This is a genomic window from Vibrio sp. YT-16 (genome assembly GCF_033337405.1).
In the GTDB taxonomy this organism is placed as follows: domain Bacteria; phylum Pseudomonadota; class Gammaproteobacteria; order Enterobacterales; family Vibrionaceae; genus Vibrio; species Vibrio alginolyticus.
The window spans coordinates 1-54,184 of sequence record NZ_JAWOQQ010000022.1 but is presented as its reverse complement, the minus strand read 5'-3'; the positions used below and the strand labels follow the sequence as shown (position 1 = coordinate 54,184).

The 54,184-nt window shown below is 45.3% G+C and carries 53 protein-coding genes and 1 riboswitch; of the genes, 17 read left to right on the top strand and 36 right to left on the bottom strand.

From position 1 onward, the window contains the following. Positions 1 to 583 precede the first annotated feature (583 nt). Entirely contained in the window at positions 584 to 1,039 is a 456-nt protein-coding gene (locus R7F07_RS22760; RefSeq protein WP_017636066.1) for an RNA-binding protein, read from the top strand. Here the strand turns inward: R7F07_RS22760 and murI are convergent. From murI to btuB, 3 genes are read right to left on the bottom strand one after another with little or no spacing between them, the layout of a single operon-like run. Further along, positions 1,002 to 1,805, bottom strand: a complete 804-nt coding sequence (murI, locus tag R7F07_RS22755; protein WP_005389694.1) for a glutamate racemase — start codon at positions 1,803 to 1,805, stop codon at positions 1,002 to 1,004. The two genes, R7F07_RS22760 and murI, sit on opposite strands and share 38 nt — an antisense overlap. A 31-nt stretch (positions 1,806 to 1,836) precedes the next feature. Continuing rightward, positions 1,837 to 2,529, bottom strand: coding sequence for an ATPase (locus R7F07_RS22750; RefSeq protein ID WP_005378675.1), 693 nt, complete (start codon positions 2,527 to 2,529; stop codon positions 1,837 to 1,839). A gap of 59 nt (positions 2,530 to 2,588) precedes the next feature. Next, positions 2,589 to 4,424 (bottom strand): TonB-dependent vitamin B12 receptor, encoded by a 1,836-nt coding sequence (btuB, locus tag R7F07_RS22745; RefSeq protein ID WP_171343346.1) that lies wholly within the window; start codon positions 4,422 to 4,424, stop codon positions 2,589 to 2,591. Positions 4,425 to 4,479: 55 nt separating this feature from the next. Then, positions 4,480 to 4,680, bottom strand: a riboswitch (cobalamin riboswitch). A gap of 184 nt (positions 4,681 to 4,864) precedes the next feature. On the opposite strand from btuB, the gene trmA reads away from it, so the two are divergent. After that, complete coding sequence (trmA, locus tag R7F07_RS22740) at positions 4,865 to 5,974, top strand: tRNA (uridine(54)-C5)-methyltransferase TrmA (protein WP_033907263.1); 1,110 nt, start codon at positions 4,865 to 4,867, stop codon at positions 5,972 to 5,974. A 64-nt stretch (positions 5,975 to 6,038) separates the two neighbouring features. Here the strand turns inward: trmA and R7F07_RS22735 are convergent, their stop codons facing one another. Both R7F07_RS22735 and fabR read right to left on the bottom strand, forming a co-directional pair. Next, positions 6,039 to 6,404, bottom strand: coding sequence for a YijD family membrane protein (locus R7F07_RS22735; protein WP_005378634.1), 366 nt, complete (start codon positions 6,402 to 6,404; stop codon positions 6,039 to 6,041). After that, positions 6,404 to 7,045 carry an HTH-type transcriptional repressor FabR gene (gene fabR / locus R7F07_RS22730; protein ID WP_005378632.1) on the bottom strand — a complete coding sequence of 214 codons (642 nt, stop codon included), beginning with the start codon at positions 7,043 to 7,045 and terminating at the stop codon, positions 6,404 to 6,406. Before fabR ends, R7F07_RS22735 begins: the two co-directional genes overlap by 1 nt. A gap of 263 nt (positions 7,046 to 7,308) precedes the next feature. Between fabR and sthA the strand changes: the two genes are divergently transcribed. Continuing rightward, complete coding sequence (sthA, locus tag R7F07_RS22725) at positions 7,309 to 8,739, top strand: Si-specific NAD(P)(+) transhydrogenase (RefSeq protein ID WP_005389689.1); 1,431 nt, start codon at positions 7,309 to 7,311, stop codon at positions 8,737 to 8,739. A 57-nt stretch (positions 8,740 to 8,796) separates the two neighbouring features. On the opposite strand, the gene dinF is transcribed toward sthA, so the two are convergent. From dinF to lexA, 3 genes are all read right to left on the bottom strand, one after another. After that, on the bottom strand, positions 8,797 to 10,146 hold the full coding sequence (gene dinF / locus R7F07_RS22720) for an MATE family efflux transporter DinF (protein ID WP_064368849.1): 1,350 nt from the start codon (positions 10,144 to 10,146) through the stop codon (positions 8,797 to 8,799). A 55-nt stretch (positions 10,147 to 10,201) separates the two neighbouring features. Further along, complete coding sequence (locus tag R7F07_RS22715; RefSeq protein WP_005378679.1) at positions 10,202 to 10,996, bottom strand: class I SAM-dependent methyltransferase; 795 nt, start codon at positions 10,994 to 10,996, stop codon at positions 10,202 to 10,204. Positions 10,997 to 11,180: 184 nt separating this feature from the next. After that, positions 11,181 to 11,801, bottom strand: a complete 621-nt coding sequence (gene lexA, locus R7F07_RS22710; protein ID WP_005378682.1) for a transcriptional repressor LexA — start codon at positions 11,799 to 11,801, stop codon at positions 11,181 to 11,183. 368 nt (positions 11,802 to 12,169) lie between these two features. Here lexA and plsB point away from each other — a divergent pair, with 368 nt between their 5' ends. Continuing rightward, entirely contained in the window at positions 12,170 to 14,596 is a 2,427-nt protein-coding gene (gene plsB / locus R7F07_RS22705) for a glycerol-3-phosphate 1-O-acyltransferase PlsB (RefSeq protein WP_033907264.1), read from the top strand. 64 nt (positions 14,597 to 14,660) lie between these two features. On the opposite strand, the gene ubiA is transcribed toward plsB, so the two are convergent. Both ubiA and R7F07_RS22695 read right to left on the bottom strand, forming a co-directional pair. Beyond that, a complete protein-coding gene (ubiA, locus tag R7F07_RS22700; RefSeq protein ID WP_005378684.1) occupies positions 14,661 to 15,515 on the bottom strand; it encodes a 4-hydroxybenzoate octaprenyltransferase in 855 nt (284 codons plus the stop codon). Then, positions 15,516 to 16,055 carry a chorismate lyase gene (locus R7F07_RS22695; RefSeq protein WP_005378686.1) on the bottom strand — a complete coding sequence of 180 codons (540 nt, stop codon included), beginning with the start codon at positions 16,053 to 16,055 and terminating at the stop codon, positions 15,516 to 15,518. A gap of 161 nt (positions 16,056 to 16,216) precedes the next feature. On the opposite strand from R7F07_RS22695, the gene R7F07_RS22690 reads away from it, so the two are divergent. Then, complete coding sequence (locus R7F07_RS22690; RefSeq protein ID WP_005378687.1) at positions 16,217 to 16,627, top strand: flagellar basal body-associated protein FliL; 411 nt, start codon at positions 16,217 to 16,219, stop codon at positions 16,625 to 16,627. A gap of 63 nt (positions 16,628 to 16,690) precedes the next feature. Here the strand turns inward: R7F07_RS22690 and glpG are convergent, their stop codons facing one another. The 6 genes from glpG to ftsY form a co-directional block, all read right to left on the bottom strand. Continuing rightward, entirely contained in the window at positions 16,691 to 17,533 is an 843-nt protein-coding gene (glpG, locus tag R7F07_RS22685; protein ID WP_017821294.1) for a rhomboid family intramembrane serine protease GlpG, read from the bottom strand. Then, positions 17,533 to 17,853, bottom strand: coding sequence for a thiosulfate sulfurtransferase GlpE (glpE, locus tag R7F07_RS22680; protein ID WP_005378691.1), 321 nt, complete (start codon positions 17,851 to 17,853; stop codon positions 17,533 to 17,535). Before glpE ends, glpG begins: the two co-directional genes overlap by 1 nt. 493 nt (positions 17,854 to 18,346) lie before the next feature. Beyond that, a complete protein-coding gene (gene rpoH / locus R7F07_RS22675; protein WP_005378693.1) occupies positions 18,347 to 19,204 on the bottom strand; it encodes an RNA polymerase sigma factor RpoH in 858 nt (285 codons plus the stop codon). Positions 19,205 to 19,380: 176 nt separating this feature from the next. After that, entirely contained in the window at positions 19,381 to 20,349 is a 969-nt protein-coding gene (gene ftsX / locus R7F07_RS22670) for a permease-like cell division protein FtsX (protein WP_005378695.1), read from the bottom strand. Next, positions 20,339 to 21,013: a cell division ATP-binding protein FtsE gene (ftsE, locus tag R7F07_RS22665; protein WP_005393800.1), complete on the bottom strand. Its 675-nt coding sequence runs from the start codon at positions 21,011 to 21,013 to the stop codon at positions 20,339 to 20,341. Before ftsE ends, ftsX begins: the two co-directional genes overlap by 11 nt. Positions 21,014 to 21,035: 22 nt before the next feature. Next, positions 21,036 to 22,262, bottom strand: coding sequence for a signal recognition particle-docking protein FtsY (ftsY, locus tag R7F07_RS22660; protein WP_017821295.1), 1,227 nt, complete (start codon positions 22,260 to 22,262; stop codon positions 21,036 to 21,038). A 230-nt stretch (positions 22,263 to 22,492) separates the two neighbouring features. Between ftsY and rsmD the strand changes: the two genes are divergently transcribed. Continuing rightward, positions 22,493 to 23,092, top strand: coding sequence for a 16S rRNA (guanine(966)-N(2))-methyltransferase RsmD (gene rsmD, locus R7F07_RS22655; RefSeq protein WP_005378702.1), 600 nt, complete (start codon positions 22,493 to 22,495; stop codon positions 23,090 to 23,092). Between the two features lie 25 nt (positions 23,093 to 23,117). Then, positions 23,118 to 23,384 (top strand): DUF1145 domain-containing protein, encoded by a 267-nt coding sequence (locus R7F07_RS22650; protein ID WP_005378704.1) that lies wholly within the window; start codon positions 23,118 to 23,120, stop codon positions 23,382 to 23,384. Positions 23,385 to 23,441: 57 nt separating this feature from the next. Here R7F07_RS22650 and R7F07_RS22645 read toward each other — a convergent pair whose 3' ends face one another. From R7F07_RS22645 to R7F07_RS22630, 4 genes are all read right to left on the bottom strand, one after another. Next, complete coding sequence (locus R7F07_RS22645) at positions 23,442 to 24,026, bottom strand: YhgN family NAAT transporter (protein WP_005389671.1); 585 nt, start codon at positions 24,024 to 24,026, stop codon at positions 23,442 to 23,444. Between the two features lie 106 nt (positions 24,027 to 24,132). Then, the gene (locus tag R7F07_RS22640; RefSeq protein ID WP_005378711.1) at positions 24,133 to 24,354 is read right to left on the bottom strand and encodes a YecH family metal-binding protein; all 222 of its coding nucleotides are present in this window, start codon (positions 24,352 to 24,354) and stop codon (positions 24,133 to 24,135) included. Positions 24,355 to 24,423: 69 nt separating this feature from the next. Further along, a complete protein-coding gene (locus R7F07_RS22635; protein WP_005389670.1) occupies positions 24,424 to 25,044 on the bottom strand; it encodes a lysoplasmalogenase in 621 nt (206 codons plus the stop codon). Between the two features lie 1,081 nt (positions 25,045 to 26,125). Continuing rightward, positions 26,126 to 26,494, bottom strand: coding sequence for a hypothetical protein (locus R7F07_RS22630; RefSeq protein WP_005378717.1), 369 nt, complete (start codon positions 26,492 to 26,494; stop codon positions 26,126 to 26,128). 328 nt (positions 26,495 to 26,822) lie between these two features. Between R7F07_RS22630 and R7F07_RS22625 the strand changes: the two genes are divergently transcribed. Beyond that, positions 26,823 to 27,152: a DUF2500 domain-containing protein gene (locus tag R7F07_RS22625; RefSeq protein ID WP_005378719.1), complete on the top strand. Its 330-nt coding sequence runs from the start codon at positions 26,823 to 26,825 to the stop codon at positions 27,150 to 27,152. Here R7F07_RS22625 and R7F07_RS22620 read toward each other — a convergent pair. The 7 genes from R7F07_RS22620 to rhtB all read right to left on the bottom strand — a co-directional run bounded on the left by R7F07_RS22620 (position 27,149) and on the right by rhtB (position 33,825). Further along, on the bottom strand, positions 27,149 to 28,162 hold the full coding sequence (locus R7F07_RS22620) for an acyltransferase (protein ID WP_017636080.1): 1,014 nt from the start codon (positions 28,160 to 28,162) through the stop codon (positions 27,149 to 27,151). The two genes, R7F07_RS22625 and R7F07_RS22620, sit on opposite strands and share 4 nt — an antisense overlap. 283 nt (positions 28,163 to 28,445) lie before the next feature. Then, a complete protein-coding gene (arsJ, locus tag R7F07_RS22615; protein WP_005383628.1) occupies positions 28,446 to 29,663 on the bottom strand; it encodes an organoarsenical effux MFS transporter ArsJ in 1,218 nt (405 codons plus the stop codon). Positions 29,664 to 29,918: 255 nt separating this feature from the next. Next, positions 29,919 to 30,413: a cyclin-dependent kinase inhibitor 3 family protein gene (locus tag R7F07_RS22610; protein WP_053307418.1), complete on the bottom strand. Its 495-nt coding sequence runs from the start codon at positions 30,411 to 30,413 to the stop codon at positions 29,919 to 29,921. 12 nt (positions 30,414 to 30,425) lie between these two features. Next, entirely contained in the window at positions 30,426 to 31,427 is a 1,002-nt protein-coding gene (locus R7F07_RS22605; protein WP_318110562.1) for an ArsJ-associated glyceraldehyde-3-phosphate dehydrogenase, read from the bottom strand. Positions 31,428 to 31,469: 42 nt separating this feature from the next. Continuing rightward, entirely contained in the window at positions 31,470 to 31,805 is a 336-nt protein-coding gene (locus R7F07_RS22600) for a metalloregulator ArsR/SmtB family transcription factor (RefSeq protein WP_005378730.1), read from the bottom strand. Positions 31,806 to 31,959: 154 nt separating this feature from the next. After that, on the bottom strand, positions 31,960 to 33,183 hold the full coding sequence (locus R7F07_RS22595; protein WP_017636082.1) for an EAL and HDOD domain-containing protein: 1,224 nt from the start codon (positions 33,181 to 33,183) through the stop codon (positions 31,960 to 31,962). Between the two features lie 24 nt (positions 33,184 to 33,207). Further along, positions 33,208 to 33,825 (bottom strand): homoserine/homoserine lactone efflux protein, encoded by a 618-nt coding sequence (rhtB, locus tag R7F07_RS22590; RefSeq protein WP_005378732.1) that lies wholly within the window; start codon positions 33,823 to 33,825, stop codon positions 33,208 to 33,210. Between the two features lie 65 nt (positions 33,826 to 33,890). Here rhtB and R7F07_RS22585 point away from each other — a divergent pair, with 65 nt between their 5' ends. Both R7F07_RS22585 and R7F07_RS22580 read left to right on the top strand, forming a co-directional pair. Continuing rightward, on the top strand, positions 33,891 to 34,901 hold the full coding sequence (locus R7F07_RS22585) for an alpha/beta fold hydrolase (RefSeq protein ID WP_005378733.1): 1,011 nt from the start codon (positions 33,891 to 33,893) through the stop codon (positions 34,899 to 34,901). Between the two features lie 244 nt (positions 34,902 to 35,145). After that, a complete protein-coding gene (locus R7F07_RS22580; RefSeq protein WP_053307416.1) occupies positions 35,146 to 35,970 on the top strand; it encodes a Cof-type HAD-IIB family hydrolase in 825 nt (274 codons plus the stop codon). Between the two features lie 50 nt (positions 35,971 to 36,020). Here R7F07_RS22580 and R7F07_RS22575 read toward each other — a convergent pair whose 3' ends face one another. After that, positions 36,021 to 36,491, bottom strand: a complete 471-nt coding sequence (locus R7F07_RS22575; protein ID WP_005378735.1) for an EVE domain-containing protein — start codon at positions 36,489 to 36,491, stop codon at positions 36,021 to 36,023. A gap of 47 nt (positions 36,492 to 36,538) precedes the next feature. Here R7F07_RS22575 and R7F07_RS22570 point away from each other — a divergent pair, with 47 nt between their 5' ends. Both R7F07_RS22570 and R7F07_RS22565 read left to right on the top strand, forming a co-directional pair. After that, the gene (locus tag R7F07_RS22570; protein WP_025768163.1) at positions 36,539 to 38,089 is read left to right on the top strand and encodes a COG3650 family protein; all 1,551 of its coding nucleotides are present in this window, start codon (positions 36,539 to 36,541) and stop codon (positions 38,087 to 38,089) included. After that, a complete protein-coding gene (locus R7F07_RS22565) occupies positions 38,089 to 38,685 on the top strand; it encodes a tRNA-uridine aminocarboxypropyltransferase (protein WP_025768162.1) in 597 nt (198 codons plus the stop codon). Before R7F07_RS22570 ends, R7F07_RS22565 begins: the two co-directional genes overlap by 1 nt. Positions 38,686 to 38,768: 83 nt before the next feature. Here R7F07_RS22565 and R7F07_RS22560 read toward each other — a convergent pair whose 3' ends face one another. From R7F07_RS22560 to lptM, 7 genes are all read right to left on the bottom strand, one after another. Next, positions 38,769 to 41,255 (bottom strand): EAL domain-containing protein, encoded by a 2,487-nt coding sequence (locus tag R7F07_RS22560; RefSeq protein WP_025768161.1) that lies wholly within the window; start codon positions 41,253 to 41,255, stop codon positions 38,769 to 38,771. Between the two features lie 138 nt (positions 41,256 to 41,393). Further along, positions 41,394 to 42,110, bottom strand: a complete 717-nt coding sequence (gene yigB, locus R7F07_RS22555; RefSeq protein ID WP_171343363.1) for a 5-amino-6-(5-phospho-D-ribitylamino)uracil phosphatase YigB — start codon at positions 42,108 to 42,110, stop codon at positions 41,394 to 41,396. An 8-nt stretch (positions 42,111 to 42,118) separates the two neighbouring features. Further along, positions 42,119 to 43,051 (bottom strand): tyrosine recombinase XerC, encoded by a 933-nt coding sequence (gene xerC, locus R7F07_RS22550; RefSeq protein ID WP_053350819.1) that lies wholly within the window; start codon positions 43,049 to 43,051, stop codon positions 42,119 to 42,121. Further along, a complete protein-coding gene (locus R7F07_RS22545) occupies positions 43,017 to 43,748 on the bottom strand; it encodes a DUF484 family protein (protein WP_005383398.1) in 732 nt (243 codons plus the stop codon). The genes xerC and R7F07_RS22545 overlap by 35 nt, the downstream gene beginning before the upstream one ends. Further along, entirely contained in the window at positions 43,742 to 44,572 is an 831-nt protein-coding gene (gene dapF, locus R7F07_RS22540; RefSeq protein ID WP_053350818.1) for a diaminopimelate epimerase, read from the bottom strand. The genes R7F07_RS22545 and dapF overlap by 7 nt, the downstream gene beginning before the upstream one ends. A 10-nt stretch (positions 44,573 to 44,582) precedes the next feature. Beyond that, the gene (lysA, locus tag R7F07_RS22535) at positions 44,583 to 45,836 is read right to left on the bottom strand and encodes a diaminopimelate decarboxylase (RefSeq protein WP_033907276.1); all 1,254 of its coding nucleotides are present in this window, start codon (positions 45,834 to 45,836) and stop codon (positions 44,583 to 44,585) included. 61 nt (positions 45,837 to 45,897) lie between these two features. Next, entirely contained in the window at positions 45,898 to 46,014 is a 117-nt protein-coding gene (lptM, locus tag R7F07_RS25630) for an LPS translocon maturation chaperone LptM (protein ID WP_005378746.1), read from the bottom strand. 74 nt (positions 46,015 to 46,088) lie between these two features. On the opposite strand from lptM, the gene cyaY reads away from it, so the two are divergent. Beyond that, entirely contained in the window at positions 46,089 to 46,403 is a 315-nt protein-coding gene (gene cyaY / locus R7F07_RS22525; RefSeq protein WP_005383391.1) for an iron donor protein CyaY, read from the top strand. A gap of 69 nt (positions 46,404 to 46,472) precedes the next feature. On the opposite strand, the gene R7F07_RS22520 is transcribed toward cyaY, so the two are convergent. Then, positions 46,473 to 49,001 carry a class I adenylate cyclase gene (locus R7F07_RS22520; RefSeq protein ID WP_171343364.1) on the bottom strand — a complete coding sequence of 843 codons (2,529 nt, stop codon included), beginning with the start codon at positions 48,999 to 49,001 and terminating at the stop codon, positions 46,473 to 46,475. A 346-nt stretch (positions 49,002 to 49,347) separates the two neighbouring features. On the opposite strand from R7F07_RS22520, the gene hemC reads away from it, so the two are divergent. The 4 genes from hemC to R7F07_RS22500 are packed head-to-tail and all read left to right on the top strand — an operon-like array spanning position 49,348 to position 53,427. After that, positions 49,348 to 50,286 carry a hydroxymethylbilane synthase gene (gene hemC, locus R7F07_RS22515; RefSeq protein ID WP_033907277.1) on the top strand — a complete coding sequence of 313 codons (939 nt, stop codon included), beginning with the start codon at positions 49,348 to 49,350 and terminating at the stop codon, positions 50,284 to 50,286. A 2-nt stretch (positions 50,287 to 50,288) separates the two neighbouring features. Next, positions 50,289 to 51,017 (top strand): uroporphyrinogen-III synthase, encoded by a 729-nt coding sequence (locus tag R7F07_RS22510; RefSeq protein WP_085570111.1) that lies wholly within the window; start codon positions 50,289 to 50,291, stop codon positions 51,015 to 51,017. 17 nt (positions 51,018 to 51,034) lie between these two features. Then, a complete protein-coding gene (locus R7F07_RS22505; protein ID WP_005378751.1) occupies positions 51,035 to 52,246 on the top strand; it encodes a uroporphyrinogen-III C-methyltransferase in 1,212 nt (403 codons plus the stop codon). Continuing rightward, positions 52,246 to 53,427 carry a heme biosynthesis protein HemY gene (locus R7F07_RS22500; RefSeq protein ID WP_005383375.1) on the top strand — a complete coding sequence of 394 codons (1,182 nt, stop codon included), beginning with the start codon at positions 52,246 to 52,248 and terminating at the stop codon, positions 53,425 to 53,427. The genes R7F07_RS22505 and R7F07_RS22500 overlap by 1 nt, the downstream gene beginning before the upstream one ends. Positions 53,428 to 54,184: the final 757 nt, after the last annotated feature.

Sequence of the window (54,184 nt, the reverse complement as noted above, 5' to 3'; positions counted from 1 at the left end):
CAATCTGAGCCATGATCAAACTCTTCAATTTAAGATTTTGTTCGGCTCAATGAATACTGAACATTACATAAGTAATGTTTGAATTGACTGTGCTGAATCTTTCGATTCAATGGTCACTTCGTTTCATTGAAACCTAATTTGATACCGAAGTATCTAATTGGATTATCATCAACGAGTGCCCACACAGATTGATAGGTTCTTATTTTTAAAGAGCTTTTCTAACATTTTCAGCAACTTAGTTGCTCGTCGTTAGGGGTGCGTATCTTACTTCACACCGTGAGAGAGTCAAGCATTTTTTCAAATTCTTTTTTCTCTCTTCCCGACTCGCTGTGTGACTTTCGTCTCACTCCGTGTCGGTGGATGCGCAGTATAGGGAGTTGAGAAATTAGTACAAGTGTTTTTTGCAAATAAAAAACCAACCGGTCACAAATTAGCCAAAAGTGCGATATTTGCATATTTCTTCGTCACATTTGAGACATATCACAGCAATTGGTTGGAAAAACACCAACCATATACGTAAGATTCATGTGTCTATTCTGTTAATGGGCAATCGATCTCTTTATCACTATGTGTAGTAATTAAAATGACGTCTAAAAAAAATCTGATTTTATGTGTTGGGCTGGCCATCGTTGGGGGAATCATCTTCTCTCAATTCATCATCCCACCAGCCTTGAGCTTCCTCATTGGTGTTATCGCTACTGCTTTTCTTTTTTCATTTTCTAGCAAAACACCTGTTCTTCAATCTTCGGATCCTGATCCTTCAACTAAAACGCTGTATGTCGGCAACCTTCCTTATAAGGCCAATGAGAGTCATGTTCGCGATTTGTTTGCTGAATATGGACAGGTCTATGCGGTACGCTTAATGAAAGATAAGCGTACTGGAAAAAGAAGAGGGTTTGGTTTTGTAGTGATGGCTGCGGCAGATGCCAAGCCAGCTATCGCTAAACTTAATGAAAAGGAATATATGGAGAGAACGCTAAAAGTGAGAATTGCGAACGATCCTAAACATCCGGATGGTGGTAAACCTGAACAGGATTAAAACCTAGCTTCTTTAAACAAATGTTCAGTGCATCTTCCTGCCAAGGAGTTGCACTGGCATAAATCGACTTACTTCCCTCTTCTGTATCCTCAATTTCATCACTTAATAGCAATGCTTTTACTCGACGTGCAATCGCTGCGCCTGAATCAATTAAAGTAACGTCCCCACCCAAAGCTTGATGAATCTCCTCTTTGATTAAAGGGAAGTGAGTACAACCGAGCACCGCAACATCGACTTTATCGCGAAGGGGAAGCAGGATATTTGTCAGTTCGTCGAGAGAAACGCTGTTGCCTCGCAACTTCTCTTCGGCCATATCTACCAAGCGAGTTGATCCCACCAGCTCAACTGGTTTGCCTTGCGCAAAGTCCCGTATTAACTCGTGAGTATATTGGCGTGTTACTGTCGCCGGAGTGGCGATCAGCCCTACCCCTTTTGATGCTAAAAGCGATGCGGGTTTAATCGCAGGGACAACACCAACAACGGGAATCGATAAATTTTCGCGTAAGGAAGGAAGCACTATGGTGCTCGCCGTGTTGCAAGCAATGACGACAATGTCGACTTGGTGTTCTTCGACTAATGAAGAGACCAGTTGGTTAACTCGTGAAATGAGTACAGCCTGATCGAGTTCACCATAAGGGTAAGCCTGATTATCGAATAAGTATAAGTAGTCTAGCTGGGGCAATAGGCGATGTATCTCTTGGAATACAGAAAGGCCACCAACACCGGAGTCAAAAACTAGGACTTTTTTCTTACTTGCTACTCGCACGAGCCTTACCTAAAGAACAGAAACGTTGCGATCATACTGCGTAGATTTGTTTTGGCAATGCTTTAGCATGGTATCTTTGATGGCTGAATCTATCTCCAGATTCTACATCTCGCTTCGTCAACTCGATATGTCCTTGAAAAGATGGCGAAGACGTGACCAATGTGTGAAATTCACCATTTTCCCCACAGGGATCAATTTGACTTGGTAATGACTCTATTAGGGCTTTGTCATACCAGCGACCACACCATTCTGGAGGGAGAACTCTTCCGTCGATGGTGATTAACATAGTTTGAATACCACGCTCTATGATTTCCATCGCTAGTTTTTCGCTGCTCTCCCCTAATAGAGGAAAGACGCATTCCCAGCCAACAGGTTCAATATAGCTGCGTCGGTAATCGGCAATGCCATTACAAAACATATCACCAAATGCGACAGCTTCTATGTTCAGACCACTACTTTGTAATGCATTAACGATGGTCGATTGATAAATGTCGTTACTTGGAAAGATTTCAGGTAGCTCGATAGTAATGAGCGGAAGCGCAAGTAAGTCTGCTTGCATTTGTACGACTTCAAGCGGAGTTGCTTGGAAAGGGACTTCTTTCCCTACGTAAGTCGTGTACAAACCGACAACTTGATAATTTGGATTCTCGTTAAGGCGCTCAAGCGTTAATGTCGAATCTTTACCACTGGACCAACTGATCACCACTCGCTTGGGTTTCTTCATTCGATTTTCCACCACAAAATATTAAAAACCGCCCGAAGGCGGTTTGTGCTCATTCACGATTAGAATTCGTAGCCAACGTTGAGATAGTACGCTCGCTCCGCAGCAGGGTAACCTTTTGCCATCTCATACTCTTCATCAAGTAGATTATCGATACGAGCGCTAATAGAGGTCGACTCATTCGGATAGTAAGTCACCGCCGTATCAACCAACGAGTAAGAAGAAAGCGTGATATCTTGTGAAGGCCAAGTGCTGTAATCCACATCTGGACGCTTACCGACGTACTGATAGCTAACCGACCAATCCACTTTATCGAAGCTCACTAAAGTATTCCACTTATACATTTCTTTAGCGCGACGCTGCAACTGATGCCCTTTATCGTCTTCAGCATCTTTGTAATCTGCACTCAACTGGTGCTGCACAATCCCTGTATCAAACTCAGCAACAAGCTCCACACCTTGGATATGTGTTTCACCATCGACATTCAAATATTTGTATGTGGTTGGATGGTAATCGATAAGATTCGTGATTTTATAGTCATAACCCGTGACGGACCAAAAAACGCCTTGGACATCACCGCTGAATGCTAGCTCCCAAGCATCTGACTCTTCCGGCTTCAGATCTTTCTCACCGTATGTTGGGTCATACTGCTGATATAGGTTTGGAGCCTTAAACGCAGTACCAAAAGAGGCTTTAACCCCAAACTCTGGTACAAACTGGTAACCAGCCGCTAAACTGTAAGTGAACTCACTACCGTATTCTTCGTTATCATCAAGGCGAGCACTGCCCTCAAGCATTGCTTTATCAATACTGGTGGTTGCCATACCAAACAGAGCGCCATTGGTACGATCAAACGTTTTATTCGCACTCTTGTCTTTATAAGACTCGTTGCGCCAATCAATACCACCAGCCAACGTCGTATTGTTGTTTAGCAAGTAACTGTTGGTCCACTGGACATTTTGCTGCTCAAGTTCATCTTCAGTACCTGAGTGTTTGCCTTTTGCTTGCTCATAGTTCCAAGACTTCTGTTTCTGTGCTGTTACTTGTAGTTCTGACATCACATTATCAGACTGATACTTACCGCCCAGAGTGACAGAAAGATCGTCTTTTTCTGCTTCGTAGTAACCGCGACTGCCGTAGCTGCTGTCATATTGATAAACATTTTCGTAAGCACGTAGGTTACCAAATGCAGACCACTGGTCATTGAAGTTGTGCACGTAACCTAGCAGACCATTCTTTGTATCAAAGCCATGGCGATCGCCGTCATTAACTCCCGGTACAGGACGAACGTTATAACCATCATCACTTTCACTACCAAGCGCGATATTTAGCTGGCCGCTCTCTGTGACTTTAATACCAGATGCCACACTCAATTCCTGGTAATCTAAGCTGCCTAAACCCGCACTTAACTTCGTTCCTTCTTCGTCAGCACGCGCAATGGTGATGATATTGATCACGCCACCAATCGCTTCTGAGCCGTAAAGTGACGCACGCGCACCACGCACGTACTCAATACGTTGAACGTAAGTAAGTGGGATTTGGTTAAAGTCCACAGCGCCCTTCGCTGCTCGTGCAAAACGTACGCCATCAACCAGTACTAAAACTTGGTCGGAACTGGTTCCACGAACAAATAAAGACGCTAACTGACCACGACCACCATTTTGTGAAACTTGAATTCCGGTAAGGCGACGCAATACATCTGGTAGGGTTTTCGCTTGAATGCGATCGATGTCTTGTCGAGTAACTACTTCGACATCTGCCAACGTACGGCTTTCGGCTTGCTCAAAACGGTTTGCAGTAACAACGATGGTTTCGTCAGTGGAGGTTTCTTGGGCCTGTAGATAAGAGACAGGTGAAAGCAGCGATGCTAAAGTGATCGCCAGTGCGGATTTTCTCATTGTATTGTCCTAAATCGCGTAATTCCTTCCGAGCCCTGTCATCATGACAGTCCAGTGCTGTGGCTCAGTTGTTGGCAGGTATTCGGACTCAAGAGCACGGGTGTACCGCCTACTTGCTCGACTTCCCACATAAACTAATGCAGTGTCTGATGAGCGTTCGTTCTCTTTTACCGCTGCGCGTCAGTTCTGGATTCACACCAGATTCCCATTTCAGCCATCTAGATTGCTAGATAGCACCAACTTGAGGCAAATATTATTCAGCTATTGATTATTTGTCCAGCCAATATTGCCCTTAGAAGTTGTAACGTTTTGATTGATTTTGCTTTCTACTCTGCCTGTACGCACTATCTTTAAATCAATTCCAGTACAAAACTGGACATCCTATTGAGATTGAATAAAATCTGCGCTCTTAAATTGAATGCACCATAAAAGGTAAGATCATGGCTACTCTTGATGTCAACCCACAACGCTACCAAGAACAACTGGCTGAAAAAGTCGAACGTCTCACGGATATGTTCGCGCCATACAACATGCCAGAACTGGAAGTGTTTGAATCACCAGAGCAGCACTACCGCATGCGTGCTGAGTTCCGTGTTTGGCATGAAGGCGAAGATCTTTACTACATCATGTTCAACCAAGAAACTCGTGAGAAGTACCGTGTTGACCAATTCCCTGCAGCAAGCCGTCTGATCAACGACCTGATGCCGCTATTGGTTGAAGCGATGAAAGACAACGACTCACTACGTCGTAAACTGTTCCAAGTGGATTTCCTATCGACGCTAAGTGGTGAGATTCTGGTTTCACTCCTTTACCATCGCCAACTTGATGAAGAGTGGATTGAAAACGCGAAAGCCCTTAAACAGCGTTTAAATGATGAAGGCTTTAACCTAAACATCATTGGTCGCGCTCGTAAGATGAAGATTGTCCTAGACCGAGACTACGTTATCGAGAAGCTCGATGTAAATGGTCAAAGCTACATCTACCAACAAGTAGAGAACAGCTTCACTCAGCCGAACGGCAAAGTCGCAGAGAAGATGCTGGAATGGGCGGTCGACTGTACCCAAGAAAGCACTGGCGACCTACTAGAGCTTTACTGTGGTAACGGTAACTTCTCGCTGGCGTTGGCACAGAATTTCGACCGCGTACTGGCAACTGAGCTAGCGAAGCCATCTGTGGTATCTGCACAGTACAACATCGCCGCCAATAAGATTGATAACGTACAAATCTTACGTCTATCGGCAGAGGAATTTACTCAAGCGATCGAAGGTAAGCGTGAATTCCGTCGTCTACAAGATGCAGGTGTGGATCTGAAGAGCTATAACTGCAACACGATTTTTGTCGACCCACCACGTGCTGGGATGGATGTCGATACTTGTAAGATGGTGCAAGGTTACGAGCGCATCATGTACATCTCTTGTAACCCTGAGACTCTAAAAGAGAACTTGGACATTCTATGCGAAACACACAACGTGACGCGTTTTGCTCTGTTTGACCAATTCCCTTATACCCACCACATGGAAGCTGGCGTGCTATTGGAACGTAAAGCTTAGTCCACCAGCTTCAGACAAAAAAAAGCGAGCTCAATGGCTCGCTTTTTAATTTGATTCGTTTTGCTTATTCCGCAGAAGTCTTCTTGCTGACAAAACCTAGCTTCTTACCAATCCATGCGAGTAAGATCATTGAAACCATGATCGCGAAGAAGTTTGAGCCTGCTTCTGGGTATTGCGCTTTAATAAACGCAGAGTGACCAAACGCACCTACGAAGAAACACGCCAAGCCAACTAATGGGATATCTTCTGATACCGGATTATTTAGGTACTCTTGGTAAAGAGCTTGTACAGCCAGTACGAGTGCAATCAATGGGAAGATTGAAAAAGACACTTCACTCATGGTCAACCATGACAACAAAGCATCACCACACATACCTGCAACCAGTGCCAAAATCAGCGTTTTCTTTTCAGATTTATTTCCATTCGACATTATTCTATCCCGCCTTTTAATCGGTTACGTTCACGTTCTTTGCGATACCAATAGGCCCCTTTGGCTATCATTCGCAATTGCATGATCAATCGCTCGGCGAGTTCATCGCGCTCACGTCGATCTAAATCTAAAGCTTCAGCCCCCGAACTGAAAACCAAAGTCACAGACGCTTCTGCTTGAGTATACGCCTCTTCTCTGGTCACGCCGGTGCTCATTAAATACTCGGTTAATTCTGCCGCAAAATGCTGGATTTCTCGAGCAACAGCGGTACGAAATTCAGCAGAAGTGCCGGAGCGCTCACGCAACAACAAACGAAAAACGTTCGGACTACTTTCAATGAATTCCATAAAGGTTTCGACCGAGGTACGAATTACGCTACCTTCTTTCACAATACGTTGACGCGCCTGACGCATCAGTTGACGTAGTAACAAACCGCCTTCATCGACCATGGTTAAGCCTAGCTCATCCATATCTTTGAAGTGGCGGTAAAAAGAAGTCGGTGCAATCCCTGCCTCTCGGGCGACTTCTCGCAAGCTAAGGCTGGAAAAGCTGCGATCCGCACTTAATTGACTAAATGCCGCATCGATCAATGATCGACGTGTCTTCTCTTTTTGCTGTGCGCGGATTCCCATCGATTTCATTCTTAACTTGCTCTTTTTCTGTAGGGTACAAGAGCCTCAATATAACGCAATTTGCTCCTACGGAGAAAGATATGTTGCTTCGCTCGCTCTGAGCGCCGAGAACGTTACTATTGGCATGCATCTAATTGCAATGTTCTCGATGCAATTTATAGACATACAACATACCAAATCACCCTTTTGGTCGATTCTGCGTGATCACTTCCACTCTCTAACAGGCATGACGTGTACCAATAGAGTAAATGAGTTAAAATCGCGCTAAAGCAATGTTAAGCAAATATAACAAGGAAGGCATCATGGCGCATGTTAATCACTATGACGTGATCGTAATCGGTAGTGGCCCTGGCGGAGAAGGGGCTGCAATGGGATTAACCAAAGCGGGACTGAATGTTGCCATTGTCGAGAAAGAAAGCAGTGTCGGTGGCGGTTGTACTCACTGGGGTACCATTCCATCAAAAGCACTGCGTCATGCCGTTAGCCGCATCATCGAATTTAATAGCAACCCGCTATTTTGTCGAAACAACACCAGCGTTCATGCAACATTTTCTGACATTTTAGGTCATGCTAAATCGGTCATTGATAAGCAAACTCGACTTCGTCAGGGCTTTTATGACCGTAACTCATGCACACTTTTGTTCGGAACCGCGCGATTTATCGATAACTACTCAATTGCAGTGATGCAAAGCGACGGTACAGAAGAAATCTATTCTGCGGATAAGTTTGTCATCGCGACGGGTTCTCGTCCGTATCAGCCTAACGACGTAGATTTCTTGCATGAGCGCATCTACGACAGTGATTCCATTTTGAGCCTGAAACACGACCCTCGCCATATCATCATTTACGGTGCGGGCGTTATCGGTTGTGAATACGCTTCTATCTTCCGCGGCCTTGGAGTGAAAACCGACCTTATCAATACCCGAGACCGCTTGTTGGAGTTTTTGGATAACGAAGTGTCAGATGCGCTGTCTTACCACTTCTGGAACAGCGGTGTGGTAATTCGTAATGATGAGACCTATGAAAAAATCGAAGGCACAGAAGATGGCGTGATTATTCACCTACAATCTGGCAAGAAGATGAAGGCAGACTGCTTGTTGTATGCGAATGGTCGAACAGGTAACACCGATAAGTTGAATTTGGGTGCAGTGGGTCTGGAAGCGGACTCTCGCGGACAACTAAAAGTAAACCGTAACTACCAAACCGATATCGAACACATTTACGCTGTAGGCGATGTCATCGGTTACCCTAGCCTTGCAAGCGCCGCTTATGACCAAGGGCGATTTGTCGCACAAGCCATTACGAAAGGTCAGGCAGAAAACTACCTGATTGATGATATTCCAACGGGTATCTACACCATCCCAGAGATTAGCTCTGTGGGTAAAACCGAGCAAGAGCTAACAGCTGCGAAAGTACCGTATGAAGTAGGACGCTCTTCGTTCAAGCATCTAGCTCGTGCACAGATCGCAGGGAAAGACATCGGTAGCTTGAAGATATTGTTCCATCGTGAAACCAAAGAAATTTTAGGGATTCACTGTTTTGGCGAACGTGCCGCGGAAATTATCCACATCGGTCAAGCCATTATGGAGCAAAAAGGCTCAGCGAATACCATCGAGTATTTCGTCAATACCACCTTCAACTATCCAACAATGGCCGAAGCGTATCGTGTCGCTGCGTTGAATGGTTTGAACCGCTTGTTCTAATCGATGCTTCTTGATAGCAGACAGAAAAACAGCAGGCTTGGACCAGCTGTTTTTATATCAACATTGTGTTAGGAAGGTATCCTTGTGCCATTGGTAGAGAAAGATAACCCCTAAACCAATACCCCGCATCAACATAAAGCTCGTCATTGCAAACCACAGCGCGTGATTTTCCCACTCGGCGAACAAGTAAAAGACAACAAAGAAACTGCTGGTCGCGACAAACATACTATTGCGCATGTCTTTGCCTTTGGTTGCACCGACAAAAATGCCATCCAATAGAAAGCACCACATCGACGCAAGTGGCATCACCACCAGCCAAGGTAGATACACCGCTGCTTGCTGTTGCACCGCCTCAATTGAAGTGATCATGGCGATCAACTGCGATCCCGCCAAACCAAAGAGCGCGGTCAGTCCTAAGCAAATAACCAAACTCCAAAAGAAAGTGCCGACAAGCGATGCACTCAATTGTTGCCTATCTTTGGCACCAATCGCCTTCCCGACCATGGCCTCCATTGCGTAAGCAAAGCCATCCATGCCATACGAGATAATCATCAGGAAGCTCATCAGAACCGCATTTGCAGCGACAACCTCATCACCAAAGCTCGCACCTTGGAACGTCATAAAGCTAAAAGCCGCTTGCAGACACAAAGAGCGCAAGAAAATATCGCGATTCAATTTCACGAAGCGCCCTAAACCGTGTTGAGTGCTGGCTAGCAACTTTTGAGGTGATGGTAATTGCCTCTCTCGCCAGGTTTTCCAGACACACATGAGACCAAAACCCATACCTGAGTAGTCAGCAATCACCGATGCCAGCGCAGCGCCTTCTACTTTCCACTCCAAACCGATAACAAACAACAAATCGAGGACAATATTAGTCACGTTAGTGATGATCACCATCCACATTGGTGCTTTGGAATTTTGCGTTCCGAGCAACCATCCCAACAACACAAAGTTCATTAGTGCAGCGGGGGCACTCCACACACGGATAGAGAAATATTGCATACCGTAGCTTTTTACCTCTGCGCTGGCGTCACTCCAGCCAAAGATCAAATCAGCAATCGGGTTATGGGCAATAAGGAAGACTAACGCAAACAGCAGCGCCATAAGTGAGCCTTGCATAAACACCAAGGCAAGTTGCTTTCGGTCTTCACCGCCATAGGACTGCGCCGCCAACCCAGTAGTCGACATACGCAAAAAACCAAGCAGCCAAAACGTCACGCTGATCATGGTGCTGCCCAACGCAACACCACCCAAATACCAAGCGTGGTCTAGATGACCAATCACCGCAGCATCGACCAAACCGAGCAATGGAACAGTAATATTCGACAGCACCATAGGTATAGCTAAAGCTAAGACTTGGCGATGAACTTTTGGGTTAGATAAAGGAGAGAAGATTGAATTTGTCACAGGCACCTCATCAGTAAGATCGACGAGTGTACCTGAGCGCTTAACGACTAGCCAATTACCACTTGATATGAACGAGTACTGGCGTGAGGCGATGCTTCAACATTGGAATCTTATTAAGCCAACGCTGCCAAGCTTTCCAACGAGAACAGAATCTATCGAATGGCGAGAAAGCTTTCACCCACTGTGCCCATGGTAACCATTGCAATATCTGTGCTGCAGGCGCTTCAAAGCCATGAGCATAACGATCAGAGCCAAGCTTTTGTCCCCACTTGGTTTCCGTTAAATCTCCTGCCAGCACCATACACAGTTCAGCAGAAACAAAATGTCGACCTAAGGTTTGAATAAATTTCGCGACTTGACGCTCTGTGCAATCGAGCAGTGCCATTTCACATAAAATGAGTACCGGTGCTTGCTCTGGAATGGCTAACGTCTCTAGCCACGACATTTCATCCACACTGCCACAGCGATGTTCATAACGTTCATTTTTGTGGAACAAACGCTGACGCCATACCAAATTTTCCGTCACATCCAGCTCTATCCAATGGCAACGTCCATTATCCAAACGATAAAAGCGGGTATCCAACCCCGCTCCGACATTGATTATCCAAGCATCGGGATACTGCTGTAAGAAGTGACTAACCTGCTGGTCACAAAGCTGAGTCAGCGTCACGTGCAGCAATTGCTTCTGCGCAATATCACCACTCAAACAATCCGGCGCCATCTTACAGCTCAAACACGCTTTAGCAGCTATCGGATCGTACACCAAGCCATTGTCGACCATGCTTTCACGGCTACGCAATAACAGTGGCTTTAATAAATGGTTAGGAACTTGATGTTTAGACTGAGACATGGGCATTTCCTGCGCCAGAGAGAAAACATAGACATTAATAAAGATGATAATGAATATCAATTACATTATCAAGCTTATAAATTGGTCAAAACAAACAAGGTCAAGATGATGAGCAAGCTTTTGGAGGAAGTAGAAAAAGAGAAAAGACAAAACAGCCCAGATGAACTGGGCTGCTTAAACACACTTACATCCAATCGGTATTGCGAATAATACCAACGGCTAAGCCTTCAATCGTAAGGTGCTGAGACGTTAAGTCCACTTGGATTGGGGCAAACTCTTCATTCTCAGCATGCAGTAATATGGTTGAACCTTTGCGCTCCAAACGCTTCACAGTCACATCATCATCAACACGCGCAACGACAACTTGACCGTCTCTCACATCTTGGGTTTTATGCACCGCGAGCAAATCGCCATCCATAATCCCGATGTCTTTCATACTCTCGCCATTTACACGAAGTAAGAAATCCGCTTGCGGTTTGAACATCGCAGGATCGACTTGGTAGTGCGCCTCTACGTGCTCTTGAGCCAGAATTGGCTCACCCGCTGCGACTTGACCAATCAAAGGCAAACCCTGCTCATCATTGGCTGCGTCTTCAAGCAGGATACGAATCCCACGAGAAGCGCCTGGAATAATTTCAATTGCTTGCTTACGAGCAAGCGCTTTTAGGTGTTCCTCTGCGGCATTCGCAGAGCGGAAGCCAAGCTCACGCGCAATCTCTGCACGAGTTGGTGGCATTCCGGTGTCGTCGATTTTACTTTTAATCAAATCGAAGACTTGTTGTTGGCGTGGCGTTAACGGCTTCATGTCTCACCTGTCTTTTTATACAGTTAACTGTGAGTATATCCAGTAAATGCTCAAATGAAAACCCAATTGGTTGTTTTTTAATTTATTTGTGGGGAGCTTTCAGCTTACCAATTAAGTTCATTCTTTATTCGTTTAAAACACCGACTTTTCAGTTAATCAAGTCAAAGCAATAACTTAGGGGTTCGACTAATTTACAGCCAATAAAATTAAAAGGTTTGACCAGTTTCTGGTATCCTTGCAGCGCTTAAATTTTATCGCCTAGGCTTATTTCTATTGCCGTACTCATCTCTTTTTATAGAGAAGACATGCAAAGCGGAAACTGAAATAAGGTTAGGCCTGTTTGAATACCTATTGAGGCTGTGAACTTTATGTCTTCTGGACAATCATTTTCACGTTCATTACTAAAACTACCTTTATCGGTACTGGTAAAGGGCACCGCAATCCCGTCGAACCCGATTGAAGATCTGAACATCGACCTAACTAAACCGATTGTATATGCCCTGCCGTTCCGCTCGAACGTGGATTTGCTGACACTGCAAAAACAAGCCATGAGCCTTGGTCTACCCGACCCGCTCAGCCCGCTGGAAATCAATGGCAAAACGCTGAACCGTTTCGTCTTTATCGCTGCGCGTCCAACTGTGATGAACAACGATAATGATGTCCCAACCGATTCTGTTTCTCTGTTCACTGACTTACTGGAACTGCACAAGCTGGATAGTGAGTTGGATGTTCAAATGATCCCTGCAACCGTGCTTTGGGGTCGTAAGCCAGGTAAAGAAGAGAACCAAAAGCCTTACCTTCAACCGATGAATGGTCCGCAAAAAGCCAAAGCGGTAATGGCGGCGGGACGCGACTGCTTAGTTCGCTTTAGTCCCGTGGTATCTCTGCGTTATATGGCAGACTCCCACGGTACCGACAGCGCAATTGCGCACAAACTGGCTCGCGTGGCGCGTATCCACTTCTCACGCCAGAAACTGGCTGCTTCAGGCCCAAACCTGCCACAACGCCAAGTGTTGTTTGCTCGTTTACTAAAGTCTCCAGCTATTGAACTGGCGATTGCTGACGAAGCCAAGAGCAAAAACATCTCGATTGATAAGGCACGTAAAGAAGCCCACGACATCATGGATGAAATCGCTGCCGACTTCTCCTATAGTCTGGTGAAAAACGGCGACCGCATCCTGAGTTGGTTATGGACAAAACTATACCAAGGTTTGCACATCAATAACGCCTCGACTGTGCGTCGTTTAGCGCAAGACGGCCACGAAATTGTGTACGTTCCTTGTCACCGTAGTCACATGGACTACCTGCTTTTGTCTTATGTTTTATACCATGAAGGCATGGTGCCTCCGCACATTGCGGCAGGCATTAACTTGAACTTCTTCCCGGCCGGTCCTCTTTTCCGTCGTGGTGGGGCGTTCTTTATTCGTCGTAGTTTTAAAGGCAACAAACTGTACTCAACCATTTTCCGTGAGTATCTAGCTGAGCTGTTTGCCAAAGGCTATTCAGTCGAGTACTTCAGTGAGGGTGGTCGTTCACGTACAGGTCGCTTACTGCAAGCGAAAACGGGTATGCTGGCTATGACCATCCAAGCAATGCTACGTGGTCTAAACCGCCCAGTAACACTAGTGCCGGTCTACATCGGTTACGAGCACGTAATGGAAGTAGGCACTTACGCGAAAGAGCTGCGTGGCAAACGCAAAGAGAAAGAAAACGCAGGGCTTGTACTGCGTACTCTGCGTAAACTGCGTAACTTTGGTTTGGGCTATGTGAACTTCGGTGAGCCAATTCAGCTCAACCAATACTTGAACGAGCATGCTCCTGAGTGGACGAAAGACATCGACAGCATGGGTGGTAACAAACCACAATGGATGAATCCTGTGGTCAACGACCTTGCTAATAAGATGATGACGCACATCAATGATGCGGCGGCAGCAAACGCGTTGACCTTGTGTGCAACCGCACTGCTTGCTTCTCGTCAACGTGCACTTTCTCGTGACTCGCTGATCAATCAGATCGAGTGTTACTTAAAGCTACTCAAAAATAACCCGTACTCAAGCACCTCCACTATCCCTACCGAAAGTGCTGAGGAGTTGGTCGATCATGCAATTTCGCTTGATAAGTTCGTGATTGAAACCGATAGCATGGGTGACATCATTTCGCTGGACCGTAGCCAATCGATCCTGATGACTTACTATCGCAACAACATCATTCACTTGTTCGCTCTGCCGTCATTAATTGCCCAAATGCTCATTCGTCAGCGCAACCTTTCGGTAGCCAAGATTCAAGCGAATGTCGCGCAAATCTACCCATTCTTGAAGAAAGAGCTGTTCTTAAGTTACCAAGAAGACGAGTTAGATGAATTGGTCGTTAAAACACTGCATGAATTTGCCGATCAGAAAATGATTAGTCTTGATGGTGATAAGCTAGAGATCAATCAATCGAACAACCAGCCTTTGGTTCTGTTAGGTCGAACGATAACTGAAACGCTGCAACGCTACTCTATCGCGATGAACTTGCTTGTTGCTTACCCTGAACTCGGTAAATCGGACCTAGAGCAGAAGAGCCAAGATATTGCTCAGCGCCTAGGGCGTTTGCACGGTATTAATGCGCCAGAATTCTTCGATAAAGGTGTGTTTACCGCGATGTTCAATACGCTCAAACAGCAAAAATACCTCGATAACGATGGTAACTGTGACACGAAGAAAACGCAGCAATTTGCACGGCTACTGTTCACTCTGCTTTATCCAGAAGTGAAACTGACGATCGAAGAGAGTATTCACCAACTTCGGTCGTAACCGTTTTACCTTCTTCCAATAAGAAAAAAGGCATCCAATCGGATGCCTTTTTCTATTTCTTCGCTTACCAAAATGCGACCAGTAACCCTATCGCTATCACCATGCCAACATAATTGTTGTTAAGGAAAGCCTTAAAGCACAACTCACGCTCACGGTGACGAATTAAGTGCTGCTGATAAACAAACAACGACGCTGCAATCAAAAGGGTCCAGTAGTAACTTTGTCCCAATTGGTAGAACTGCCCTAACCAAACCAACATCGCGAGTGTAATAAGTTGCAACACACCAATAATAAGCTTGTCATGACGACCAAACAGAATTGCCGTCGATTTAATGCCAATCTTTAGATCATCATCTCGGTCTACCATCGCATATTGAGTGTCGTACGCAATGGTCCACAAAGCGTTAATGAGGAACAAAAACCAAACAATCAATGGTAATTCCCCAGTTTGTGCAGCCCACGCCATTGGAATCGCCCAGCTAAAAGCCAAGCCTAAAAATAGCTGTGGAATATGAGTGTAACGCTTCATAAATGGATAGATGAACGCCAACACAATGCCAGCGAAGGATAGCTGAATCGTCAGCGGGTTCATGGTCAGCACTAACAAAAACGAGCTGATACCCAAAACCAAAAATAATCCAATCGCTTCTTTTGCTGTCACTTTCCCTGATGGCAGTGGACGTTGCTTAGTACGCTTTACATGGCCGTCGACTTTGCGATCTGCAAAATCATTAATCACGCACCCCGCACTACGCATTAGGAAAACACCCAATACAAACACGATGAATACATCCCAACTTGGCATCCCTTGGGCTGAGATAATTAGCGCCCAAATCGTTGGCCACATCAGTAACAGTGAACCAATCGGGCGATCCATGCGCATCAGTTGCCAATATGCTTTGGCTTTTTCTGCGGACATTTACACTGTCTCCTTAGCGTAAACTGGTGAATTAGATAAGAATAACTCGGCGACTAGCATCGGTTTGTGATTCATCCACAACCTTGAGCGTCGTGCTAACAAACGTCCTTCTGGTACGGCTACCCATCCCATTTGCAAAGAGTCCCGCTCAACGTTATCTGCGCTAAACACAGTTAGTCCTAATGGGATATCCCCTTGTTGAGCCAAATCATACTGCTGATCAACTAAGGTTGAACGAGGAATCAATGTCCGCCCAATAACCCAGTTATTATTGTCACCGCACAAAATTACCTCTCTCAGTAAGCAATCTTGTTCGGACAATAACTGGCTTTCGTCCTGTTTTAATGTCGCTGCAGTGACGATCTGATTTTGTAGCAATTCTACCGTTAACGCTTGGCAGTGCTGTTTTAAACGACGTGACAAAGACCCTTGCTCTTCAAGCCAGTGCTTGGCAAATTCATTTGGAAATTCGAATTCTTCGGGGTTTTGCCACTCTACTTCCAATAAAGAAGCAAGATAGAGTGATGTTGGCTGATTCATACTAGTATTCAATTGGAGGCTTTATGCGTACAATAAAGCAACAACTTACCGTCCATAGTAATGTATGTAACCGTAAGTTCCGTTATTTGTTATAGACGGCCCATTGTATCAAGACTGAAGCGATTCGAATATCGCGATCCAGAGAAAGAAAAGTTAGAAATATGTACAAACGTTATATAGCCCAAATTATTTTTGCGTTAACCATACTATTCGCCGCACCAAGTTGGGCTGAAACGGAAGAAGCTGGACCTAAGTTGGCATACTTTACCCTAGAGCCTGACCTCACTACTAACTTTTATACCAAAGGCAAAAAGTTAGGTTATGTGCAAGTGCGCATCGACATCATGGTAATGAGTCAACAAGATTTATCAGTTGTTGAGCATCACCAACCTTTGATTCGCGATGCAGTGATTGAATTACTGGGTAAGCAAACAGAAGATACGATTAAGTCCCTGTCTGGCCGAGAAGATCTGCGCAAAACCTTAGTGACGACCCTCAACGAAACGCTTTTGCCTGAAACAGGTAAAACCATCATTGCCGATTTGTTGTTTACAAAATACCTTTATCAATAAACCCAAATCCGTTTTGAACATAAAAAAAGACCGCTCTTAAGCGGTCTTTTCATTTCATCTGCTTTAGGCTTGCTGTTGGTATTTCATCTTGCCTGAATCAAACAGCGCAATCGCCATCCCCGACAGTAGCCCAACTAAGTGAGCGGTGTTTGCAATCGCCATAAATGGCTGCACAAAACCAAGAACTAACCATACCAACATAAAGACGATAATTGGCTTGGGTAGCGTAAGGCCTAAATGTGGCAAGCGGTAACCCAATATCCACAAATAACCAAGCAGTGCATAGACCACGCCAGACAAGCCGCCGAAGTTAGCCCCTTCAACATAGAACTGGCCTGCCCCTGAAAGCGCTGCCGACACCACAAAGAGTTGCAATAGCTTACCGGAACCGAGACGACGTTCGATGTCGCCACCCAACTGCCACCACCATAGTAAGTTAAACACGATGTGAGTTACTGAAAAGTGCAGTAACGCATGACTTAGCCATCGCCACACTTGCCATTGTTGCCCCTCAAAAGCCGGGAAGTGCAACAACTTAAACACGCCATTGCCAAAGCCAAACATTTGTAACAAGTAGATGATGATACAGACTGTCATGATCAGCAAAGTCATGGGGCCAGCTTTCGCTTTGACCATGCTTATGATACTCGGGCTGGAATAATGAAATGTGCTCTTACGAGTATCGGCAACGTCCCACGAGGCGGCGCTGTATTTTGAATCAGACGGGTTAGCAAGGAACTGCTTAAGTTCGGCTTCCGCTTCTATTTCATGCTGGCTATCAGTCAGCCACAGCGCAAATTGCCCATCCCCTTCTGGCATCATTTCGATGTCAATTTGGCGAGAGGCCATATAATCAATAAAGGCTTGCGCCATACGTGGATTATTTAACGTTACCAATCTCTTCATTAACTTCTCACTATCGGTAGTTCTGCTCGATGCCAGGCTTCAAAGCCACCATCTACACTGTACACCTGTTCAAAGCCTTGGTTAACTAAATATTGCGCCGCACCTTGGCTACTAATGCCGTGGTAACACATCACTAGAATAGGTTGTTCGAACTCCACTTCATCCATAAACGCAACGATCGTATCGTTAGTTAAGTGATACGCGGACTCCGCATGCGCAACGGCAAACGATTGAGGGTCACGGATATCTACAAGCTTCGCATCACCCTGCTCGAGCAGCGCTTGCGCACCTTGTACATCGATATGCTTAAACTGATCCATTTACTTTCTCATTGTCTTATTAATATACCCAAGCAACCTCGAACCTAACGTACTAATCAGCACCCGTGGTACAGCATAAAATCCATATTTGAAGCTGCTTGGGTATACTGCCGCTATTGTAACCTATCCAACGGCAAACTTAGACACATGGATAATCAGGGTTTTCAAAAGTGTACACATTCCAACCATTTGTGGATAAAGCTGTGAATTGCGTTGATAAAGTGTATTTGGATCTTTTGATCCACAATATGTAGTGATGATCCTGATCTAACTGTGTGTATATCTATAACTATCCCCAGATGGAAAAGTGCTTGAATCCCTTGTTTTGTCCGGGTTTCGAACAGTTGATAAATAATTACTTCACAGAGTTATACACAGGTAGCACATAAAATCCGGATCGCAAACGCTATCGATTTTCGATCGACAATAAAAAAGCCGAGATCACATGATCTCGGCTTTCTATGAAAATCTTACTTTCAATTAGCAGTGGAAATTAAAATTCACCCACGGCCAACTTTAGTTTCTTCATTGCATTTTTTTCTAGCTGGCGAATACGCTCGGCAGAAACACCGAACTCATCAGCTAAGTCTTGCAATGTTGCTTTCTCATCATCTAACCAACGAGAACGCACGATGCGCTGACTACGCTCATCCAAACTCGCTAATGCATGACCCAAGCGATTGTTGGTGTGCATTTCCCAGTTGGCGGCTTCAATGTTGTCGGCCACATCAGACGATTTGTCTTCTAGGTATAGCATCGGCGCTGTGTAAGCGTTTGAACTGTCGTCTTCATCAGTTGGCATATCAAAGGTTGAATCCACCGCCGCTAAGCGTGATTCCATCTCGCGAACTTCAGAAGGCTCAACACCTAACTCGCGCGCAACGGTTTCCACTTCACCGTTGTTAAACCAACCCAAGCGCTTTTTCGACTTACGCAGGTTGAAGAACAATTTACGTTGCGCTTTAGTGGTCGCAATTTTCACGATACGCCAGTTACGTAGCACGTATTCGTGGATCTCTGCTTTGATCCAGTGGACAGCAAAAGAAACCAAGCGAACCCCTACTTCTGGGTTAAAACGCTTAACGGCTTTCATTAGACCGATGTTACCCTCTTGCACAAGATCCGCCATTGGCAAACCGTAGCCAGAGTAACCACGAGCAACGTGAACAACGAATCGTAGGTGCGAAAGAATTAGACCTTTTGCAGCCTCAATCTCACCTTTATAGTGTAATCGTTCTGCCAGCTCACGCTCTTCGTCTGCAGTCAGCATTGGGTAGCTGTTTACTGAGCGAATATAGCTATCAAGGCTATCTTGCGTGACTAGAGCCATCGGATACGCTTCTTTTGTCATTCAATTCCTCATCAATCTCTGATCTGGAGCATTACATTGCAATTTAGCTTCGATATCTTGAACTCAAAATGAACAAGTTTCAAGAAGGGGAAGCAATTATCCATAAACATTTGGTCTAAGCAAGGGTTCAAAATTAGCTAGTGCTAATGAAATCCAAGTAATAAGACCGCCATCACTTAAACTGGTTCAATTTCTTTTAAATGTCGTTGCGCAGAAAAGCGCGCCGCAATACATCCCAAAAGACTCCCAATGATGATTAGTAACAAAGATTCATCCCAACTTAGACCAATCAGGCGGAACTGGCTATCGTACAACGCAGCAAGGTCTTCCACCGCACTATTCATGACAATGGTCACTAAAGCCGTTACCAACCACGCAATAGTGGCACCTAACACGCCAAACCACATACCTGTGTACAAGTAAGGGCGCAGAATGAAACTGTCCGTCGCACCGATCAGTTTCATGGTTTGAATCTCTTCTTTATTCGCCAGCACATTAAATCGCAATGTATTGCCAACGATTAAAAATACCGCACCGAGCATCAGCACTGTCAGGGTAATGACAATAATACTCGCGAGAGTTTTGATTGCATCAAGACGCGCTAGCCAGTCTTCGTCAAGTCTCACGTCGGTCACATCTTGTTGCTCTCGAACGTCTTTGGCTAATGACTGAATATCACTTTTTAGCTCCGAATCTGGCGTAATCACCAACACACCAGGTAGCGCATAGCCACTTAAGAGGCTGATAGCTTGGTCGAACCCTGCATATTGGCTTAAATCAGATAGACCTTGTTGCGGTGAAATATACTCTACCTCTTTTACCAAAGGCCAAGTTTCAATTTGATCTTTGAGAACCATCACTCGTGCATCCGGCATGCCTTCAACTAAGTAAGCACTAACTTGTGAAGGAGAAGCGACATCTTCCGCTGCCCCCGCAACGTTTTTCCCCAATAGATACAAACAAGCTGGCATGGCAAGTGCCATGGAGATGACCGCTAGGGTCAGAATGTTGCCTAGTGGTCGTTGCCATAAGGCGCTAAAAGAGGATTTAGCTTGTTTTGCATGGACAGAGAAAAAACCATCGGTATTCGCACGCTTGGCACTGCGGCCTTTCCCCTTCTTTTGGGAGTGCTTGTTACCTGCCATAGTCTTCTACCTCACTTAGGAAGCCTTGGTTCAATTCAAAATGACGATACTGTGGGCGAGTGTTTACTAACCCCACATCGTGTGTGGCAAGTAGGATAGTCACGCCCGCACGGTTAAATTCTTCGAATAGACGCAACACACGGTTGGATAATTCTGGGTCAAGGTTACCCGTAGGCTCATCAGCCACCAGCAACGTTGGTCGATTAACCACAGCACGGGCAATACCGACGCGCTGTTGCTCACCACCAGAAAGTTGACTAGGTAGACAACGAGCTTTATCGAGTAAGCCCGTTTTATCTAACGCCGCAGAAACACGGCGTTTGATTTCGTTTTCAGAAATCGATTCGATACGCATTGGCAGAGCGACATTGTCGTACACACTGCGATCCATCAATAGGCGATGATCTTGAAAAACAATCCCAATATTGCGGCGCAAAAAAGGGATGTCTTTGCTTGGAATACGCGTGATGTCGTGACCATTAAAATGGATTTTGCCATCGGTTGGTCGCTCTATCGCGCAGATCAATTTCAGCAAGGTACTTTTACCAGCCCCGGAATGTCCGCCTAAAAACGCCATTTCACCGCGCCTCAGGTGAAAATCGACTTTTTGCAGTGCTTGTCGACCACCTCGGTAAGCTTTGCTTACTTGCTGAAATTTGATCACCGTTGATTTCCTCTAACTCTTTTTATTCTTCACGACTAAACAGTGCGTCAATAAACTCTTGAGTTTCAAATGGACGCAAGTCTTCGATACCTTCACCCACACCAATGTAACGAATTGGAATACCGAACTGATCAGCGATAGCGAAAATTACGCCGCCCTTGGCTGTACCATCCAGCTTAGTCAAAGTAATCCCGGTTAGAGGGGCAACATCACTGAAAAGTTTCGCTTGGCTAATGGCATTTTGTCCTGTACCTGCATCAAGCGTTAGCATGATCTCATGTGGTGCAGAGTCATCAATTTTCTTCATCACACGTACAATCTTACGCAGCTCTTCCATTAGGTTCGCTTTGTTCTGTAGACGACCTGCTGTATCAGCAATCACCACATCCACACCACGTGCTTTTGCCGCTTCAATCGCATCATAGATAACAGAGGCACTGTCTGCGCCAGTATGTTGAGCAATCACAGGAACATTATTACGTTCACCCCACACTTGTAACTGCTCAACCGCTGCGGCACGGAAAGTATCGCCCGCTGCAAGCATCACTTTTTTGCCTTGAGTTTGGAACTGCTTCGCTAGCTTACCGATGGTCGTGGTTTTACCCACGCCATTTACACCCACCATCAAGATGACGTAAGGCGTTTTGTTGCTATCGATTTCTAGTGGCTGTTCGACTTTAGAAAGAATCTCAGCCATTTCTTCTTTCAACAAACCATAAAGGGCTTCGCCGTCTTTCAGATCGCCACGTGTGGCTTTTTCTGTCAGGTTGTTGATAATTTTTGTTGTGGTATTCATGCCCACATCAGCAATAAGCAGTTGCTCTTCTAGCTCTTCAAATAAGTCCTCATCGATTTTCTTACCGCTGAACAGACCGAAGAAGCCAGCACCAATATTTGCTTTTGTTCGGCTTAGGCTGCGTTTAAGACGAGCAAAAAAGCTTTCTGTTGGCTTTTCTTGTTCTTGAACACGAGGCGCGGCCGATACGACTTCTGGCTCTTCTGCTTCTGCTTCTGCTTCTGCTTCTGCTTCTGCTTCTGCTTCTGCTGGGGCAGCCTCTGATTGTTTCGCTTCTTCTTCAAGTTCTGGCGTTGCTTCCGCTTGCTCAGCAACCGCTTCGGTTTGCTGCTCTTCAGAAGGCGCTTCCACTGCTTCTTCTTTTACTGTTTCTTCAGTTTTTGGTTTTGGGCTTTGTTCTTCGTCACCAAAACCTAGCCACGAAAGTAATCCGCGCTTCTTTTTTTCCGTCATCTGGGGCTATCCTAGATTGTTCTTTTATCTATTAATGACTCTTTTTTGACAAGATTATTATCTGTCTAAAAAAGGCTAATGACAAAGTTCTGAAAACTTTCCGATTAGGTAATTCTAATCTTATTAGTGTTACACTCTGTCATCTTGAATATTCTGGGCTGTATCCAAGCTCCAAGCTCATTGCTTGGGCGATTAGATATAGTATCACTTTATTAGCGGTCAAAAAATCTATGGTAAGACGTCGCCAGCAAAACTCATCACAAAAAAAGCCAACAACGGGCTTTGTTCGCATTATTAGTGGCTTATGGAGAGGCAGAAAACTTCCTGTACACGATGCTGAAGGCTTACGCCCCACGACAGATCGCGTCAAAGAAACGCTGTTTAACTGGTTAGCTCAAGATGTACCACAGGCAAAATGTCTCGACTTGTTTGCTGGCTCTGGCGGCTTGGGATTTGAGTCAGCTTCGCGCCAAGCAGAGCAAGTGACCATGGTTGAGCTAAACCCACAAGCTTTCCAACAGTTACAAAAGAATGTTGCCTCTCTTAACGCGAACAACATCCAAGTGGTAAATACCGACGCACTGAGTTTTTTGAAGCAACCGGGTTCTGCTCACCATGTGGTGTTTATTGACCCACCGTTTCGCAAAGGTCTATTGGATGAGACCGTGGCTCTGCTAGAACAAAATGGCTGGCTCGCGGAAGATGCGATGATTTATATTGAAACAGAAAAAGAACTCAATATTGCCGACTTACCAGAAAACTGGCAATTACATCGAGAAAAAACAGCAGGCCAAGTGAGCTATCGTCTGTACGAACGTACCTCCGCATAACGCCTCGATTTAAAAGGATACTTAAATGAAAGCACTAATTATGCTGGCCAAAGCGGCTATCGCCTTTGTTTGGTTAGTATTAATCCTAAATATTTTTATGCCCTTTCCCGGCAATGCCGCGATTGCGCTATACATCATGACCGCTTTTTTGTTCATCATGCACGGTTTACAAATGGCCATCTTCATTGGTGCATTTGGCGACAAAATAAAAATGAGCAGTTGGGAAAAATATTCAATCCTGATTTTTGGTATTTTTGCCCTACTCGATATTCGTCGTAAACACATGATGTAATCGCTCAGATACGAAAAAGCCGCTCTTGTGAGCGGCTTTTTTTCTGCGTTTCGTTCGTCACCCAATGTAACTTTTTACACCATCCAAGAACATTTGAGTGGAGATCATCACCAGTAACAAGCCCATTAAGCGTTCTACCGCCTTCAAGCCACGTTCACCCAACAAGCGATTAAAGAAGCCATAAAACATCAGTATAAAAAATGTTGCGCCCCACGCAATTACGACTGATGCTGACATTTCCAACATTTTCTCTGGATGTTGCGAAGACAGTAAAAGCAAGGCTGCAATCACTGAAGGGCCCGCGATCATAGGAATGGCCATCGGAACAATAAAGGGCTCCTCGCCTGCTGCCAGTCCAGTGATGCTGCCAGCACTCGGGAAAATCATCTTAATCGCAATAATGAAGAGAATAATGCCACCTGAAATGCTGAGCGTTTCTGGCTGGACATGCAAAAAACTTAAGATGCTTTGTCCTGCAAACAGAAACAACATCAAAATCAGTAAGGCAAACAGTAGTTCACGAATCAATACCTTACGACGACGCTTGGGATCGATATGTTTGAGAATAGACAACACAATCGGCAAGTTACCGAGAGGGTCCATGATTAGAAACAGCATGGTCGCTGCAGAAAGAATGTCCATATTCTGGCCTCACCTAAAAAATGGCGGCCAGTGTATAGCAAACTGACAACATGAGTATATGACTGAGGGCGAAAACACCATAGTCACCCTCGATCTTAGCCGCCGTTTAGTGATTGCAAACTCGCGCCATATTGACCACAAACTTACCTTCAAGCTCACGAATTTTGTCGCGCTTGAGCAAAAATGCTAGTAATGCATCTAAGTCTAGATCATTCAGTTTACAGGTGTGAAAGCGAACGCTAGCACCAAAGTGCTGTGTGAGGGCTTCGCGATCCATTGGTGTTTCTCTAAGTAGGTTTAGCAGCTCGTGAGCATGGATTTCACTCATTATTGACTCCAGTTATTAAGAACAATGCGTTCAGTTTACTGAAATCCTCAAGAGCTGCTTTGACTTAAATTAGTAAATGATTGAGGCAACAATGAGGGCATGAGCAAAAAAGTAACTGCCACTCACCCACAAATAGGCGTGTTTCATCGGTTTTCGATAACCGTGTATCGCGTATGCCAGCGCCGAATAGATGAGAACTAAGGTTCCGCTAAAGCCGATAGCATTGGCGTAACTCGGCACTTGTAACCAAACTTCACCGGCTGCCCAAGCAAGTTGAACCAGCATCATCCCCATGATCACAACAGGGAATACCAGAGAGTCGAGTTGAGGTAGCAACAAAAAGAACGCCACGATACTCGCTGCAAGCAGCAGGGCCAACAGCCACCAGACAATCTCACCATTAAGCTGCACCCAAAATGACTTGCTGTAGCATACCTGGGCAACCAGATAAGCCGTAAAATAGATTAGCTTACGAGTTTTAAACGAGTGCAGCGTATCTGCCACCATAGACACAATAAGCCCACCCGCAATCCAGTAGGTATATGTTGCGGATGCACCTTGAGTTAACACCAACACAAGAAGAAGTAGCAGAGTAAAGATTTTAAACACGAGGGATTGTGTCGGGTTAGCTTGCTTTGCTCCCAACACGGAATACACACCTGATAGCCCTATCGCCAGCCAACTCCACATGCAGTATACACCTTTTACTTAAACTCGCCGCTAGTCTAGGTAGACCAGTTTTGATGTAAAGACACAATCTACGAAAGTTGGATCTCGCTAGCGATTCGAAACATTTTGTAACCCTCAGCCTACGTAATAATAAAGCCGATGAGCCTGAATGATGCCACTAAACATTGGGGCCAAGCTTTGCTCATCAGCCGAACCCATCAAATCACACGACACAATAACCAACGCTTTCTAAAACTATTTAACTGAAAAACAGATAAGTGCTCCAGGTAAGCCGCCATTTCACAAACTGACGATTAAACCACCAGGATGTATGTAATGCAGGCAACAAGAATAAATAACAGACACAAAATAGAAAATAGTCTTAGTAGCGCTCTAAGAGAGGAGAAACCACTGATGACTAGGGGTAAAAACTAAGAAAACCGACCTTAATTCAGTAAAAAAAACATCAGAAAAGAAAAGTAAGTCAATGATAAATAAAACCATAATTTCAATAACAGATAAAAGTGCGGACTTCATAAACCATAAAATCACTAGACACTTTTGAAGCCCATATTTTCTCATAAGGTAAGAAAATCTCACTCCATGCTTTCAATTTGACGATGCAACCTCATAGCACATTTTTTAATTTTCTCAATTTTTGAGAAATACAGACAAAATAAACACCCAACATACCATTCGAAACAAAAAACAATTACAAAGCCAACATCACAAACCATTTAACATTATAAAATCATATACTTAAAACAAAAAAGTATAGAAATAAAACAATGTGAACACTTTAAATACAGCACAAAAAACATAGTTTCATTAGTCAGAATCACGTAAAACCAGACAAGTTAAGTGTGGTTTTTGAAAAGATTAACGAGCATATGTTGATCAAACCCCAAAAACAGTGCTATATTAAATTCATCGAGTTCATCAAAGATTAAGGGGTAGTGTTATGATTTCATCTTCTCAAAAACAAGGGCTGGTTATGATTGCAGTGGTTGTGGGTTTAATGACACTGCCAATGATGTACTAACCCAATGATTTAAAATAAAAAAGGACGCAAATGCGTCCTTTTTTATTTATCTGTATAGCTCTACTGAATGTGCTTAGACAAAATATCCCAGTGCATATAGTAGAAACCAAGAGCGGCCAGCGTAATCAACGTCATTAGCAAAATTGCTGTACGCCAAATAAAGCGAGAGCTTCTTGGTGTCAGCTCTTTTTCACAAGCATCACATGCCGCCATAAAGCCTTTACGATCATCCAGCTTGTAATCGTCTTCGTGCACCACTTTGTTACGCACGGTTGCGATGAATCGAAGCTTTGCTATCACGTCATGCGGTAAACGTTCTTCACAACTATTAATAAGTTGGTGCAACCCTTTCCCTTCTGCATGGTACTGAGTACGCAAAAGTTTTTCGATCGTTCGGGTACGCATGACTACTTTTTCAATATCTGACATCGTAACCCTCCTTACCAGACCCTTCCTATGTTCATTATTTTTATTCTTCTATAAATTTAGAGCTTTTTCGAGCCGTTAAGTGCAATTTTACTTTCAATTTGTGCCCTTGAGCTCATATAGCCAGACAAGTGAAAGCTGCTTAGTTCAGCTTTAGTGACGTAGCTTACAGATGAAGCAACAATTTCATCGCGTCCCCATTGAGATAAACCGTGAAGTGCGCCGAATAAAATTCATGTCCCTTTCATTAGATTATGAATAAGTTACCTCAACTCATCGTTTCGTCAGCGAGTTCTGTAGAATGGGACCCGATAAAACATTGGAGGTTAATATGCCAATCTCACTTATTTTCGCCCTATTCGCCCTTATTGCCTTGGGCGCGTGGGTGTTTTTCCGTTTTTATAGTAAGCACTATGTGGGCGAAGACGCTCCAGAGCAAAGCGCGCAGGTAACGGTTTTAGATAAACAAGCGATAGACATACCAAACGCACCACCAGGTCAAGACGATCAAGAGTATTGGATTTACGTTCAACGTGGTTCTATCGGTCCAAAGCGTGAATTCCAAATTGGAGTGCATTACTACCATGCACTCAACCCTGGAGATAAGGGAACACTGACCTATCGCGGCAACAAGTTCCTTCACTTCGCTATCAAACGTTAAGGCAGTAACCAACGAGTCTTGGCAGAACGAGAAAAGAGATAGCTCATCGCCAAGGCTCCAGCTCCACTTAGAACGATCCAGACTGGAATCACCCACGCAGGATGTCCTGTGTACCAACCGAACTCTTTCATCGGCCATAAGAAAATAGGGTGAAGTAAGTAAATCCCTAAGCTGTGCTGACTGATCACACTAACCACTTTTTGTACTTTTGGTGATAAGCCTTCACCAAAGTAACGCCCGATCATAAAAATCATCGAAGCCGCTAGAATCACATTCAGTGTTTTATAAGAGAGCCAGCGCCCAACCGTATACTTCTCCGCCTCTAAGCTATTTGTCACAACCATCGTAAAGGTCACTGCCAACGCCACGAGTCCTAGCCCAACAAATAAGGTCACCATAGAGCGATTCAAAGGTACCTTTTGAAATAAAACATACCCCAGTGGAAGGTAACCCATATAAAGCCACATCTGATTACTCCACGGGCCATCAATCTTGAACAAGAACAGTGTGCTGGTGAAAAGCCAAAATGCGAGATAGGTATACAAGACGTTGTCATCCACGTTGCGTACCATCCATTGAAACAGCGGAATCACAAAATACAGTGGTATAAAGTAATAGAAAAAGCCGAGATGGTAATACGTTGCGTGGAATGGGCTATTGCTTAATACCTCTTTTACGGTTTCAAAATCAAAGCCTTGAGAAGTCCAACCTGAAAGGTATGCATAAAACATCGACCAAATAAGAAATGGAACTAAAACTTTGCCCAAACGCCTTTTGATATAATACTTACCGTCAAATGGTCGAGTGTCACTGAGCATTAGCGCTCCGGTGATCAAAATAAAAACTGGCACTGCCCAGCGGGTTACGCTATTCACGCCTACCGCTGTCAGCCATTGGTCAAATGGAATCACTCCTAACTCATTTCGATACGGTGCCAAGACGTGAATGGCGATCACTGCTACCGCTGCGAAGCAGCGCAATAAATCAAAAAACAGAACCCTTTCTCTCATACCTTTCCCTACTTTGAGTCGCTTATCGTTTATAGCATAGGGTAAATCTCAACCAGTGAAATGGTTAACAATCTGTTTTTGCTTATTTTTAACTCAACAATGACCTACAACGGAGATTTCATCACCACTCTAATCACTTAACGAGAACCAAAAACCAAGCATCAGTATTCACTCTCGATGCCAAACCGACACAATCTGATTACAGCAAACGGCGCATAAGAAACAAAAATGGCTCCGATTTGGAGCCATTTATACCATCTACAGATAGCGATACTGGGGATAGTTACGCAGTAGCAACATCAGCTTTTGGCAACTTAATTGAAATCAGCGTCGTCAGTGCCAAGAAAGCAAAAGAAACCCATAAGCACGCTGCAAGACCAGCCTCTTGGTAGATCCAACCCGATAATACCGTGCCAATCAAACGTCCCATCGCATTGGCCATGTAGTAAAAACCGACATCCAACGAGACGCCATCGCCTTTAGCGTAGCTCACTATCAAGTACGAGTGCAGCGAAGAGTTAATGGCAAACACAGCGCCAAAAATCATCAAACCTACCACAATCACCAATTCAGGCTGCCAACCGATTTGCACACCATAAGCAATACCAGCCGTAATTAACGCTAGGATTCCTGCCCACACCAATGCTGCACTACCATCAGGCACACGACCTTGCGCTTTGCCAGTAATACGCGGCGCAAAGCCTTGCACAAACCCATAAGCAATGACCCACGCTGCGAGAAAGCTACCAACCCACAAGTGATCCCAGCCAAACACGCTACCAAGATAAATAGGCAGAGCAACGACAAACCACACATCACGAGCACCAAACAAGAACATGCGTGCTGCGGATAAAATGTTTATCGATTCAGACTTGGAGAATATTTGGCGAAACTTAGGTTTACTCTTTGCTTTACCCATGTCCGCTTCTAGCCAGATCATGCTGCAAACAAACACTAATGTAAGTACACCCGCCATAATAAACATCGAGTTTTGAAAACCCACCCAAGACAGCAGCAAGCCACCAACAAAAAAGCCCGCTCCTTTGAGTGCATTCTTCGAGCCAGTCAAAATCGCTACCCATTTGTAGAGCGCACCTTGCTGTTCGTCTGGTACTAGCGTTTTAATCGCGCTCTTAGCACTCATTTTGTTCAGATCTTTGGCAATCCCCGACAGAGCTTGCGCTGCCATCACCCAAGGAATGGTCAGCCATGCATTTGGTACTGCGAGCATCAGCAACGCAAACACTTGCATCGCTAAACCAATGTTCATGGTTTTATTTAGGCCTAACCTTGCGCCCAACCAACCACCAACCAGGTTTGTCACCACACCAAAAAATTCATAGAAAAGAAACAGTGAGGCAATAGCTAACGTGGAATAACCTAAGTCATGAAAATAGAGCACCACCAGCATACGCAGTGCGCCATCGGTCACCGTAAAGTTCCAATAGTTAAACGTCACTAACATGTACTGACGAATACTTTTGCTTAATTGAGAAATCATATTGACCTCATATGTACAGCGATAGAAGCATTTAGATCATCATGTTCTAAATACTTTCTAACCTGTACAGCAACATTGACCAATATAATGTTGCTGTGATTTTTAAAAAATGCCCCAACATCAATAAAAAGCAAAATACACCTTAAAAAACAATGCATTAGTTAATATTAATGGCTTTTTTTGTAAACAGTCGTATCCTGAAGAAGCTCGAATTTAGCTTTTGGATCATAATGAACCAAAAGCTATTTAAGCTGATCAAGCGTCTTGAGCCACGCGTTCGATGTACTCAACTTGCACAGGTTTTGTAAATGCACCAGGGCGCAATGCCTGCACTTCTCGCACGATATCTTCTAACTGCCATTCCTTTTCTAGGAGTAGGTGAGCAGCGAACAAACCTGTGCGCCCCGAACCACCCATACAATGCATCGCAATTTTGCCACCTTGAGCAAGAATCTCGTGCAGTTCCGGACTGGCTTGTTGCCACTTCGTCGCAAATTCTTCATTTGGTGCGCAGTCGTCTTCAATCTCGATCTGGAACCATTTCATACCCAGTTGCTGAGTGGCTTCACCCAATGCAGAGACATTCTTCGCAGCTAATTCACTATCATCTAATGCAGTAACGACCGCTTGAACACCCTGCTCTTTCAACTGTTCTAACGACGCATGCAAATCGACACCTTTCGTTCCTGGGCACGGTGTTAAGATTAAAGCACCGGAGTCCAAATCTAATTGCCATGTAGGATGAGACATTGTGACCCCCTTTTAAGCCAAACCAACGTTACGAACCAGCTCTGCTGTGCGCGTTGCATAACCCATTTCGTTATCGTACCAAGCATAAATCTTAACCATACGAGAACCCACAACCATGGTTGATTGCGCATCAACGATGGTTGAACGTTGGTCGCCTTTATAATCGATAGAAACTAAAGGACGCTCTTCGAAGCCAAGGATGCCTTTCAAATCACCTTCAGATGCTTCTTTTAACAGTGCATTCACTTCTTCTGCTGTGGTATCACGCTTCACATCAAAAATGATGTCTGTTAACGATGCGTTTGCTAGAGGTACGCGAACCGCATGACCATTAATTTTGTCTTTTAATTCTGGGAAAATTTCGACAATCGCCTTCGCGCTACCCGTCGTAGTCGGGATAAGGCTCATGCCGCATGCTCTTGCACGGCGTAGATCTTTGTGTGGCGCATCCAAAATAGTTTGCGTATTCGTCAGGTCGTGAATGGTCGTAAAAGAAGATTGTTCGATACCCAATTTCTCATGAATGACTTTAACCACAGGTGCGATACAGTTAGTCGTACACGAAGCTGCTGTCACGATACGATGTTTTTCAGGGTCGAAAATATGGTCGTTCACGCCCACCACAATGTTCGCGATACCTTCTTCTTTCACAGGTGCGCTTACCACGACACGTTTCACGCCTTGCTCTAGGTATTTGTTTAGGAATGATGTTTTGCGATGTACGCCTGTCGCTTCAATCACAACATCACAATCAGACCAGTTCACCGCATCGATATCGCGTTGTTGAGTCGTGGCGACACGCTTGCCGTTGATGACGAGCTCACTGCCTTCGACCTGAACTCCATGATGCCAACGACCTTGCACTGAATCGAATTCTAATAAGTGACCAAGCGTCGCGGCGTCACCTGCGACATCGTTGATTAACACAAACTCCAATTTTGGCCAATCAAATGCCGCTCGCAGCGCTAAGCGACCAATTCGGCCAAAGCCATTAATTCCTACTTTAATTGTCATAGTTTTACCCTCTAATCTTCTACCTTGAATCTCTATTCGCTGTTAACAGCAAGCCTCACGACTTTTATCGTGTAAGCGTGTGATGTCGTCTTGGTATTCCTGCTTCAAACAGTTTGATGCCACTAAGTCTTCAATTAACTTTCGCATCCAACCTGGCAATTGCTGTGATAACTCGTAATACACCCATTGCCCTTGGCGTTTATCCACCAAGATGCCACTGGACCGTAACTGAGCAAGATGACGAGAAACTTTCGGCTGGCTCTCTTGCAGAGCAAACGCCAAATCACCAACGCAAGTTTCACCTTCACGGGCCACGAGCATTAAACAACGTACGCGTGTTTCATCGGATAACAGCTTAAAAAACTGATGTGGAAGCATAATGAACATACCTATATATGGATATGCGTATATGTTTATTTAATTAAGATATATCGTCAAGAGGAAACCGTCCATCGTCATAAAAGTTTCACATCTAACGAACAGCTTGATTGTAAAGAGAGAGATTCAAAGAGATAAAAGATAAGACACGAAATTATGCAGTCGCGATGCTTTGACTCCAGCGAACCGCTTCACCTAAGGAGAGCTTCACTTCCTCTAAAGGCAACCCCAATTGCATCGTGATTTTTTCAACCCCTGACCAATCGGCACGCTCGTAGCACTCTTCGAGGGAAATAAGTGCACCATAAACCCCTTTGCGATGTAATAGCGCTTGTTGTACTGAATGACTAAGCGGTAACTGCCTAACTAAAGATTCCACCGAAAGATCCAACAGCGCATCTAGAATCGACAGCAAACCAACCATAAAACCTTGTTCGTTGAGGTGAGAGAAGGGCTGATAGCGCGACATCAATTGGCAAAATTGAGCTCGTTGCAATGAAAGGTGATACAGCTCTCGAGGCTTGTTACTGGAGATATACGATGCCACAACCAAAGAGACAAACTGCTTAAGGTTATCCTGGCCAAGATAAATCAATGCCTGACGAAAAGAGCTGATTTCGACAGCCAAATTCGGCGCTTGCGTATTTACAAAACGCAATAATTTATATGACAACGCGACATCTTGCGTAATGATGGACTCGATACGAGTAAAGTCAGGCTCAGGAGCACAAACTTCACGAAACAGTTGCAATGCCAACACTTGCTCAGGACTGACGTATTTAGTCTGCGAGACGAGTGGCTTGCTAAAAAAATAACCTTGGAAAAATTTAAAGCCAGCCGCTTTCGCTTGCTCAAACTCTTCTGCGGTTTCAACACGTTCTGCTAAAAAGTGGTATTTGACGCGTTTGGCAAGGTGTGTTGTGACAAGTTCACAGGCCTTTTCGAGCCCCATCGCCATAATGTCGAGCTTCACAATATGCACATATGGCAAAAAACGGCGCCATTCTGGTGTTAGGGTGAAGTCATCCAAAGCGATCAAGTAACCTTCTCGATAAAACTCACGAATCGCATCAAGAAGCTCATCCGTAGGTTGGCACGTTTCCAACACTTCGATGACAATTTTGTTTTTCGGCAAACTGCGCGGCAAACGTCGCACCAAACTTTGATGAGGAAAGTTAATAAAGCATCTTGAAGAGGCAATCACTGGGTTAGTACCCAGTGATAGGAAGTTTTCGACGATCAGTCGGTATGTCGCTCGATTTGAATCAATATGTGAAGGGTATGCGTTACTCTCCCCGTCTCGAAACAACAATTCATAACCCAGCGTCTGTCTTTTTCGGTTAAAGATCGGCTGGCGAGCGACATACGTTGTATTCATGCTAAAGAAGGACCTATAAATGGCTTATGACTTTGCAGCTGCTAATAATGCACCACAACCCATGAACATTGAACCGAATACTTTGTTTATTTTTCCCATGATTTTATCGGAGCGAATAAAGCGTCCCATTTGTGCTGCCAAGCTCGTGTAACCCAACATTACACACGCATCAATCACGACCGTAGTGACGCCAAGCACCAACAGTTGCGTGATTTGGTCTTTTGCCGGGTCAATAAACTGCGGGAACAACGCCACCAGAAAAACAATCGATTTAGGGTTGGTGAGGTTAATTAACACAGCCTTGTACAACAGCGCCGTGCCTGACATCTCGTTGTGGTTTTCAGCTGCGACTAAGCTTGATGTATCGCGCCATTTCTGAATCCCCAACCAAACCAGATAAGCGGCACCAACCCATTTAATGACAGAAAATGCGGTTGCTGACTGCGCGACAAGCGCACCAATACCCGCCCCCACCAGCGCGATGTGGATAACTAAACCAATTTGTAAGCCAATAATGGCACCCAGTGATTTACGGGTACCGTAACTCAAACCATTACTGATTGAGTTCACCGTGCCAGAGCCCGGAGCCAAACTAAAAACGATTGCTGTTACTACATAAGCTAACCAGACATGGGTATCCATTGCATTTCCTCACTAATTCTTCGATGATACATCGCGTAAACAACGTATCTTCAGGTAATCAACTAATGGCGACTAACCATTCACCTTTGACTTATACTCAAGAGACATTATTTGAGCAAGCAATTGGTGGTCCGATCGCAGCACTTTGGCAAACTCGCCAAGAGGGCTTTGTTAAAGGGACTGAGAAAAAGAACATTTACTGGTGCAAGCTAACCAACCCAGAGCATAAAAAAGCCGTGCTCATCGTAAATGGACGCATTGAGTCTTCCTGGAAATACCAAGAGCTGTTTTACGATCTCTACCGCCAAGGTTTCGATGTCTATTCCTTTGACCACCGCGGACAAGGTTTATCAGATCGTTTATTATCTGACTCAGATATGGGTCACGTCTATGACTTTACTGATTATATTGATGATATGGACATCGTCGTAAAAAAACACGACCTTAGCGAATATCAACAATGCTTCATCATCGCGCACTCTATGGGCGGCGCGATCGCCACACGTTACCTGCAAACTCACCCAGAACACCCTTTTACTGGTTTGATTCTAAGTGCGCCCATGTTTGGCATTAACCTGCCATGGTACCTATCACCAATAGCGATTCCGGTCACACAAATTATGTCAGCGGTATCGACTTTGCCACGCTATGCACCAGGACATCAGGCCTACTTCCCTAAGCCCTTTGAAGATAACCCACTTAGCCAAAGTTACGGCCGCTACCAATGGTTCCGAAACCTATATACGGAAAAACCGGAACTGCAAGTCGGTGGGCCAAGCACTCGCTGGGTTTGGCAAGGGCTCATGGCCGCTAAGCAGTGCTTTTTATTAACTCGCCAAGTCAAAATACCAGTAATCCTAATCCAAGCCGGAAACGATCGGATTGTTAGCAACCTCGCGCAAAAGCGTTTTATTGATAAATTGCGGAAAACCAACCCGCACGCGGAGCTGCTTTCTATCGAAGGCGCACAGCATGAAATCTTGTTCGAAACCGACAAGTATCGTAATCAAGCGCTCGATGCGATTTTCCGCTTTATGAATGACCCTAAATCGCCATCAAACGAACAAGCACAATAAGAACTCTAGGCGACCATTTCACGACTAAGATTAAAGAGGAAATGTCTACACATCGATTTACCCTCTTTTTCATCCTCATTTTGGCGTACACTGCTTGAACTTGGCTACTTTGACACTGTGTTTAACCGCATAGTGCTATGAGCCCAAGTTCCCCCGCATTCGGAGCAGTACGATCTAGTCAGTCTGCTGTACTCCGTTTGCAATTCACCTGTTCCACACTATCCAAACCGTTTACGAGGACTTCATGAGCACATCGCTACCTTGCAAAGAGATCACCAAAATCGTTGCCTCTGATCTGGATGGCACGTTACTCGCACCTAACCATCAGCTCAGTGCTTACTCAAAAGAGACGCTAAAAGCGCTGCATGAAAAGGGTTATACCTTTGTCTTTGCAACCGGCCGTCACCACGTAGACGTTGCGAGCATCCGTCGCCAAGTTGGCATTCCAGCTTATATGATCACGTCGAATGGTGCCCGAGTGCATGACCAGGAAGATCAGCTAATGTACAGCGAGAATGTCCCTGCGGAACTGGTACAAGGCGTGATCGACACGATCAAACATGATCAAGAAATACTTATTCACATGTATCAAAATGATAGCTGGTTGATGAACAAGGATGATGAAACGTTACGTGACTTCCACGATGAATTCACTTACGTCTTATTTGATGAAGACCGCGCCCCAACTGACGGTATTGCGAAAGTTTTCTTCACGCATCCTGGAGAAGACCACGAACGTTTGGTCGTATTTGAAAACAAACTACGTGAGCAGTTTGGTGATAAGCTGAACATCGCATTTTCAACGCCTTGGTGTTTGGAAGTAATGAGCGCTGGCGTGTCTAAAGGTCATGCTCTTGAAGCGGTAGCGAAAAAACTCGGCCTCACGTTAGAAAACTGCGTAGCATTTGGTGATGGCATGAATGACGTAGAAATGCTGTCGATGGCAGGTAAAGGGCTAGTTATGGGTACATCACACGAAAAAGTGATGAAAGCTCTACCAAATAATGAAGTAATTGGCAGCAATGCAGAAGATGCGGTTGCACACTACCTACAAGAACACTTGCTGTAAGCTTCAATACTCCAAATTATGAAGGGCTGCACATTCGCAGCCCTTTTCTTTTATCGCTGACTTGGCAGCTTCTCTTTGCCAAGAATCGCGTCCCATTCTTCTTCTGTCACGGGCATAATCGACAAGCGATTTCCACGTTTCACCAACGGCATGTTCTCAAGTTCTGGCATCGCTTTCATCACCGACAACGGAATCACTCGCGCCGTTTTACGTACAAACTCTACATCCACCATAATCCAACGCGGGTTGTCTGGGTCTGACTTTGGATCGTAATAATCGCTTTCGGGATCGAATTGGAAATGATCGGGATAGGCTTCTCTCACAACTTTAGCAATACCTGCCACGCCAACATGTTTACAAGAAGAGTGGTAAATCAGGACTAAATCGCCCACCTTCACTTGGTCACGCATCATATTGCGCGCCTGATAATTACGAACTCCCTCCCAACATGAAACCTTTTGGGTTCGAAGCGTGTCAATAGAAAAGGTATCTGGTTCAGTTTTAAATAACCAATATGCCATAATGCCATCCGATGCCGATTGAGTAACAATAATGAGGAAGATATAACATGAAGGCTTTGAAAAACCCAGTGGCGCTTGCCACCCTGCTGGTTCTGCAAGCATGTAGTTCACAGTCGCCACAATCTGGTGCCGCTGACCTAACCTCTCCACCAGCAACCTTAGATAAGCCTGAAACCATTCAACCTCAAACTTTTATGCTGCGCGGAAAAGTGATCGTCGGTCACGAGAGCCAATACATCATGCCTTGTGGCAGCGACAAGCAATATTGGTTGCAACTGTCACCACAGCAAATGCAACGAGCAATTCAGTTAAATAACGAGCCTTACCAGACCATGTATGGCGAGGTTATCGGCCACCTCAACCCACCGGGCATCGATGGGTTTTCTGCTGATTTCGATGCTAACTTTGTCGTGGAACAAGTGAACTTCCTCACAACGGAAAATCCAAACCGTTGTCAGCAACCAAACAAACCAACTCGCGTGTTTGGTAATGAGCCTTCTTGGTCGGCAAGCTTTGAGGCTAATGGACTAACATTCCAGCAAATCGGCAAACAAACCACAAAATTAGCGATTAAAAGCAGTCAGCTTCAACCTCGCCAGCGCACTTATCAACTACAAGATGGTGAGCTTCGCTTAACAGAAAACCTCTGCTCAGACACAATGAGCGATTCTTTGTATGGCTGGAAAGCAACACTAAAACATGATGGCGAGACGTATCAAGGTTGTGGTATGGCTGCAAACGTCGATGCAACGCTTGGCTGGGCTAATACCTATGTCGCGACCTCAACCCAATCACAAGGCTTTGAAGTACAAATGACCTTAAACCCAGACCATAGCGCCACAACAAAATACCGTTACGCCAATGGACAAGCACCATTAATCGAGCGTGGTTACTGGCAACAGTTAAGTCCGTATCAGGTTCAAGTTGTCATGACGCATCATCAACAGCAAAGGCTAATGTCAGAGCGACTGTTTACTCGAGAAGGCAATCAGCTCAAAGCGACCAAAGAAAAAGTCGGTAACTTGGTATACCCAATCGCCGATGGTGGTTTAGTCCTTTATCCTGCCACCGTTCGTGATGAAGGCATCATGCAACCAGCCGAAAAACGCACCAACAACCCCATCGGTAGTGCTGACGTACCTTCTAGTGCAGAGTTTGATTCAAAAGTAGATGCCGCGGTGCGCAACTACTTCTTTATCCATCAAACCACCCCCAACAATAACCAATACCGTTGGCTAACTTACGACCTCAACAGCGATGGTAACGAAGAGCTATTGGTACAGTTGGATTGGTGTGGTTCCGGAGGCTGTACATTGCTGATATTTGAACATCACGAAAAGGAATGGCGATTTAATAGCCGCATTACACTAGTGCAAAGCCCGATTATGCTCGGCCAACAAACCTCTCATGGTTGGCGAGATCTGATTTTTAATGTCAGCGGTGGCGGAGCTAAAGCGGCTCAACACGTGATGCAATACACTGGGGTTAGCTACCCACTCAACCCAAGCATGGCGCCAACGGCAACGCCGAACCAAGTCAGTGGTGTGCGTCTGTTCTCTGATGGGATAAGCCCGGTGCGCGAAGGAGTTCGTCTGTAATGTCACAACCGTGTCCAACCTGCGGTTTTCAATTCAATTGTATGTGCTCGCTAATGCCGAAACTTACCAGTGAGCACAACATCCTGCTGTTAATGCATCCGAATGAACTGAAGCGTGATACTAATACCGGCCAGCTACTAGAGCAGTGCCAACTCAACATTGAGCGAGTAATCTGGGATCGCAAACAGCCACCAGCAGAATTGCTCACTCTATTAGCTGATCCGTCGCGGTATCCGGTGTTGCTCTTCCCCTGTGAAGAAAGTATCACACTCGAAGATGTGGTACTCCAAAGCCAGCAACAAACCAAAACTCCGCTGTTTATTATTTTGGATGCCACCTGGCAAGAGGCGCGCAAGATGATCAATAAGAGCCGTTGGTTAGAAGGTATCCCTACTATGGGATTGTCTGCGTCGGCGGACTCACAATATCAGCTGCGACGCAACCAACAACAAGGTAACTTGTGCACGTTTGAAGTCGCTGCACATTTGCTCGGGCAACTTGGAGAACAAAACAACCAACAACAAATGCAGCGCTTTTTTGCCCATTACCTCGCTCTGTTCCAAGCTGAAAAGAGTGGACACGCTCTTAAGCGTTAAACATTAAGCTCAGTAGAAGAACCAAACAAAAAACGCAGCCTACGCTGCGTTTTTTACGACAAGAAGTTTCACGTGAAACATCATTAAAACAGTCGAGTCGGCTCGCCAAGATAGTAACCCTGCAAATAATCCACCCCCATGTCTTGTGCAATGGTACACACCTCCTGATTGTGGACGAACTCCGCCACCGTCTCCGCGTTAAACACCTGGCACAAACGCACCAACTGGGAAGCGATCTTGCGCTGTTTTAAGTCTTTATCAATATCACGAATCAAGCTGCCATCGAGCTTTATGACTTCTGGCTCCAACTTTAGGATTTCATCGATATTCGAATAGCCGGACCCAAAGTCATCAACAATGATACGCGCCCCTAAGCTTCTAAAATGACTGCACACTTCTATCATTCGGCCATAGTCTTTGATCTGCTCAGATTCCAGCACTTCTAAACCAATTCGCCTTGGGTCATTTAGCTGGCTAATTTCATGCTCTAAAAGTATTAAAGTTTTATCACTGAGCAAATCTTGCGGCGATAAGTTTATAGAAAAGTCACCTTGCTTATCTCGCATGTAATGCAACGTAGAATGAATCATGTGCCGACTTAGTCGAGTGTAAAGATGCGTATCAGAGATAATTGGCAGAAAACGCCCTGGCGCAATCACCGTTCCATCGGCTTCCAGAATACGAACCAAACATTCTTGGCTTGCCAATTTGTGGCTACCCGCATGCACAATCGGTTGGCTATAGGTGATGATATTCTGTTTGAGAATGGCTCTACTGACGCAACTTAGCCATCCAAGTTGCTCTTTGCGCACATCCTCACTGACTTCAATATCTTTCGCATTACAGATATGGGTATTACTGCGTACACCAGAGCGCCTCGCTTCGATGCCTTTGAGTAAGAGCTCATCTACTGAAGCGGATGGAAAGTCTCGACGACTCACTAAGCCGCCGCATAGCGAGATAGAAAGATAATCTATTTCACGTAGGCCAATTGGCTCAAAATTAGTTTGTTCTACCGCGTCAGCAAAACGCGTAAAGTGCTGTTTGATGGTCTCGCTGCTTTGATCAGCTTTAAATATGAACGCCCATTCACCAACCCCAATACTATAAAGCTGCAAAGCCGTTGGCATGCCGAAACGCTTTCGTAATCGATTCGTAAAGTGCATTGAGAGATCTTTGAGTAATTGATCTCCCACTCGGTAGCCGTATTTTTCGTTGATATGACTAAAGTTAAGTAGCTTTAGAGTCAACAAATGCTCATCCAAATCGATGTTACTCAGCCGCTCTTGCAATGCGACCCGGTTTTGTAACCCCGTGCGACTGTCGCGTCGATAGCTTTCTTGTAACTTGCGCGTTTGGCGATCGAGTTGATATCCCATATGCGCGTTCATATGGTTGAGATCGCCGATCGCATTTCGAATCAAGCTAAACAACGGTGAAATAGAGGAGCTAACGGGCGACTTAGGCAAGTTCAATGTTTGCACTTCGTCTCCCTCTCGCATCGCTAAATACGTCAGGCTGTGATGAAGAATTTCGGGCTGACCAATACCACCATGCAGTTCCCCCATACAGTAACTACCAAACGTCGTCGCAATATCTTTGAAGGCTTGGACTTCGTCGCTGCTGTCAATAAAGTCTAACCGTGACGCGCAGTTAAAAATCATCACGACTTCAGGTTGGTGCATGGCTAACTCAACCACACCATGCCGCACTTGCTCGAGCGTTAACGAGGGATGGTTATAGCAAAATTGCACTTCGTCACCAAGACACCAGGGCCTGTCGAAGCTCATACTGCCATCAGCGTGTAGCTCCGTTACCGTACAAACTTCCTTTCGCCCTAAGCTTTCTCGATACAATGGAAAGCTGAGCAGTTGACTCAGCGTCACGTCATGGCCATCCGCCAAGTAACGCTTGTATACGTCCAGCGCTTTCTTCTCACCTAAACAATACAAGCGCGTTCCTTTTGCATGAGTGACTTTGTGTGGCATGCCAATCGGGTTCCATTCCGAATACGCATCAGTCCATAGCTTCAAAGTATCACTGTGCAAAGCTACGGCAACCACAGCGTTATCGTAAACTCGGTTTTGATATAGCACCCAGCAGCCATCGTCAATACTCTGCGCCAACCCTCCAGAAATCACGACTTCTTCACTGGCGAAGGTTTGAAACAAGGGATAGTCACGTCGTTCAATTTGCACAGCAAAGCTGAGGATCACCTGTGAATTATGCTGCATTAGAAGAGAGCGCTTGAGCTCCCCGCCATCAATATCAGGGGAGTAAGAGTATGTTTGTACCGCAGAAGTCAGCGTGGTTTGCTCAAATTCAATCACACTCACTAGGCAACCAGAGGTAAATATCTCCCCTTCCAGAATCACATTACGCGTACTATGCCCCATAACATGAGCATTCGGCAGCGACGACAAAACTGCGTCTGCAAGTGTGGTCGTAATTTCGCGCGATTGCGTCGACAATATTTGTACTAAATATTGTTTATCTGAGGAAGTCGGAAAAGTGACTAAAAAGTCATTCAGTTGACTGACATCGTGAACCAGTTTTGAAAAAGCTCGCATGGACCTACCACTGCCGTAACACTATCTTCACCACGACGTGTGGCGTTACTATTTTTATTTAATAGAGAATAATTTACGTGGCTTTGCGCTGCTTTTCTAGACACAAAATGAGATTAGAATGGATTAATGCGAAAGCAATTAAAAAAGTGTGAGTAACGGCTGCAAACTATTGATTTCAATATCAGGTAAAGTACGTGTTTTTGAATGGTTAATGACATTTTTATTCATATCATTAAACCAACAGGCTGCAAAACCAGCCAACTTTGCACCATGCACATCCGTGGTTAGATGATCACCGACATGCAGAATATTCTCCGCAGGAGTATCCAAGAATCGCTTCGCTTTAGTAAACATATCGGTTGCGGGTTTCGCCAATCCATCTGGTCCTGCTTTAAGTACCTGTTGGAAATAAGGCGTAAGACCGATGCGGTCTAAATCCACATTACCGTTGGTGATTGCCACCAACGGGATGTGCTGCGCGAGTTCCTCCAATACATCGAGGCTTTGCTGCGGCACTTCAAAACGGTTACGCCAGTCCAACGCAACGTCTACTGCGGCTTTCGCGGCGGCATGTGCTGCGTCTTCGTCGTAGCCTACTTGGGAGAAGGCTTGCTGAAGTTGCACTAAACGCCATAAAGTGACATCGCTCTTCAGCTCGGGTTGTTGCTGCACAACACGCTGCTTGAGAGCAAACCAATCCGCTTTGTTCATATGAGCAACCGCTGGATGATGGTGCTTGAGCCAAGATAGCAACTCACGCTCCATGCGAACTATCACAGGATAGTTGTCATAGAGGGTATCATCTAGGTCAAAGGTCATTGCCTTAATAGGCTCGATACGGCGATAAAATTTCATACTTCGGCTCACTCCCCGTTCTTTTTACGTGCGCGTGGGTGGGCTTGGTCGTAGGCTTGCGCCAAATGTTGGAAATCCAAGTGCGTGTAGATTTGGGTCGTCGAAATGTTCTCGTGCCCTAAAAGCTCCTGCACCGCACGTAAGTTATTGCTTGATTCGAGCATATGTGTCGCAAATGAGTGACGCAATTTATGCGGACTAATATGGCTTGCGACAGACTGTTTCTGCCCCCATTCAGCCATGCGCTTTTGCACGCTACGATGCGAAATACGCGTTCCAAGCTTAGATACAAACAAGGCGGGCTCACCTGGAGCGGCTAAATCACCACGAACGCGTAACCACTTCCCGACCCACTCGGTTGCCATCCCAGAGAACGGCACTTTACGTTCTTTATCGCCTTTACCAATAACACGAAGCTCACCACTACGCAGTTGTACATCACGTACATCCACACCCACCAACTCAGCCAAACGTAAGCCGGCGCCGTACATCAGCTCCATCATGGCGCGATCGCGCACAGCCAACGGGTCGTCCTCGTTGACTTCAAGTAATTGGCTCACTTCGTCAACATCGAGGTTTTTGGGCAACGGGCGTTTTTTGCGAGGTGCTGAAACCCCTTTGGCTGGGTTAGCCGACATCTCGCCACGCAGAATAAGGAAATCGAAAAAGCTACGCAGCGATGAGAGGCGCGTTGCCAAACTGCTGGCTTTCATGCCTTCTCGCATGCCCTTACCTGCTAATTGGCGCACCCAACCAGCATCCACTTGAGACCAATCTTTGAGCCCCATTTCAGCTAGGTGCTGCGCCATTGTTTCTAGCTGCTGTTTGTAATTGCGCTGAGTATGTAGGCTAAGCCCCTTTTCGCTTCGTAAGAATTCATAGAAGCGCTCAAGAGGCTTTTGCAGATTATTTGGCAGAGGAGTGTTGGGAGTTGTCGTCATCGTAACTTTGCCATACCAGTGTTTGAGCGAGATGTGCCACTACTAATGATAGGTGACGCAAAAACAAGGTATCCATATCTGGCTGAAAATGGCCGCCATCTTCACTAGAAAAAGCAAGCACGCCCAGTGTTTGCTGTTTCACGAGCGGCAGTACCACATAGGAACCCATTTCCGGCACTTCCATGTTGCCAAACAAAGCTTCACGATCTACTTTGCGAAGACGTCCTAAGTACGCATCTTTGCCATTTAAGTGAGTGGTCGCAAAGCGTTGATAACTTTCCTTACTCAATTGAATCGATGCGTCGCATTGACTAAACAATCGAACAAACGCACGTAAGCCCAGTGCTTTGGCTTTCTCTTCGATAGAATGAATGACTTGTTTAAAGTCACCACACTTTAGAATCTGCCCCTGCAAATCCATAAATTCGTAAAAGGTGCGATCATTGTTCGCCGCAAGCGACATTAGTGTAGTGATCTCTTCCTCTAACTCTTCAATGCGCTGACGTTGGCGATTCATTTGGATGTGTACCAAAGATACCGCGCCTAAGTCTGAGTGTGGGAAAGATAAACGATCCACAAGCTCCGGACGTTGCACAAAAAAGTCTGGATGATCTTTGAGGTACTCGGCCACTACTTCAGCCGTTAAGGCATCTGCTTCTACTTGAGACAAACCGTTTCCTTTTTCTTCAACTAGCAAGACAATTGACCATCAAATACATGCGTTGTAGGTCCGGTCATAAACAACGGCTTGCCAGGACCTTGCCATGCAATTCGCAATTCACCACCAGGTAGAGAAACCTTAACGTTTTCATCCAACAAGCCCTGCAGAATCCCAACCGCGACTGCCGCGCATGCACCACTACCACAAGCTTGTGTCTCTCCTGCGCCTCGCTCGTAAACTCGAAGACGAATATGGTCACGACTCATCACCTGCATAAAGCCAGCGTTGACGCGCTCTGGGAAACGCTCATGCGACTCAAGCAGCGGACCGAGAGTTTCCACTTCTGCCGTATCCACATCGTCGACCACGGTCACTACGTGCGGGTTACCCATGCTCACAGCACCACAAAACAGCGTTTTTTCACCAGCGCGCATGATGTAAGTTTTCTCTTTTTGCTTCGCTTTGAAAGGAATTTTGTTCGGTTCAAACTCTGGTACGCCCATGTTGACCGTCACTTCCCCATCATCTTCGATGTTGAGAATCATCTTTCCTTTCTTGGTGCTCACGCTGATGCTGTATTTATTGGTCAGCCCCTTCAAGCGAACAAAGCGGGCAAAACAGCGTGCACCGTTACCACACTGTTCAACTTCACTACCATCGGCATTAAAAATCCGATAATGGAAGTCGGTTTCAGGGTCGTAAGGGGCCTCTACCACAAGCAATTGGTCAAAACCAACGCCAGTATGACGATCCGCCAAGCGGCGGATCAGGTCTTGCGAGAAAAACACGTTCTGGGTAATACAGTCGACGACCATGAAGTCGTTGCCCAAACCGTGCATTTTGGAAAAGTGGAAATGCATTTGTTGTGTGTTACTCCGGTAGAATCTGTTCCAGCTGCCACAAACTGGTCAGCTCCTCACGCTGGCGAACTAAGTGGCTTTGTTTACCGTCCACCATCACTTCTGCCGCTCGGGTACGAGTATTGTAGTTCGAAGACATCACAAAACCATAGGCACCTGCTGAACGAACCGCGAGTAGATCACCTTCTTGCAAAACGAGTGCGCGATCTTTACCCAAGAAGTCGCCGGTTTCACAAATAGGACCAACCAAGTCGTAAGTCTGAGCTTCACCCTTTCGCGGTGAAACTGGCACAATATCTTGCCATGCTTGGTATAGCGCAGGACGCATCAAGTCGTTCATTGCAGCGTCGATAATCGCAAAGTTTTTATGCTCAGTATGTTTTAAAAACTCAACACGCGTTAGCAAGATACCTGCGTTCGCAGCAATTGCACGGCCTGGCTCAAAGATCAGCTCCAAGTCTTGGTGATTTTCAAGACGGCCTAGTAACGCTTTGGCGTAATCAGAAGGCTGAGGTGGTAATTCATCACGATAGACCACACCCAAACCGCCGCCGACATCAAGGTGACGAATGTTAATGCCTTGCGCTTTTAAATCATCAATCAGGGCTAATAAACGGTCTGTCGCGTCGATAAATGGGTCTATATTGGTCAGCTGAGAACCAATGTGGCAGTCGATGCCTTGCACATTCAAGTTCGGCAGGCTTTGCGCGAATTTATAAACATCTGGCGCACGATCAAACGCAATGCCGAATTTATTGTCGCGAAGACCAGTCGAAATGTAAGGGTGTGTTTTCGCGTCGACATCTGGATTGATACGAAGAGAAATTGGTGCAATCACACCAAGCTCACCCGCAACCTTGTTCAAACGTTCTAGCTCTGGCTCAGATTCAACGTTGAAACATTTGATACCTAGCTCAAGAGCGCGCTTCATCTCTGCCGATGTTTTACCAACACCAGAGAAAACGACTTTTTTCGGATCACCGCCTGCGGCAATCACACGCTCAAGTTCACCACCCGACACGATGTCAAAACCCGATCCCAAACGCGCTAGCGTGTTCAATACGCCTAAGTTTGAGTTGGCTTTCACCGCGTAGCAAACTAGGTGAGGATGCTGACCCACAGCACTATCAAACGCCTTCCAATGGCGCTCTAGCGTGGCTCGAGAATATACGTAAAGAGGAGTGCCATATTGCTCTGCAAGAGCTTGAAGTGGGACGTCTTCGGCCCAAAGCTGGCCATCATCCTGATAGTTGAAGTAATCCAAAATTCGCTTCCCTTATTTTATTCGACTGCTGAACCCTAATTTCACCCTAAGGTGCGGTTATTTATTGTGATTGCTCATTCTGTTGAGTGTCATCTGGAATGTATAGTGAGCCAGACTGACCACACCCCGCTAAGGTCGCGGCAACCATCACAAACAACACAGTAACTAATTTTTTCATTTCGCATATCGTGATTATTGAATCAATGCCCCCTATAATCGCACCACACTCAGGAAAAGCAATAGGATAGACGGATGAACGATACTGAATTTCATCAACTGGTGGATGCGCAGATGCAAATCATCGAAGAATCCATCGATGATTCAGGCGCAGACATTGATTACGAAGTCACTGGCAACGTAATGACATTGGAATTTGAAGACCGCAGCCAAATCATCATTAATCGCCAAGAGCCGATGCATGAGATCTGGCTAGCGTCCAAATCTGGTGGTTTCCACTTCAAGCTTATTGAAGGTAAATGGACCTGCTCAAAAACGGGTATGGAGCTATTTGAAATGGTGAAGCAAGAGTGTGAAAAGCACGCAGGCGAAGCCATTGACTGGGCATAATTCTGGTCAATCGTCACCAAAACAAAAAGAGCACCGAAGTGCTCTTTTTGTTTATTGATACGGGTTTAATTACGCATTCACAGTTTTGGTCGGGCGACTCGGTGAACAACCGTCATTACGGTAAGGAATGATATACGCATTCCCCTCTTCAGGGTGAATAATTTGATAGTACTGAGGCAGGTTAAAGTTAATAAACTTAGACGCGACGCGACTATCGTCTTTTACCGACGTGTAGAAGCTGTTTACAGACGAAATCATTTCATCTTTGGAGCCACTAAATTGGTGATACACTTCTACTTGATTTGACTCATCCAACACATAAATATTGAAGCCATCCTCGTTATCTTCAAAGAAGAACTGCACCAGACCTTCACTAGCAAACCCATCCACCGCTTCCGGCATTTGATATTCTTGCTCACGATCGAGCATTAACAGCGGCGAGCCTTTGAGTTTGTTAGTAGAAATGCTGCGGTAGAAATCGATGGAATTTTCTAGCTTCTGCACCGACACACCACGACGTTCAAAGAACAACCCATAAGTCTGGTTACCAAGACGCATCGCTTTAAAGCGGCGGCGTTTCTCTTGCTCTACTGGTTTCAAGCGTAAGTCGATACATTCAGCTAAAAGCTGGTAAACCATATTACGCATCACACCACGCATGTTCTTCGCATAGCAGAACACATCCACTGATTCTGGTGGCAACGCATCTTGGTGCATTTTGCCCAAAATGGTTTTCAGTGCATCCAGCATCGCCGTTTCCCCTTTGAAATGCAGCGTACGCACTTCATGCCAAGAGTTACGGTAAACAAGGTCAACACTGCCGACTAAATTTTTATGTTCTGGACCAAAGCTAAAAATATCGGTGTTCTTAACATCCACTTTCAACGAACGACCAGAAAGTTCAGACGTCGGATCATTTTCGAAGTTGATGAACATCGCAAGCTGGCTTATTTCACAAGGACTCGCTAGCGCCTGCATAGATGGACGACGCTTACGCAACGCAAAAGTATTTCGTAAGTCACTCACCATTTGGTAAAACTTATCAATATCTAGCTGCGCTTCACGTACCACGGCATGTAAACGAGTCGATTCAGTGATCAAGCCATTGAAGAATGCCCAAGCAACCAACTTACTCAAGTATTCATGATGCTCTAGATATGGTTGCCCCAAAATGCGGTGCGCAATAAGCGGTTGTTTATAGAGGTACCAACCAAACTTGTTCACTCCCCCTTTTTTCACTTCGATAAAGCTCAAGTCAGGCTCGTGCAGATCAGGTGAAATCTGTGGGTTTAGTAACGTTACTTTGCCCGGCAATACTTCAAAAGCTGCGTAAAGTTTACGGGCCAAAATACTGATGTCTTGCGGACTGATAGCAGAAGTGATGTCGTTACGACGCGCAAATTGAATCAAGTTACGGTAGCTTTGCATCAACGCATCCAGCAATGCATGATGTACCACCTTTACTTGTTCAACCTTCCAATTACGGCGGTCATCGAGCTCTGCAACGACACTGGCATCCCAATTCCATTTTGCAATCATATCGCTCAGCGCTTCACGGCGCCAAGCTACTGAGCCAACATTCGGCTCACGAGATAATTTTTCATGGGTTTTGAGATAGAAACAGCGACGCACCAAATCCAAACGTGTATCGTCTTGAATTCGCTCTAAGTAACGGGTTACTTTTTCCAACATTAAGTAGTACGCATCCATGCCATAGAGATCAGGCTCATGGGCAAAGAAACGACGTTTAGTGTCGATACTTAACAATTGAGTATGCGGGTATTCCCACGAGTAAGCTTCTAGCAAGATGGCTTTTAATACCGATTTGTAGGGAGAGTCGATGCTTTTGTATAACTGCCACAAGTTCGAGCCGAAGTATTCTTCAGCAGGAATGCAGTTCAATTTACCAAAGTCGATCCATTCACTACAATCGATGTAACCATCACTGCACAGTTGAGAAACGTACTCGTCGTAACACTCTTCCATTTCTGGCGGCACGATTTGCCATAACAAACGCTGTCCGGCAATACGCACCGCACTACGATAGAATTCATCTAGCAAAAGTAAGTGCTGAGATGAACCACAGTTATCACCTGTCATCTCCTCAGAATGATTGCTTCTAAAGCGCTCTTTATCCATTAAGAAAAAGTTCGCTTCCACGCCTTTGCTTTGTGCCCAATCCGTGATGAGTAAGCATTTATTGGTCAATAACTCGCGTTCGTCACAATCCATCTCTGGTGAGATACACACCCAAATATCCAAATCACTGGAAGTACTTTGACCAATCGAGGAGGTACTGCCCATGGTGTACAAACCCAATATAGCGGGCTTTTCTACCGTCTTGAGCGGCTGACCAATGGCAAGTTGAATATCATCTATGAATTGTTGCTGAATGCTATTTAGTTCAAGCCCATGTACACCAAACGGGACATCGGCATCATAATAGCCAGGAATTACAGGATGGTTGTAGTTCAACAAGGCAGGAATCAAATGGAAGACTTGCTGGCTTTGCGAATCCATAAGCGCCAGCGCGCGATCAACTCGCTGCTGATTCAAATTATCTAGTCGCTGGATGATTTTTTGGGTGTAAGCCTGCAAGGGGAATTCCTTGGTTGAACAATCACGAAAATCTGCTGACGTTTTAAACCAAAATGGCTTAAAAACGTGATCAATTTAACACTTTTATTGGTGCGGGTAAAGCTTCACGCCCGCGTATCACTCTGGATACAAAACCATACTTTAGTCACAAAATTAATCGCGCGGTAGTGTCGCTCTTATTACCTATTACTAATAATAGTCCTTAGTCTAATTGAGAATCCAGTCACACTATTTTCATAACGTCATGTAATTCCATTCATAGCCTTCAGAGATAACGAACTAACAGTAAGCATTTCTTGATGAGAATGGTAGGATAAACCCAAATCCAAACAGCATTGAGAAGATCATGACACAATCCACACCGATTCGCATTGCAACTCGAAAAAGCCCTCTTGCTTTATGGCAAGCTTACTTTGTTAAAGACGCCCTTCAAGCCGCTCACCCAGGCTTGGAAGTCGAGTTAGTAACCATGGTGACCAAAGGTGACGTGATTTTAGATACACCACTAGCAAAAGTTGGCGGCAAAGGCTTGTTCGTAAAAGAGCTTGAAGTCGCGATGCTAGAAGGACGTGCAGACCTCGCCGTTCACTCAATGAAAGACGTACCCGTCGATTTCCCAGAAGGCCTTGGCCTCGTGACCATTTGTGAGCGTGAAGATCCTCGTGATGCCTTCGTCTCTAATACCTATAGCCACATTGATGAGCTCCCTCAAGGTGCCGTGGTTGGTACTTGCAGTTTGCGCCGTCAATGCCAACTGAAAGAATATCGTCCGGACATCATCATCAAAGAGCTTCGCGGTAATGTGGGCACTCGCCTTGGTAAGTTAGATGCGGGTGAGTATGATGCAATCATTCTTGCTGCGGCTGGCCTCAAACGATTGAAGCTTGAAGAGCGCATTCGTAGCTTTATCGAACCAGAGCAATCACTACCAGCGGTAGGCCAAGGTGCTGTCGGTATTGAGTGCCGCCTTGACGATGAAAGACTGCTTAAGCTGCTTGAGCCACTTAACCACCAAGACACCGTAGACCGCGTTTTGTGTGAGCGCGCAATGAACCTTACACTAGAAGGCGGCTGTCAGGTACCTATCGGCAGCTATGCCCTGCTAGACGGCGACAACATTTGGCTACGCGCATTAGTTGGCGAACCAGATGGCAGCGAAATTGTGCGTGGTGAAATTCGTGGCCATCGTAAAGATGGCGAAGCATTAGGAGTGCAGCTAGCCAATGAGCTGCTAGATAACGGCGCTCGTGAAATCCTAACTAAGCTGTACGCAGATCACGAATAACCATGGCAGTGTTGGTCACTCGGCCGGGAGAGCAAGGCAACGCGCTTTGCTCTCTGCTCGAAAGGCACGGCATTTCCGCATATCACCATCCTCTGATCGACATTGTCGCCGATCTCACGGACACGCACCTCTCTAAACATCTACATCAAGCTCAAATTGTTATCGCTGTTAGTCGACATGCAGTGCAATGTGCACAGCAAATCTTAGCCAGCAACGGGATGTCATGGCCGAAACAAGCTATTTACCTTGCCGTTGGTCAAAAAACAGCACACTATTTAAGCAAATGTACCCAACAGAAAGTACACTATCCCCAAGTCAGTGATAGTGAACACTTATTGCGACTGCCAGAGCTCAACAATGTGGCACAACAACAAGTTCTTATTCTTCGTGGTAACGGCGGAAGAGAGCTGATCAAAGATGCATTGGTGAGGCGTGGCGCAAAAGTTCACTATAGTGAGACTTACAAGAGAGAATTCATCCCATTCGATCCAGTAAGCTGTGTCTCACTATGGAAAAACCTACAAATTAACCAGATTATTGTCACCAGTGGTGAACAACTGGATTATTTGTGCAGCCAATTGACGTCGGAGCAATTGACTTGGCTTAATCAACAAGAGTTGTATATCCCCAGTCAGCGTATCGCTGACATCGCAATTCAAAGGGGGTTCACTCGCGTGAGATGCACGGGAAGCGCATCCAACCAAGAATTACTGGCGGCTCTCCAGCCCTAGCTACACAGGATATAGGCATGACAAGTAAAAATAACGACCAAAAAAATAACGATAAAAACCTTTCCGAAGAAACCTCATCGGCACCGCTAGTCGAAAAAACCACATCGCAGCAGGATGCGGACCTTAAAAAAGAGCAACCACAAGCGGCCGAGCCCCCAAAAACAGCAGAGCCAACCAAAGTCGAGTTTGAAGAAAAACAAGGTAAACGCGGTGTCAAACTAGGCACGGTCGCTATCATCTTATCGATTATTTTTGGCGGTGGCCTCGCGTACAAGCTGCATCAACAGCAAGCCGATTACCAAGCGCAGATCGCCCAACTAAAAAGTCAGCTAGAAAGCACTCAAGCTTCCATGAAGCAAGAGCTCAGCCGGGTACAAGAAGAAACCATCGAGAAAGCAACAACCGTGACACACAAAGCTGAAGTGGTACTTGGACAGCAACAGAAGAGCATTGAAAGCTTACAGCTCGCCGTTGCCGATGTGAAAGGTCGTCGACCAAACGACTGGCTATTGGCGGAAGCCGATTACCTCGTCAAATTAGCCGGCCGTAAATTGTTCTTAGAGCACGATGTAGAAAGCGCGACTCAACTGATGGAAAGTGCAGACCAACGCATTGCAGCGCTGAATGACCCTAGTCTCGTCAAACTACGTAAAGCAATGGCAAACGATATCACCAAACTTCGCACTATCCCGCTAATTGACCGTGATGGATTGGTACTACGCTTAACTGCCCTGCAACAGCAAGTAGACAAGCTCCCTCTCGCCAATGCACTGCTACCTGAAGCTGAAGCCGTAGAAAACACTGAAGTGTCTGAAGATATCGCAAACTGGCAAGATAACTTAATGACCTCTTTGAAGGACTTTTCAGAAAACTTCATTACCTTCCGCACGCGCGATGGTAACGTCATTCCACTGCTTTCTCCTGAGCAACACTTTTACCTGAAAGAAAACATCAAAGCCAAATTGGAAACGGCAATAAAAGCGGTGTACCAAGAACAAGGTGAAATTTACACCACATCTCTAAAAACAGCCGACAAATGGGCATTAGCTTTCTTCAACCAAGACGATAATTCCGTTAAAGAGTTCAACAAAACGGTTAACCTGCTAAGTCAGCAAAATATTCAAGTGGAATACCCAACAAAACTGCAAAGTCAGTCTCAACTATCAGATGTCATCCGTGAACGCCTACGTCGTGAAGTCACAACGATGACAGGCATGGAGGATAAGTAATGTTTCGTCTTATTTTCCTATTTGTTGTACTAGGCGCAGGACTATTTGTTGGCACCCAGTTTTCTGGTCAGCAAGGCTATGTACTCATCTCCATTGCCGAGAAAACGATCGAGATGAGCGTAACGACATTAGTGGTTTTCGTTATCGCAGCACTCGCAGGTCTTTTTCTGCTTGAGTACCTGATTAAGAAGTTAGTTTATGCTAGTTCTACAACATGGAACTACTTCAGTGTTCGCAAAATGCGCCATTCCCGCCGATACACCAATGAAGGCATTATTAAACTTCTAGAAGGTGACTGGAAAGGTGCTGAGAAAAAAGTAACTCGCTGGGCAAATCATCACGATATGCCGCTGCTTTGCTACTTAGTTGCCTCTGAAGCCGCACAAGGTCAAGGTGATAAAGCAAAACGAGATCACTATCTAGAGCTAGCGAGCCAACAAGAGAACGCCCATCTCGCAGTAGAGCTGACTCGAGCGAAACAATTTATCCGCGACAACGAGTTCGAGTCCGCTTTCGATACCTTGCAATCGTTAAAAAGTCAGTATGCGAGTAACTCTATTGTATTGAACTTGCTGAAAACAACGTACATGCAGCTAAAGTTGTGGCAACCTCTTATTGACCTCTTGCCACAACTAACCAAAGCAAAACTCATCTCGGACGAAGAACATGCAGAGCTGATTCAAAAGGCGCAGTGCGGCTTACTCCATGAAGTAGCGCAGCAACAGGGTAGCGAAGGGCTAATCTCCCATTGGAATAGCCTCTCACGTAAAGTGAAACAAGACACACACCTCGTTGCCTGTTTTGCTCGAGAACTCATCACACGAAAAGCTGATGCAGAAGCCTTTACCGTGCTAAAAGAAGCATTAAAAAAACAACCAGCCCCAGAGCTTTATCAACTACTGCCAGATCTAAATCTGCCAGATACCCACCCTGTCGTGGTCTTCTTAGAGGGAGTAGTGAAGAAAGAACCGGATAACGCCGCTGCCCATAGCGCATTAGCGCACTTCTATTTCCGTCAAGAGAAGTGGCAAGAAGCCCAGGATCACTTTGAGATCGCCTTAAAGCTTCGCTCTGACGTCTCTGACTATGCATTCCTAGCAGACACACTAGAGAAGCAAAATCTAACCAAAGCTGCTCACGAAGTCTCTCGTAAAGCTCTCACGCTCGTACAGAATGACTAACTTAAGATGACCTAACCAAGCCGACAGCTTACCTGTCGGCTTTTTTATTGCCTGCTATTAACCCTTCAGTCCTTAGTCATCAATATGTTTATCCAATTCATTGGCTCCCAAGTAGTTCTCAACTTCCTAGCAACTCACTATCGTTTCACTTTCCTCTTCTCTTTTGACTACTCTGATCCTGTCATTCCAGCAGAATCCAAAACAATTTTAAAAGATGCAGGAATACGTAACTTTAGCCTGTTGATGTATGGTTTTAAGACGTAGCTAGATTTAGGCAATAGAGCACACGCGTCGCTAGACTGAGTAAAACAAAAAGATACATCAGTGAAACAGTGGCTATTTGAGTATGCTTATTTGTTCGGTCTATCCGGTAAAATGGGCTAGAGAAGCAATGGTAGTGCTTTAAGAGAACGATAAGGCAATAGATGGTTCAACACCTTAACAAAGCATCTCCAACAACCTTATCGGGACAGCATGCAGTGATGAGGATGAACAGCTTTAGAAGCAACTGCACTTCTTAGCAAAAATCAAAACGTCACAACCAATACCAATACCGATACCGATATTACTTAGTCCAAAAGTAGATCGCATATGGAATTGATTTTTGGCAAGCACAGATAGAGTAATAAAGATGTGCGGAAATGAAAAAAGCCTCGCTATTTCTAGCGAGGCTTCTTAATAGTGGCGGAGAGATAGGGATTTGAACCCTAGATACGCTATTAACGTATGCCGGTTTTCAAGACCGGTGCTTTCAACC

Bases quoted from the DNA above. Each gene is read 5' to 3' on its own strand.
- R7F07_RS22760 (WP_017636066.1), top strand. From the start codon at position 584: ATGACGTCTAAAAAAAATCTGATTTTATGTGTTGGGCTGGCCATCGTT.
- R7F07_RS22750 (WP_005378675.1), bottom strand. From the start codon at position 2,529: ATGAAGAAACCCAAGCGAGTGGTGATCAGTTGGTCCAGTGGTAAAGAT.
- btuB (WP_171343346.1), bottom strand. From the start codon at position 4,424: ATGAGAAAATCCGCACTGGCGATCACTTTAGCATCGCTGCTTTCACCT.
- trmA (WP_033907263.1), top strand. From the start codon at position 4,865: ATGGCTACTCTTGATGTCAACCCACAACGCTACCAAGAACAACTGGCT.
- R7F07_RS22735 (WP_005378634.1), bottom strand. From the start codon at position 6,404: ATGTCGAATGGAAATAAATCTGAAAAGAAAACGCTGATTTTGGCACTG.
- fabR (WP_005378632.1), bottom strand. From the start codon at position 7,045: ATGAAATCGATGGGAATCCGCGCACAGCAAAAAGAGAAGACACGTCGA.
- sthA (WP_005389689.1), top strand. From the start codon at position 7,309: ATGTTAAGCAAATATAACAAGGAAGGCATCATGGCGCATGTTAATCAC.
- R7F07_RS22715 (WP_005378679.1), bottom strand. From the start codon at position 10,996: ATGTCTCAGTCTAAACATCAAGTTCCTAACCATTTATTAAAGCCACTG.
- lexA (WP_005378682.1), bottom strand. From the start codon at position 11,801: ATGAAGCCGTTAACGCCACGCCAACAACAAGTCTTCGATTTGATTAAA.
- plsB (WP_033907264.1), top strand. From the start codon at position 12,170: ATGTCTTCTGGACAATCATTTTCACGTTCATTACTAAAACTACCTTTA.
- ubiA (WP_005378684.1), bottom strand. From the start codon at position 15,515: ATGTCCGCAGAAAAAGCCAAAGCATATTGGCAACTGATGCGCATGGAT.
- R7F07_RS22695 (WP_005378686.1), bottom strand. From the start codon at position 16,055: ATGAATCAGCCAACATCACTCTATCTTGCTTCTTTATTGGAAGTAGAG.
- R7F07_RS22690 (WP_005378687.1), top strand. From the start codon at position 16,217: ATGTACAAACGTTATATAGCCCAAATTATTTTTGCGTTAACCATACTA.
- glpG (WP_017821294.1), bottom strand. From the start codon at position 17,533: ATGAAGAGATTGGTAACGTTAAATAATCCACGTATGGCGCAAGCCTTT.
- glpE (WP_005378691.1), bottom strand. From the start codon at position 17,853: ATGGATCAGTTTAAGCATATCGATGTACAAGGTGCGCAAGCGCTGCTC.
- rpoH (WP_005378693.1), bottom strand. From the start codon at position 19,204: ATGACAAAAGAAGCGTATCCGATGGCTCTAGTCACGCAAGATAGCCTT.
- ftsX (WP_005378695.1), bottom strand. From the start codon at position 20,349: ATGGCAGGTAACAAGCACTCCCAAAAGAAGGGGAAAGGCCGCAGTGCC.
- ftsY (WP_017821295.1), bottom strand. From the start codon at position 22,262: ATGACGGAAAAAAAGAAGCGCGGATTACTTTCGTGGCTAGGTTTTGGT.
- rsmD (WP_005378702.1), top strand. From the start codon at position 22,493: ATGGTAAGACGTCGCCAGCAAAACTCATCACAAAAAAAGCCAACAACG.
- R7F07_RS22650 (WP_005378704.1), top strand. From the start codon at position 23,118: ATGAAAGCACTAATTATGCTGGCCAAAGCGGCTATCGCCTTTGTTTGG.
- R7F07_RS22645 (WP_005389671.1), bottom strand. From the start codon at position 24,026: ATGGACATTCTTTCTGCAGCGACCATGCTGTTTCTAATCATGGACCCT.
- R7F07_RS22640 (WP_005378711.1), bottom strand. From the start codon at position 24,354: ATGAGTGAAATCCATGCTCACGAGCTGCTAAACCTACTTAGAGAAACA.
- R7F07_RS22635 (WP_005389670.1), bottom strand. From the start codon at position 25,044: ATGTGGAGTTGGCTGGCGATAGGGCTATCAGGTGTGTATTCCGTGTTG.
- R7F07_RS22630 (WP_005378717.1), bottom strand. From the start codon at position 26,494: ATGTCAGATATTGAAAAAGTAGTCATGCGTACCCGAACGATCGAAAAA.
- R7F07_RS22625 (WP_005378719.1), top strand. From the start codon at position 26,823: ATGCCAATCTCACTTATTTTCGCCCTATTCGCCCTTATTGCCTTGGGC.
- R7F07_RS22620 (WP_017636080.1), bottom strand. From the start codon at position 28,162: ATGAGAGAAAGGGTTCTGTTTTTTGATTTATTGCGCTGCTTCGCAGCG.
- arsJ (WP_005383628.1), bottom strand. From the start codon at position 29,663: ATGATTTCTCAATTAAGCAAAAGTATTCGTCAGTACATGTTAGTGACG.
- R7F07_RS22610 (WP_053307418.1), bottom strand. From the start codon at position 30,413: ATGTCTCATCCTACATGGCAATTAGATTTGGACTCCGGTGCTTTAATC.
- R7F07_RS22605 (WP_318110562.1), bottom strand. From the start codon at position 31,427: ATGACAATTAAAGTAGGAATTAATGGCTTTGGCCGAATTGGTCGCTTA.
- R7F07_RS22600 (WP_005378730.1), bottom strand. From the start codon at position 31,805: ATGCTTCCACATCAGTTTTTTAAGCTGTTATCCGATGAAACACGCGTA.
- R7F07_RS22595 (WP_017636082.1), bottom strand. From the start codon at position 33,183: ATGAATACAACGTATGTCGCTCGCCAGCCGATCTTTAACCGAAAAAGA.
- rhtB (WP_005378732.1), bottom strand. From the start codon at position 33,825: ATGGATACCCATGTCTGGTTAGCTTATGTAGTAACAGCAATCGTTTTT.
- R7F07_RS22585 (WP_005378733.1), top strand. From the start codon at position 33,891: ATGGCGACTAACCATTCACCTTTGACTTATACTCAAGAGACATTATTT.
- R7F07_RS22580 (WP_053307416.1), top strand. From the start codon at position 35,146: ATGAGCACATCGCTACCTTGCAAAGAGATCACCAAAATCGTTGCCTCT.
- R7F07_RS22575 (WP_005378735.1), bottom strand. From the start codon at position 36,491: ATGGCATATTGGTTATTTAAAACTGAACCAGATACCTTTTCTATTGAC.
- R7F07_RS22570 (WP_025768163.1), top strand. From the start codon at position 36,539: ATGAAGGCTTTGAAAAACCCAGTGGCGCTTGCCACCCTGCTGGTTCTG.
- R7F07_RS22565 (WP_025768162.1), top strand. From the start codon at position 38,089: ATGTCACAACCGTGTCCAACCTGCGGTTTTCAATTCAATTGTATGTGC.
- R7F07_RS22560 (WP_025768161.1), bottom strand. From the start codon at position 41,255: ATGCGAGCTTTTTCAAAACTGGTTCACGATGTCAGTCAACTGAATGAC.
- yigB (WP_171343363.1), bottom strand. From the start codon at position 42,110: ATGAAATTTTATCGCCGTATCGAGCCTATTAAGGCAATGACCTTTGAC.
- xerC (WP_053350819.1), bottom strand. From the start codon at position 43,051: ATGACGACAACTCCCAACACTCCTCTGCCAAATAATCTGCAAAAGCCT.
- dapF (WP_053350818.1), bottom strand. From the start codon at position 44,572: ATGCATTTCCACTTTTCCAAAATGCACGGTTTGGGCAACGACTTCATG.
- lptM (WP_005378746.1), bottom strand. From the start codon at position 46,014: ATGAAAAAATTAGTTACTGTGTTGTTTGTGATGGTTGCCGCGACCTTA.
- cyaY (WP_005383391.1), top strand. From the start codon at position 46,089: ATGAACGATACTGAATTTCATCAACTGGTGGATGCGCAGATGCAAATC.
- hemC (WP_033907277.1), top strand. From the start codon at position 49,348: ATGACACAATCCACACCGATTCGCATTGCAACTCGAAAAAGCCCTCTT.
- R7F07_RS22510 (WP_085570111.1), top strand. From the start codon at position 50,289: ATGGCAGTGTTGGTCACTCGGCCGGGAGAGCAAGGCAACGCGCTTTGC.
- R7F07_RS22505 (WP_005378751.1), top strand. From the start codon at position 51,035: ATGACAAGTAAAAATAACGACCAAAAAAATAACGATAAAAACCTTTCC.
- R7F07_RS22500 (WP_005383375.1), top strand. From the start codon at position 52,246: ATGTTTCGTCTTATTTTCCTATTTGTTGTACTAGGCGCAGGACTATTT.